We start from the raw sequence: 54,909 nt of genomic DNA, 5'->3' as shown, positions 1-54,909 counted from the left end.
CGCCGGGGCGATCGCCACCGCCGTCATCGGCGCCGGCATCGCCGCGGCAGGATCCGTCACGGCCGGGGCCGCCACCGCCAACCTGGTGGCCAACTCCGGATTCGAGAACGGACTCTCCGCCTGGACCTGCTCCGGCGGCTCTGGCGCGGCCGTCAGCAGCCCGGTCCGCTCCGGCGCCTCCGCGCTCAAGGCCACGCCGGCCGGCCAGGACAATGCCCAGTGCACCCAGACCATCAGCGTGCAGCCCAACTCCCCGTACACGCTGAGCGCGTACGTCCAGGGCAGCTACGTCTACCTGGGCGCCACCGGCACCGGCATCACCGGTACGCCGTCCACCTGGACGCCGAACAGCCCGTCGTACAGCCAGCTCAGCGTCAACTTCACCACCGGCCCGAACACCACCTCGGTGACCGTCTACCTGCACGGCTGGTACGGGCAGCCCGCGTACCACGCGGACGACGTGTCGCTCGCCGGCCCCGGCGGCACCCCCACGCCGACCGTCACCCCGCCCACGACCGCGCCGCCGACCACGCCTCCGCCGGGCGAGACCTGCCCCACGAAGCCCAAGCCGTCGGGCAAGGTCCTGCAGGGCTACTGGGAGAACTGGGACGGCGCCTCCAACGGCGTCCACCCCGGCATGGGCTGGGTCCCCATCACGGACAGCCGCATCGCCGCGCACGGCTACAACGTCATCAACGCGGCCTTCCCGGTGATCCTCTCGGACGGCACCGTCCTGTGGCAGGACGGCATGGACGCCACCGTCAAGGTCTCGACCCCCGCCGAGATGTGCCAGGCCAAGGCGGCCGGGGCGACGATCCTGATGTCGATCGGCGGCGCCACCGCGGGCATCGACCTGAACTCGAGCACCGTCGCCGACAAGTTCGTGGCGACCGTCGTCCCGATCCTCAAGAAGTACAACTTCGACGGGATCGACATCGACATCGAGACCGGCCTGACCGGAAGCGGCAACATCAACACGCTGTCCGCCTCCCAGGCCAACCTGGTGCGCATCATCGACGGCGTGCTGGCCCAGATGCCCGCGGGCTTCGGCCTGACGATGGCGCCCGAGACCGCGTACGTCACCGGCGGCAGCGTCACCTACGGGTCCATCTGGGGCTCCTACCTGCCGATCATCAAGAAGTACGCCGACAACGGCCGACTGTGGTGGCTGAACATGCAGTACTACAACGGCAGCATGTACGGCTGCTCCGGTGACTCCTACCAGGCGGGCACCGTGCAGGGCTTCACCGCCCAGACCACGTGCCTGAACAACGGCCTGACCATCCAGGGCACCACCATCAAGGTGCCGTACGACAAGCAGGTGCCCGGCCTGCCGGCCCAGCCCGGTGCCGGTGGCGGTTACATGGCTCCGAGCCTGGTCAGCCAGTCGTGGAACGCCTTCGGCGGTGCGCTGAAGGGGCTGATGACGTGGTCGATCAACTGGGACGGCTCGAAGGGCTGGACCTTCGGCGACAACGTCAAGTCCCTACAGGGCCGTTGACGACCCGCTGATCCCCGTCTGACTTCCCGCGCCCCGGTGCAGCGCGCCGGACGGAGTCCGGTCACCGACCGGCACGCCACCCGGATCCGAGCCCGGGGTGCGGGTAGCCCATGGGCGTGGACCTGGAGAGTGAGGGCGACTCCCGCAAGCGCGGCGGCCACGGGGATCACCTGCCCTGCCATGTCAGCGGCCGAGTGTGGCAGCAGCCGGCACGCCGCGCGGAGCCCGAGCCGATACCGGGGAGTCACCCCGCGGTATCGGCGGGGATCCGCTGTTTCCCGTCGACGGGGAGCCGGACCGTGACGAGGAGACCGCCCGCGGGGCGGGGAGCGAGGGCGAGGGTCCCGCCGTGGGCCCGGACGATGCTGTGGACGATGGCCAGTCCGAGGCCGACACCGGCGTGCTCGTCGGTGCGTACGCGTTCCGTTCCGCGCTGGAAGGGCTCCGTGAGGGTCGCCACCAGCTCCGGTGGGAGCCGACGGCCCGTGTTCTCGACGCTCAGCACGCTCGTGTCGCCGTCCGCCCCGGTGCGGACCGTCACGGTGCCGCCGGCGGGGAGGTTGTGGACGACGGCGTTCTGGACGAGGTTCGTCACCATCCGCAGCAGGAGCTCGGCCGAGCCGCCGGCCGGGGCCGCCCCACCGGTGACGTCGAGCGTGATCAGGCGCTGTTCGGCGAGCGGCAGCAGCGTTTCGGCGGCTTCCTCGGCGAGGAGGGAGAGGTCGACGCTCTCGCGGCGGAAGCTTCCGCCGTCGCCGCGGCTGAGCAGCAGGAGGGCCTCGGTGAGGTCGATCGCCCGCGTGTTGACGGTGTGCAGGCGTTCGATGAGTTCGCCCCGGTCCCGCGCGGGGTCCTTGCGGGCGACGTCGAGGAGCGCCCGCGAGATGGCCAGCGGGGTGCGCAGCTCGTGGGAGGCGTTCGCGGCGAACCTCCGCTGTTCGGCGACGTGGGACTCGAGTTGGTCGAGCATCGAGTCGAACGCGTCGGCGAGTTCACGGAATTCGTCCTGGCGACCCTGCATGCGGATCCTGTGCGACAGGGACCCGCTTCCGGCCCTTCGCGCCGCATCCGTGATCTGCGTGAGTGGTGCGAGCATCCGGCCGGCGAGGACCCATCCCCCCAGGAGGCCGAACACGAGCAGGCAGGCCAGCGCCGCGGCCGCGGCCGGGGCGAAGGTGTGCAGGAGCAGGTAGCGGTTGGGCGAGATCCCGAGAAGGCCCTGGGAGTTGTCGGGCACGTACCGCAGCAGGAACACCCACACCACGGCCAGCAGGAGGGTGCTGGCGAGGAGCAGGAATCCGACGTAGCTGAGGGTGAGTTTCAGTCGGGCGCTGAGCCCCGCGCGTCTACGCACCCGTGGCCCCGCCCGTGTCGATCCGGTAGCCGACGCCGGGCACCGTGGCGATGACCCAGGGTGCGCCGAGCCGTTTGCGCAGGGCGGAGACGGTGATGCGCACGGCGTTGGTGAGGGGGTCGACGTTCTCGTCCCAGGCCCGTTCCAGCAGCTCCTCGGCGCTGACGACCCCGCCCTCGGCGGCGACGAGGACTTCCAGCACGGCGAACTGCTTGCGGGTGAGCGCGACGTACCGTCCGTCGCGGAAGACCTCCCGGCGGAAGGGGTCGAGCCGCAGACCCGCGATCTCGCGGACCGGGGGCCGGGCGTACACGCGTCGGCGGTCGAGCGCCCGCAGCCGCAGGACGAGCTCCCGCAGCTCGAACGGTTTGGTGAGGTAGTCGTCGGCGCCCAGCCCGAACCCGGAGGCCTTGTCGTCGATCCGGTCGGCGGCGGTGAGCATGAGGATCGGGATCCCGCTGCCGGAGGCGACGATGCGCCGGGCCACCTCGTCACCCGAGGGGCCGGGGATGTCGCGGTCGAGGACCGCGAGGTCGTAGGAGTTGACGCCGAGCAGCTCCAGGGCGGAGTCGCCGTCGCCGGCGATGTCGGCGGCGATCGCCTCCAGCCGCAGTCCGTCACGGACCGCCTCGGCCAGGTAGGGCTCGTCCTCCACGATCAGTACGCGCATGCCCGAAGCCTAAACAGCGCACCGTATCGCCGACGTATCGAAAGCCGCGGGCACACCCGGCACCCGGCCCGGCTCAGCCCGTCGGGGCCAGCGCGGGGCGGGGCCGGTCCGACGGCGCCCGCGCCGCGGTGCGCCACCAGCGGCGCGACGCCAGTGCGGCCAGCGCGGCGCCGGCCGCGTTGACCAGTACGTCGTCCACGGAGGACACCCGGTCCAGCCACAAGACGTACTGCGCGACCTCGACCAGGACCGAGCAGCCCGCCCCGAGCAGCAGGATCCGCGGCACGGACGCCAGCGCCGCGAACCGGATCGGGGCGAAGAACCCCAGCGCCGCGAAGACCAGCAGGTTGCCGATGATCCCGATCGGCCCCATCGTGACCAGGTCCCGCAGCGGTACCAGGCTCACCCGGCCGGGGACGATGCCGGCCCCGGCGCCCGGCATCATGGTCATCCATATCCACGGCACGGTCCCGTGGACCATGCCGACCTCGGCCAGCGACATCCGCCACGCCGATGCGCGGCCCCCGGCGGCACGCCGCACGCGAGCCAGAGCCCACACCACGAGGGCGGCCAACGGCAGCGCGACCAACGTCATGAGCACCACGCCGTTGAACGTGTCGAAGCAGCCGTGCCACCGCCCTGACACGCACACCGGAGCGGACATCATGAGCGGCCGCCGCACGAGGAACGCGGCGCCCGCCATGCCGCCGAGGACCGCCAGGCTGAGGAGCACGATCCCGCGCGGGCGGCGGGGCGGTGCCGACAGGGATGCGTCGTGGTTCATGCCCCCATTGAAGACGAAGGGCCGTTGTGGCGGCGTATCCGATTTTCGGTACGCCCGCGATACACGGACCCCGGCTTCGAGCGACACGACGGGTCACGGGTGGACCGGGAACGCCGCCTGAAAGGCCAGGCGACCGGCGGCGTCCGCGCCGAGGCGCGCGAGCAGGTCGTCGAGCGCGAGGTACTCCTCCCACGGCTCCCGCCCCGCCGCCCCGGCCAGCACCCGAACGAGCCTGTCCTCAAGGTCGGGTACGCGCTTGTCCTTCCACACCTTGTCGGCCGTGCTGACGAGCAGGTCTTCGATGGTTACGGCCGGTCCGTCCCAGCTCGCGTGGCTGGCGGCGAACCGGGCGAGGGCCGGCGCGAAGCCATGGGCCAGGAGCAGGCCGCGGCCGGCGGCCTCGTGTGCCGAGCCGGGCCCGGCGAGCTCCTCGGGGTGCAAGGTCTTGCCCACGTCGTGGGTCGCCGCGCCGAAGAGGACAGCGTCGCGGTCGACGGGCAGAGCCGGGTAGCGGGCCCGTACCCAGTCGACCAGTTCGGCTGCGACGTCGTGGACCGCGCGCAGGTGCGCCGCCAACCTGGGTGGGGCCGCCAGGGAACGAAGGAGTTCCGCCACCACGGGCGGCAGCGGGCGCAGGGGCGGCTCGCCCGGGGCGTCGAGGGCACGGGCCAGGAGGTCCGAGGGCGTCGTGGTCATCCCGGTGACGCTACCGGTACCCGGTGGCGCCACCGGCGCCGTCGATGTGACGCGTATCGCTCTCCGGGTGTTTCGGATCGGGCATGCGCGATCATGATCGGCATGGACGCTCGTTTCCTCGGCATCTCCGATCTGGTCGAAGTCCCGCCCGTGGCGGTCGTGGTCGACGTCATGCGCGCTTTCACCGTGGCTGCCTGGGCCTTCGCCCGGGGTGCGGAGAAGATCGTTCTCGCTGAGTCGCTGGACGAGGCCTTGGCGCTCAAGGATCGCCACCCGGACTGGGTGGCGATCAAGGACGGTCCGGCCGCGCCCGGGTTCGACGCCGTCAACTCCCCCGGCCTGCTGCGCTCCATGGACCTCGGCGGACGGACCGTCGTGCAGAAGACCACGGCAGGGACGGTCGGCGCCCTCGCGGTCAAGGACGCGCCGCTCGTGCTGTGCGCGGGCTTCGTGGTGGCGGAGGCAACGGCCCGGCTCTTGCGGACGCGCGGGAGTGACCGTGCGACGTTCGTGGTCACCGGCGAGGACGGGCAGGCGGACGAGGACCTGGCGTGCGCCCAGTACATCGCCCGCAGGGTCATCGAGGCGGAGACGGACGCTGCCGAGTTCCTCCGCCGAGCTGCCGAGTCGCGCGCCGCGGCCGAACTGGCGCAAGGGGTGCGCGAAGGAGTCCACCCCGACGACGTCGCGCTCTGCCTGGAGGTCGACCGGTTCCCCTTCGCCATGGTGGCGACCCTGGAAGGCTCGCTCATGGTCCTGCGCCCACACCTGATGCCCGAACTGACTGCGCGGCCCGTCGCCTGATCGCCGGTGAGACCCCGGCCCCCGGCCTCGGCACCGGAGGCCCGCATGTCAGAAGAGTCGGGTCGAACGAGCGAGTGACTGCATGACGTGGCCGGCCGGTTTCCTGCCCTCGCCGATCCGCGGAACCCGTGCCGCTCACCCGGGCCCGGCGACTTCGCCTGCTCCGCCGAACACCAGGCGAAGCCGATGCAGCGCCCGAGCCGCCGTGCGGACCGAGTCGCGGACTTCGGGGCCGGCTCGCGGCTGACGCCGGGGGTCAGCGCGCGCGTACGCCCTCGATGGCGATCGCGATCAGGGTGTCGGCCTCGGCCAGGCCGTCGGTGCCAGGCCGTCGGTGTCCTGCTCGGTGGCCGGCGCGATGGCGCCGACCAGCTTCAGCACCTGGGTGATGGTGATCTCGGGGCGCACGGCGCCTGCCGCTCGGGCGAGGGCGACGGCCCAAGCCCCGGTCCACCGTGCCGTGAAACCGCGAGCCGTGCGCACGCCATGGCGTCCCGCGGGATCAAGGATGTCAAGCGGTGCGCTTGTGGATCGCGCCGAGGTAGTGGCGTTCGCGATCGGACACGTGGTCGTCGCGGCGGGGTGTGAAGAACACCGCGCAGACGTCCGCGGGTCGGGTCAGGATGCTCGACTGCTCTCCGAACGTGAGGCGGTCGTTGACGTAGTGGCGGCAGCCGACGGCATCGAGGCCCGCGATCAGGTCTTCTCGGAGCACCGTGGACGGGTAGGACTCCGAATCCCGCAGGACCAGGGGCGGCACCTTGGTCGTCGAGCCCGGCCGGAGGCTGATCGAGATGCCGCTGACGGCGCGCTGGGTGACGGCCAGCTCCAGGCCGTCCCAGGCGTACGGGTAGCCGTCGATGTCCGGCATCATTTGAATGGCGGGGTGGGGGCGTCCGGGGCCCAGGAGTTCCTCGGCCTCGGTCAGCGGCATGCCGCAGTGAAGCGGGCCGATACGGCCGGTCCGGGCGAAGTCGACGAGCACGTTCATCAAGGTCACGACCGTGACTCTGGCATCTCCTCGTGGTGGCCCGCATCCGGATATCGACCGTCGCACCGTACATCTCGGTGACCGAGCCCCGCTTCGCCGCGGGGATCGATCTGACGAGGACGCCCCGCGGGCCTGCCGCCGCTCCGGTGGCGTGGCCAACCGCCCTACGCGCGGGGCGCCCCCTCGGGCGTCTCCTCGTACGCCCCCGAGGGTGTCGGCCAGATGCCGCCGAGCAGGAGCCGTAGTTGTCCGGCGAGCCGGGTGGCGTCGATCGCCCCGGGTGAGCTGAGCGCGAGGCGCGCGAAGTGTTCCGCGGAGGCGACCAGGGCATGGGCGAGGACCTCGGGATCTGGCGCGGGTGCGGGCGCGGGAGCCGACGCCGGCGCGGGCCCGTCCGCGGCAGCCGCGGCGGACTCCATCCACGAGACGACCCTGCGCCGGAACCGCTCCCGGTCCGCCTCGATGCGTGCGTGGACGGCCGGGGGAGTGGTCGCCGGGGTCAGCAGGATCAGGCGCCAGGTGTCCGGGTCCTCCCGCAGCATGGCGGCCATCCGGTGCACCGCCTCGCAGGCGAAGCCGACCGGGTCGCCGGTGCGGAGGGGGTCGGGGACGGTCGCCAGCAGGCGGGTGAAGGCGCGCTCCTGCTGCCGGTCGAGCAGGGCGAGCAGCAGCGCGTCGAGGTCGTCGAAGGCGCCGTAGACCACGGACCGCGCGACCTGCGCCCGCTTGGCGATCGCATCGATCGAGACCCTGCCGTAACCGTCGCTCACGATCAAAGCGAGGGCCGCGTCGAGCAGTTGCTCCCGCCGCTCGGTGATCGGGACGCGCGGAGCGTACGGGCGCCGCCTGCGCGGCCTGTCGGTGGGAGACGTCGGTGTCGACACCTTGGCATCTTACGACAACCGTGTCTTAATTTACGACAGTACTGTCTTATTGGGGGAGCGGCATGCGCCCGCCGCCACGGACACGAGGGAGGGGCCTCATGGCCCGGCTGAACGGCAAAGAGGTCGAACCGCACGAGGACTACGGGTTCTTCGGTCCCGGATCGGTGGTCTGGAAGGTGTGGAGCTACCCGACGGCGCCCACGGTGGGCTTCCAGCGATCCGTGGTGGTCGAGGAACTCGATCCGCCGCTGGTGGCCGCGGTCCACGGCACCCAGGGCATCTACGACCGCACCCGCACCCGCTACGACCGCACCCTGCGCTACTTCGCCATGGTGGCCTTCGCCGGCTCGGAGCAGGTGTGCAGGGCCGCCGATGTCCTGGTCAAGATCCACTCGAAGGCCATCGGCGAACTCCCGTACGGCGAAGGCACTTACGACGCCAACGACCCCGCCTCGCAGCTGTGGATACAGCTCACCGGCTGGCACTCGATCCTCTACGCGTACGAGAAGTACGGGCCCGGCAAACTCACCGCGGAGGAGGAGAAGGAGTACTGGGAGGCCTGCGCGCTCGCCGCGGAGCTCCAGACGTGCTCGCCCGACGACGTCCCGCGCGACCGCGCCGGAATCCGGGCGTACTTCGAGACCATGCGCCCGCGGCTGTCGGCCAGCCCCATCGCCCGGCAGGCCATGAACCACCTCCTGAACACCGATCTCGTTCTCCCGCCGACCCCGTGGTGGATGAAGCCCGCGCGGATGGTCGTGGCCAGGACGCACCGCATCGCCACCATCGCCACCATGCCGCGCTGGATGCGGGAGATGGCGCAGATCCGGCAGTCGCGCGTCCTGGACGTGCTCGTCGTACCGGTCATGCGGATGTCCTTCGCGCTGGCCCACCTCAACCCCCGGGTCGAACTCTTCCTCCTGGGGATGCTCTCGCCCTCCACGGTCAAGGTGGTCGCGCCCATCAAGCTCGGCGTACCTCCCCGCACCAAGGAGGTCCTCACTCCCGAGCAGGCCCGCACCCGCCACGGCTACGCGAAGCCCGCCGAGGCCCACGCCGAGTTCCGGGCACGCCAAGCCGAACGCGTCTTCGGCGACGGAAAGGCCCCGAGCGACCAAGGCCTCATCGAATCCCAGGACGTACTCGGCCCCCTGGCTTGACGCAGGTCCGGAACCCACGCCGCGCCCCGCCGGAGGCGGTGGCGGGTGCGGTGGACGCGTGCGCTGCGTCGCTCGACGAGGCCGAGCCACCGATCCACGCCGCCTCGCCCTCCGGTCAAGGTGTGGTCGGACGGAGGTGTATGCGTGCGGTGAGCAGCTGCACGTTGTAGACGGAAAGCGGACGAATTGGTTCTGCGGGTCGGTGTTGCTCGCCTCCGCGTTGGGGTCCGCCGGGTCGAAGACCACCACGGACTGGGACCAGGGGCCTTGTGGGCGGCGTGCCGTGCGCACGTGGATCGCCTCGAACGGATCCCCGGGGTTGCTGGGGCCCATGTTGGCCTGCAGTCAACGATGGATCCTCGGGTGCCAGGTCACGGACACTTCGCCCTGCCCCCCGAGTCCGGGGATGACCTCGGTCGGTTCTTGTCCGGAGTCCAGCAAAGCCGTTGCGGTTCGCCAGTTCGCCGGTCCTGCACCGTCCGCTGGTGCTCCGTCGAGGAAGTACCACCAGGTGGCGGGGTCGGGGACCGGTTGAACGCCGAGTGGGTCGAGCGTGCAGAAGGCCAGGTGCACGGAGCTCGCGTGGTACTGGCTCGTGGAGAACATCACCAGACCGTCTCCCGTCGCTACGGGCAAGCCGGGCAAGGCGGCGCAGGAGACGACGGTCGGCGAGACGTGCGTCAGCCATCGCCCCGCCGGCCAGAGCCTGACGCGGCTGCCGCTGCCCTGGTGGACCGCCTGGCGCGCGCTGGACAAGGCCGGCGCGACCCGGCCCCGCCGCCCCGTGGTGTTCGAGTGCGTCGGAACGCCGGGCATGCTCGACGGGATTCTGGCCGCCGCGCCCATGCACGCCCGCGTCGTGGTCGTCGGCGTCTGCATGGGGTCCGACAGGATCCGCCCCTCGCTCGCGGTGAACAAGGAACTCGACCTTCGATTCGCCGTCGGGTACACGCCGTTGGAATTCCGGGACACCCTCCACGCCCTCGCCGACGGCACCCTCGACACAGCAGCCCACCTCGTCACCGGCCGCGTGGGACTGGCGGGCGTCCCGGCCGCTTTCACCGCCCTGGACCATCCCGAAGCCCATGCCAAAATCCTCATCGACCCCGCCCTCGCCACAGAACGGATCCAAACGCCGCACGACGAGCCCGCCCTGCCGTAGGACGGCGGGGATTGGCGGTGGCATTGGAGGTGGCATTGGCGGTGGGATGGCGAAGGATATTGCGATCGTCACTCTATTACCGCATCCGGATTACTCGTGATCATCGTCGAGTTCTTTCGTGCTTATGATTCCCGCTCTATGAAAGAAAGCCGAAATCACCGTTCGTTATGTGATTCAGCCGATGTGGTCGTCCTCGGCGCGGGCCCCGCCGGCCTGCTGCTCGGGAATCTCCTGCTCGCCGCCGGCATCGACTGTGTCGTCCTCGAACGCGCCGCTCGCTTACACGTCCAGACCCGGGCCCGGGCCGGGTTCCTCGCGCCGAACACCGTACGGATCCTGGACCGCCACGGCCTCGCCGACGGGCTGCACCGCGACGGACGTACGCACGGCACCTGCGAGTTCCGCACCGCTGACGGCCGCTTCCGCCTCGACTACGGAACCCTCGGCCGGCGCGAGCAGCACACCGTCTACCCGCAGCAGAACCTGGTGACCGACCTCCTGACGCGCTACCTCGACGCCGGCGGGCGCATCCGCTTCCACACCGAGGCGCTCGCCGTCCACGACGCCGACGGCGCCCGGCCCCACGTCACCACCCGCGAGCCGGACGGGCGCCCCACCCGGTGGGACGCCCGGTACGTCGCCGGCTGCGACGGCCGGCACGGAGCCGCCCGCCGCTCGCTGCCGCCCGGCGCGCTGCGCCATCACCACGACCTCGGCGTGAGCTGGCTCGGCCTGCTGGCCGAAGCCCCGCCCAGCCTGGACGCCGTCGGCTACGCCGTCCACGACCGCGGCTTCGCCGGCCACATGGCCCGCAGCCCCCAGGTCACGCGCTACTACCTCGAGTGCCCGCGCGGCGCCTCCGCCGACGCCTGGTCCGAGGAGCGGATCTGGGACGAACTCGACCTGCGGATGCGCGCCGCGGAGCACGGCCCGCTGCGCAGGGGGCCGATCATCGAGCGCGGCGTCGTCGACCTGGCGTGCGACGTGGTCGAACCGCTGCGCCACGGCTCGCTCCTGCTGGCAGGCGACGCGGCGAGCCTGACCGCCCCGGCCGCCGCGAAAGGCGCGAACCTCGCCGTCCTGGAGGCGGAGATCCTGGCCGGAGCCCTGGCCGAGGCCCTCACCGGCGGGGACGACGCCGCTCTCGACCGCTACTCGGCGCAGTGCCTGGCGTACATCTGGCGCGCACAGGAGTTCACCCAGTGGATGACGGGGCTGCTGCACGCGACCCCCGGCCAGGACCGCTCAGGCGGATCGTTCTTTCACGCCTCCCTGCGGCGCGCCCGCCTCGACTCCCTGCGCACGTCCCGCGCGCACCAGGACTGGTTCGCGGAGAACTACTCGTCGGCGTCAGATGGTTATAGGGGACAGGCCCCGCGGACTCCCCGCGGACGCCCCGCGGACGCCCCGGGGTCAGCGGTCGGAGCTGAGGACCTTGCTGATGGTGTCGGAGGCCGTCTTCGCGGCTTCCTTGGGGTCCTGTCCGGTGAGGACGGCCGTCATGAACGGCTTGATCGGGTTCTTGGCCTCGACCTCGGCCCAGCGGGCGGACTTCGGGGTGGCGCGGCCCTGGGCGGCGCCGGGGGCCATCGCGGTGGCGCCCTCGTTGCCCTCGACCACGTGCGCGAGCGTGGTCTTGTTGGGGACGTAGCTCATCGTGCGGGCGAGCTCGGTCTGCCACTTCTCGCTGACCAGGGCGGTGACGACGTCGACCGCGTCCTTACGCCGCTTCGTCGACTCGGGGATGATCAGGTCGGAGCCGCCGGTGAAGACGGAGCCGACCTTGTCCGCCGTCTTCCCGGGGATCGGGAAGAAGCCGAGCTTGCCCTTCAGCGCGGGGTTGGCGGCCTCGATGGCGGCGACCTGGCCGGGCGGGGCGATGATCTGCGCGATCCCGCCCCGCGCGAAGACCTCGGACTGCGGGGGCGTCTCCTCGTCGGCGTCCTTGGGCCCGTTGCCGAGGTCCTGGAGCTGCTTGTAGAACTCCATGCCCGCCAGGGCCTTCTCGTCGTCGAGGGTGCCGAGCCACTGGCCGCCGCCCTCGACGGCGAGCTCGCCGCCCTCGTCCCAGATGAAGCCGGCGAGGACGTACCAGTTCTGGCCGGCGAGGTAGATGCCCTGCTGGCTGCCCTTGTCGAGCTTCTGGGTGGCCTGGATCCACTCCGCGCGGGTCTTGACCGGGGTCTTGATCCCGGCGTTCGCGAAGAGGTCCTTGTTGTAGATCACCACGCGGTTGGCGGCGTACCACGGGACACCGAACTGGGCGCCGTTGACGCTGCCGGGGTCGGAGAGGCCCTTCAGCCAGTCCTTGCCGTCCCACAGGCGCAGGGCTTCGAGGGTGAGCTCGGATACGCCTCCGGTCTCCACGTACTGGGCGACCTGGGTGTTGCCGACCTCGATGACGTCGGCGCCCTCCGTGCTCTTGCCGGACAGCACGGCGTTGACCTTGTCGCCGATGCCCGTCCACTCCTGGATCTTGACGTCGAGGTCGATGTCGGGGTGGTCCGCCTCGTAGCTGCTGGTGAACTGGGCTATGAACTCGTCCGAGGCGCTGCCCTTCATCAACCAGAGCGTCACCTTCTGCGGGCCGCCCGCCGATCCGGCCAGACTGCAGCCGGCGAGGGCGGTCGCCGCCACGAGAGCGGTGGACACGGCAAGGAAGCGGATCTTCACGAAGGTCACCTTCTGGGGATGGATCTCAGATGGCTTGAAATTGGCATGGACCAATGAGCGGGTCAAGGGGTTCAGGACGGTTTCGCGCTGGATTGTTCACGCAAAGTTCGCGGACCCGGACTTACTGGGGCACCGTAGAACAAGGCAACAGCCACCCAGTGTCGGGAGACCCCATGTCCAATCACACGTACCGGGTGACCGAGATCGTGGGCACGTCCCACGAGGGCATCGACCAGGCCATCCGCAACGGAATCGCCCGCGCGGGCGAGACGCTGCACAACCTGGACTGGCTCGAGGTGACGCAGATCAGGGGCCACATCGAGAACGGGCAGGTCGCGCACTTCCAGGTGGGCCTCAAGGTCGGATTCCGGCTCGACGGCGAGGAGTGAGGCGGCGGGCGCCCGCGGGTCCGGCGCTCAGGTCCGGGTCCGGCCCGGGCTCGGGTCCGGCGCTCAGGTCCGGCCCTCAGGTCCGGCCCTCGCCCTCCTGCGCGTCCTTGAGCTCCGGCGCCTGCGCCGCCCAGTCCGCCAGGACCACGCGGAACCCCGCCGCGCGCGCATCCCGGCACACCAGCTCGTCGTCGTCGACGAGCATCCGGACCTCCCGGCCCCGCGCGATCCGCCGCAGCACCTCCAGCTTGGTCGTCCGGGCGGGCCGCCGGTCCTGGTTCCCGCGCATCCACAGCCGCCCCTCGGGCAGACCGTGCCGGGTGAGCCACACGGCCGTGTCCGCGCGGCACCGCTCCGGGCGTCCGGTCAGGTACGCGACCTCGCAGTCGGCCGCGCTCTCCACCGCGAGCGCGATCCCCCGGGCGAGCGGCGGATCGGCCGGGGCCGCGCCGAAGAAGCCGCTCCAGTCGCGGGGCCGGCTCTCCAGGAAGTGCTGGCGGTGGCCGGTGTCGGCCAGGGTGTTGTCGATGTCGAAGACGGCCAGGGGCCTGCGGTTCTGAGTCTCGGTCACCCCGCCAGCGTAGACACTCGCCGAAGCGCTCCCCCACGCCGCGGGAGGCTCCCGGGAATCCCGGCGGCCCCACGGCGTTGACCACTGTGTGATCCGGAAACTCTCCGTACTCGACCGGTCCCGCACCCGCGAGGGGCATCCCGCCGCGCAGGCGCTGCGGGACACCGTCGACCTCGCGCGCACCGCCGAGCGGCTCGGCTACCACCGGTTCTGGGTCTCCGAGCACCACAGCGTGCCCGGAGTGGCCGGATCCGCGCCCACCGTGCTGGCCGCCGCGGTGGCCAGCGCCACCGGCCGGATCCGCGTCGGCACGGGCGGCGTGATGCTGCCCAACCACCAGCCGCTGATCGTCGCGGAGCAGTTCGGGGTCCTGGAATCGCTCTTCCCCGGCCGCATCGACATGGGGCTCGGCCGGTCCGTCGGCTTCACGGGCGGGATCCGGCGCGCGCTCGGCCGCGGCACCGGGGACGCCGACCGGTTCGAGGAGCAGCTCGCCGAGCTCCTGGGCTGGTTCGACGGCTCCCAGAGCGCCCATCCCGAGGTGCACGCCCGCCCGGCGGAGGGCATGCGGATCCCGCCCTACGTGCTGGCCACGGGCGAGGGGGCCGGCATCGCGGCCCGCGCCGGGCTCCCCCTGGTGGTCGGGGACCTGCGGACGCGCGCACGGGTCGTGGAGGTCATCGAGGGGTACCGCGAGCGGTTCCGGCCCTCCGCCTGGGGCGAGAAGCCCTACGTCGTGGTCTCCGGGACGGTCGCGGTCGCCGCGACCCCCGAAGCCGCCCGCCGGATCCTGGTCCCGGAGGCGTGGGCGCTCGCGCACTCCCGCACCCGGGGCAGCTTCCCGCCGCTGCGCCCGGCTGAGGAGGTCGAGGCCCTCGCCATGAGCCCCAAGGAGCGCGAGCTGTACGAGGGCGCGCTGGCCGGGCACGTCCACGGCACGCGGGAGCAGGTGGCGGCGGAGCTGGCCGAGGTCTCCCGGCTGACCGGGGCGGACGAGCTGCTGGTGACCACGTCCACCCACGACCGGACGGCGCTGCTGGACTCCTTCGCCGGCCTCGCCGAGCTGGCCGGCCTGAGCGGGCGGCCGGCCTGAGCGGGCGGCCGGCCTGAGCGGGCCGCCGGGGGTGCCCGGACCGCCCGCCGGACCGCCCGCCGGACCGGCCGAGGTCGCCGGGCACTAAACTAGGGCGAATGCACCAGCCCGCCGCCCCCCGCGCCCACGATCCCCACGTCCGTGTCCGCGGGGCCCGGGAGCACAACCTGCGCGGGGTGGACGTGGACGTCCCGCGCGACGCGCTGACCGTCTTCACCGGCGTCTCCGGCTCCGGGAAAAGCTCACTGGCCTTCGGCACGATCTTCGCCGAGGCCCAGCGCCGCTACTTCGAGTCGGTGGCCCCGTACGCCCGCCGCCTGATCCACCAGATCGGTGCGCCCAAGGTCGACTCGATCACCGGGCTGCCGCCGGCCGTGTCGCTGGAGCAGCGGCGCTCCTCCCCGGGCTCCCGGTCCTCGGTGGGGACGGTGACCACCCTGTCGAACTCCCTGCGGATGCTCTACTCGCGGGCCGGCTGCTACCCGGCGGGCGCCGAGCGGCTCGACTCCGACTCCTTCTCCCCCAACACCGCGGCCGGCGCCTGCCCTTCCTGTCACGGCTTGGGCCGGGTGTTCCGCACGACCGAGGAACTCCTCGTCCCCGAGGCCGAGCTGTCGATCCGTCAGGGCGCCATCGCCGCCTGGCCCGGCGCCTGGCAGGGCAAGAACCTGCGCGACATCCTGGAGGCGCTGGGCCACGACGTGGACGCGCCGTGGCGCGACCTCACGGCGAAGGACCGCGAGTGGATCCTGTTCACCGAGGAGCAGCCGGTGGTCACGGTGCATCCCGTGCGGGAGGCCGACCGGATCCAACGGCCCTACCAGGGCACGTACATGAGCGCCCACCGCTACGTGATGCGGACGTTCGCCGACAGCAAGAGCGCCACCCTGCGGGCCCGCGCCGAGAAGTTCCTGGCGGACTCGCCGTGCCCGGTGTGCGAGGGCCGGCGACTGCGTCCGGAGGCGCTGGCCGTGACCTTCGCGGGCCGCACCATCGCGGAGCTGGCGGCGCTGGCGCTGACCGAGCTGGACGGCGTACTGGCCCGCGCGCACGGGGGCGGTGAGGCGGCGCGGGTGCTGACGGAGGACCTGCGCTCCAGGATCGGGCCGGTCACCGAGCTCGGGCTGGGCTACCTGAGCCTGGACCGCGCGGCCCCCACCCTGTCGGCGGGAGAGCTGCAACGGCTGCGGCTGGCCACGCAGTTGCGGTCGGGCCTGTTCGGGGTGGTGTACGTACTGGACGAGCCGTCGGCCGGTCTCCACCCGGCCGACACCGAGGCGCTGCTGGGCGTGCTGGACCGGCTCAAGGAGGCGGGGAACACCGTGTTCGTGGTGGAGCACGATCTGGACGTGGTGCGGCACGCGGACTGGCTGGTCGACGTCGGGCCGCTGGCCGGCGAGCACGGCGGGCGGGTGCTGTACAGCGGTCCGCCGCAGGGGCTGGCCGGGGTGGCGGAATCCGCGACGGCCCGGCACCTGTTCCCGGACCCGCGACAGGACGGGCCGGCCCCGCGGCCCCCGCGCGAGGCGGCCGGGTCCGTCCGGCTCAGCGGGGTGAGCCGGCACAACCTGCGTGACGTGGCGGTCAGGTTCCCGCTCGGCGTGTTCACGGCCGTGACCGGGGTGTCGGGCTCCGGCAAGTCCACGCTGGGCCGGGCGCTGGCCCGGGAGGTCGGTGAGCGGCTGGCGGATCCGGGGTTCCCGGTACGGCGGCTGGTGGAGGTGGACCAGAAGCCGATCGGGCGGACCCCGCGCTCCAACCTGGCCACGTACACGGGGCTGTTCGACGTGGTCCGCCGGCTCTTCTCCGCGACGGAGCAGGCGAAGGCGCGCGGCTGGAAGGCGGGCCGCTTCTCCTTCAACGTGCCGGGCGGCCGGTGCGAGTCCTGCCAGGGCGAGGGCTTCGTCTCGGTGGAGCTGCTGTTCCTGCCCAGTACGTACGCGCCCTGCCCCGACTGCGCCGGGGCCCGCTACAACTCCGAGACCCTGGAGGTCCGTTACTCGGGGTTGAACATCGCGGAGGTGCTGGCCCTGACGGTGGAGTCGGCGGCCGCCTTCTTCTCCGGGGTCCCGGCGGCCGCGCGGAGCCTGTCGGCGCTGTCGGACATCGGCCTGGGATACCTGCGCCTCGGGCAGCCGGCCACGGAGCTGTCGGGCGGCGAGGCGCAGCGCATCAAGCTGGCGACCGAGCTCAGCGGGGCCTCCCCGGCCCGAGAGGCCCGGGGAGGGCTGCGCCGCGACCACACCCTGTACCTGCTGGACGAGCCCACGACCGGGCTCCACCCGGCCGACACCCTGGTGCTGCTGCGGCAGTTGCACGGTCTGGTGGACGCCGGGCATTCCGTGGTGGTCGTGGAGCACGACATGTCGGTCGTGGCGGGCGCGGACTGGGTCGTCGACCTGGGTCCGGGCGGCGGCGCGGACGGCGGCCGGGTGGTGGCCGCGGGCACGCCCGCCGACGTGGCCCGCGCCGCGGGCAGCCGCACGGCGCCCCACCTGGCGCGGGCGCTCACAGACTAGGCCGTCTCCTTCGGATCAGGCCTGCGGATCAGGCCTGCGGGTCAGGCCTGCGGGTCAGGAGCCGGCGGGCTTGGCGAAGTTTCCGTAGCCCTGCCAGTCGAGGACGACGCACGGCTCTTCGCCGATCACCCAGGCGTCGTGGCCGGGGTCGATCTGGATGAAGTCACCGGGCTGCGCTTCGATGCTGTCGCCGTCGTCCATGACGATCTTCATCCGGCCGCTGATGACGTATCCCACGTGGGCGGCCTCGCAACTGGCGGTTCCCGCGATGGGCTTGATGTGCTCCGACCACTGCCATCCGGGCTCGAACACGGCGCGGCCGACCGGGCCGTGGTCGGTGTCGAGCAGGTCGAGCCGGCCCTTGCCGTCCTCGAACCGACGGGTTTCATCGGCGGAATCGAAACCTCTTCGCACGATTCCAGACATGATCGTCGACCTCCAGGCGCACGACGGCCCCGAGTCCACTTCTCAGCGTACGCCCGTACCGCGGTATCAGCCGCGGTATCAGGCGTCCCCGGCGAGCAGGTGCTGCGGCAGCTCGCGGAAGCTCCATGCGCCCTGCCTGCGGGTGAAGGTCCACACCAGGTCGTAGCGGTCGGGCCAGGCGGCGGGCAGTCCGAGGACCCCGTCCGCCCCGAGGGCCCGGAGCAGGCGGGGCATGCCGGTGTGCTCCCAGCAGACGAGCACCGGCATCCGGGCGGCCAGTACCGCGCGGGCGAGCGCGGGCTCGGCTCCGAGGCCGAATTCGGCGCGGACGGGCGTACGGAGCGCCGTGGCCAGCGGCTCCACGGTCTGGCGGCAGCGCGCGGGCGAGCCCTCCTTGCCGCCGGCCGCGAAGACGGCCTCGGGGCGGGGCAGGCCGGCGCCCTTGGCCGGCGGGAAGAGGGCGGGCAGTTCCTGGGCCCGGCGTCGGCCCCGTACCGCGAGGAAACCGGGGTCCTCGTTGCCCTCGTCGTCCTCGCCGGTGTCTCCGGCGTACGGCTTCTCGGCGTGCCGGATCAGCATGACCAGGGCGTCCTTGGCGGCCTGGGGGCCGGGGCGCGGGGTGCGGGGGCGCTCCTCCTCGGCACATCCGGCCGCCACCAGCGGGGTGAGCACGGCGGCCAGCACGGTGCGGCGGCGCGGGCCGGATCCGGCGGGGGCTTGGGGCATGGGGCTCACTGTCGCCCATGTTCGGGAGGGCGGCCGGTCACGGCACGGCGGGCACCGCGCGGGTCATCCGATCGGCGGACTGCGCGCGGCCGCCGGCGGCGGCCCGACCGCCCGGGGCGGCCCGGTACGCGCCGGCCCGACCCGGCCCGCGCCGGCCCGTCCGCGGCCCGGTACGGGGAAGCGGCCCCGCCGGAACTCTCAGCTCAGCGCGGCCCGTGGCGCACCGCTTTGAGCCACTCCTTGTTCATGGCCGCGATCGACGGCAACGGGATGCCCTTGGGGCAGGCGGTCGCGCATTCGCCGGCCAGTGTGCAGCCGCCGAAGCCTTCCGCGTCCATGGTGGCCACCATGTCCAGGACGCGGGTCTCGCGCTCCGGCGAGCCCTGCGGCAGCACGTTCAGGTGGTTGACCTTGGCGGAGGTGAAGAGCATCGCGGAGCCGTTGGGGCAGGCCGCCACACACGCCCCGCAGCCGATGCACTCGGCGTGTTCGAAGGCGAGGTCGGCGACCGGCTTGGGCACGGCGGTGGCGTGCGCCTCGGGGGCCGCGCCGGTCGGCGCGGTGATGTAGCCGCCGGCCTGGATGATCCGGTCGAAGGCGCCCCGGTCGACCACGAGGTCCTTGACGACGGGGAAGGCGGAGGCCCGCCACGGTTCGACGTCGATGGTGTCCCCGTCGGCGAAGGAGCGCATGTGGAGCTGGCAGGTGGTGGTGCGCTCCGGCCCGTGGGCGTCGCCGTTGATGACGAGGCTGCACGCGCCGCAGATGCCCTCGCGGCAGTCGTGGTCGAAGGCGACCGGGTCCTCGCCGCGCAGGATCAGGTCCTCGTTGAGGGTGTCGAGCATCTCGAGGAACGACATGTCCGTGGAGATGCCGTCGACCTCGTAGGAGGCCATGGCGCCGGGGGCGCCGGCGTGCCGCTGGCGCCAGACGCGCAGGGTGAGCTTCATGCGTAGCTCCGCTGGGTGGGGTGGACGTACTCGAAGACGAGGTCTTCCTTGTGCAGGACGGGGGCGATGCCGGTTCCGGTGTACTGCCAGGCGGCCGCGTACCCGAACTCCTCGTCGCGGCGGGCGGCTTCGCCGTCCGGGGTCTGGGACTCCTCGCGGAAGTGGCCGCCGCAGGACTCGGCGCGGTGGAGGGCGTCGAGGCACATCAGCTCGGCGAGCTCCAGGTAGTCGACGACGCGGTTGGCCTTCTCCAGCGACTGGTTGAACTCCTCGCCGCTGCCGGGCACCTTGATCCGGCGCCAGAACTCCTCGCGGATCTCCGGGATCCGGGCGAGGGCCTTGCGCAGCCCCTCCTCGGTGCGGGCCATTCCGCAGTACTCCCACATCAGTTCGCCGATCTCGCGGTGGAAGGAGTCGGGGGTGCGGTCCCCGTCGACGGCGAGCAGTCCGGCCAGGCAGTCGCGGGTCTCGCGGACGGCGGCCGCGGCCTCGGGGTGGGTGTCGTCGACCGCTTCCCGGTGCGGGTGGCGGGCCAGGTAGTCGTTGATGGTGGAGGGGAGCACGAAGTAGCCGTCGCCGAGGCCCTGCATCAGGGCGGAGGCGCCGAGGCGGTTGGCGCCGTGGTCGGAGAAGTTGGCCTCGCCGATCGCGAACAGGCCCGGGACGGTGGTCTGGAGGTCGTAGTCGACCCACAGTCCGCCCATCGTGTAGTGCACGGCGGGGTAGATCCGCATGGGGACCTCGTACGGGTTCTCCGCGGTGATCCGCTCGTACATGTCGAAGAGGTTGCCGTACTTCTCGGCGACCTTCTCCTTGCCCATGCGGCGGACGGCGTCGGCGAAGTCGAGGTAGACGCCCTCGCCGCCGGGGCCGACGCCGCGGCCCTCGTCGCAGACGTTCTTCGCGGCGCGGGAGGCGATGTCCCGGGGCACGAGGTTGCCGAAGGAGGGGTAGATCCGCTCCAGGTAGTAGTCGCGCTCCGCCTCGGGGATGTCGGCGGCGGGGCGGGTGTCGCCCTTGGCCTTGGGGACCCAGATGCGGCCGTCGTTGCGCAGCGACTCGCTCATCAGCGTGAGTTTGGACTGGTGGTCGCCGGTGCGCGGGATGCAGGTGGGGTGGATCTGGGTGAAGCAGGGGTTGGCGAAGTACGCGCCGCGCCGGTGCGCCCGCCAGACGGCGGTCGCGTTGGAGTTCATGGCGTTGGTGGAGAGGTAGAAGACGTTGCCGTAGCCGCCGCTCGCGAGGACGACCGCGTCCGCGTAGTACGTGTCGATCTTGCCGGTGACCAGGTCGCGGGCGACGATTCCGCGGGCCACGCCGTCGACGGTGATCAGGTCGAGCATCTCGGTGCGGGCGTGCATCTCGACGTTGCCGGCGGCGATCTGGCGCGAGAGGGCCTGGTAGGCCCCGAGCAGCAACTGCTGTCCGGTCTGGCCGCGGGCGTAGAAGGTGCGGGAGACCTGGACGCCGCCGAAGGAGCGGGTGTCGAGGAGGCCGCCGTACTCGCGGGCGAAGGGGACGCCCTGGGCCACGCACTGGTCGATGATCTCGACGGAGATCTGGGCGAGGCGGTGGACGTTGGACTCGCGGGCGCGGAAGTCGCCGCCCTTGACGGTGTCGTAGAAGAGGCGGTGTACGGAGTCGCCGTCGTTGCGGTAGTTCTTGGCGGCGTTGATGCCGCCCTGGGCGGCGATGGAGTGGGCGCGCCTCGGTGAGTCGGAGAAGCAGAACTGGACGACGTGGTAGCCCTGTTCGGCGAGGGTGGCACCGGCCGCGCCGCCGGCCAGTCCGGTGCCGACGACGATGACGGTGTGTCCGCGCCGGTTGGCCGGGTTGACGAGCTTGGCCTCGAATCGGCGGCGGTCCCAGCGCTCGGCGATGGGGCCTTCGGGGGCCTTGGTGTCGGTGAGCGGTTCGCCGGTGGTGTAGTCGGCGTACTCGGTGTGGGACTGATGGGGGCTGTGGGAACTTTGGGAAGTGCTCGTGCTTGCGCTCATGGTCAGCTCACCACTCCGGTCATGACGGCGACGGGTACGGACACGAAGCCCGCGAAGAGGACGAGGGCGAGGGCGTTGGCGAGGAACTTCAGGGTCCGCTCGCGCCGGGCGTTGCCCGCGCCCAGGGTCTGGGCGGCGCTCCAGAAGCCGTGGCGCACGTGCAGGCCGAGGGCCGCCATCGCCACGAGGTAGATGGTGTTGCCGTACCAGGTGGAGAAGGTGGCCAGGACGTTCTCGTACGGATGCCCCGCCCAGGCGCGCTCGTTGACGGTGAGCGTGGTGAGGTCGAGCAGGTGCCAGACGATGAAGAGGGCGAGGATGACACCGCCCCACCGCATGGTGCGGGTGGCGTAGCTCGCCCGGCGGCGCTTGTGGGCGTACTTCACCGGGCGCGCCTTGATGTCGCGGCGGCTGAGCTGGCAGGCGCAGACCGCGTGCGCGACGACGGCGGCGACCAGGGCCGCGCGGACGATCCACAGGGCCCACTCGTGGTGCAGGACGGGGGCGCCGAGGGTGCGCAGCCAGTGCGCGTAGCCGTTGAACTCCTCCGCCCCGAAGAAGATCTTGAGGTTGCCGAGCATGTGCGCGACGAGGTAGCCGAGCATGATCAGGCCGGAGACGGCCATGACGGACTTCTTGCCGACGGAGGAGTCCCAGAGCGTGCGCGTGGTGGACGGCCGTCGACCCGTCCGCGTTGCCAGAGCCATGGGACAGACCGTAGGGACGAAGGTCCCGAAAGGTCCAAGACATGGTGGAGCTGAAGTCGATAGGCAAAGCCTATGTACCCCGCTAGCCTGGGACGATGCAGTTCCAGCAGCTCGTGTACTTCGTCGCCGTCGCCGAGACCCGCCACTTCACCCGCGCGGCCGAGCGCGAGCACGTGGCCCAGCCCTCCTTGTCCCAGCAGATCAAAGCCCTGGAGCGGGAGCTGGGCGCCGAGCTGTTCAGCCGGGCGCGCGGGAACATCGCGCTCACCGACGCGGGCGAGACCCTGCTGCCGCTGGCCCGCCGGATCCTCGCGGACGCCGACACCGCGCGGCTCGAGGTGCAGGAGCTGGCGCAGCTGCGGCGCGGCCGGATCCGGCTGGGGGCCACTCCGAGCGTGTGCACGGGCCTGCTGCCGGACGTGCTGCGGGCCTTCCACTCCGCGCATCCCGGGATCGAGCTGCTGATCGAGGAGAGCGGCTCGCTCGACCTCGTGCGGGAGCTCGCGCGCGGGGCCCTGGACCTCGCGCTGATCGCCCTGCCGCTGCCGCCCTCGGCTCCGGCGCTGACCACGGTGGAGCTGCTGACGGAGGACCTGGTGGTGGTCTCCTCCGCGGCCCTCCCGGCACCGGCGGGCGGCGGCGCGCTCACCGTACGGGCGCTGCGCGACGAGCCGATGGTGATGTTCCGGCACGGCTACGACCTGCGGGACCTGACGGTGGCGGCGTGCCGGGCGGAGGGCTTCGAGCCGGTGTTCACGGTGGAGGGCGGCGAGATGGACGCCGTGCTGGGGTTCGTCCGCGCGGGGCTCGGCATCGCGGTGGTCCCGGCGATGGTGGTCGACCACGCGGGCCCGGGCCTGCGCGCCACCGCCCTGGCCGGCTCCCCGCTGCGCCGCACGATCGCCCTGGCCCACCGCACGGACGTGGCGCCCCCGCGCGCGGCCCGCGAACTCAAGCGCATGCTGCTGAGCTGAGCGCGGGCCCCTCCGGGAACGGTCCGCCACGGGCCGGTTCGAGCCCCCGCCGGGACCGGGCCGGGAGCGGGACCCCGGGCGGACCGGCCGCCCGGGGGGTGTCAGGAGGCCGTCGGCACCGCGTCGGAGAGGGACAGGGTGTGGATGCGGTCGGGGGCTCCGGGGCGGGCGTAGTACCAGCCCTGGGCCGTGTCGCAGCCCAGCGCCCGGAGCTGGGCGGCCTGGGCGCCGGTTTCCACTCCCTCGACCGTGACGGCGAGTTCGAGGCTGTGGGCCAGGGCGACGATGCCCTCCACGATCTTGACGTCGACCGGATTGGCCGGCTCCTGCTGCATCCCCTTGGTGAAGGAACGGTCCAGCTTCAGGACGCTGACGGGCAGCCGGCGCAGATTGGCAAGGTTCGAGTACCCCGTGCCGAAGTCGTCCAGGGCGATGTCCACGCCCAGGGCGGCGAGCCGGCGCAGCGGTTCGAGGAGCTCGTCGTCGGCGCCGATCAGGGCCGATTCGGTGACTTCGAGGCACAGCGTGCCCGGGGCCAGGCCCGAGGACTCCAGGACCCGGATCGTGTCGGCGACCAGGCCCGGGTGGTGCAGCTGGGTCGGCGACAGGTTGACGTTGATCCGCAGGGTGGCGCCGCCGCGCTGGTGCTGCCAGGTGCGGGCCTGGCGCACGGACTCCTCCAGCACCCAGCGCCCGAGCGGCACGATCAGCCCGGTGCGTTCGGCGAGGGGGATGAAGCGGTCCGGGCCGAGGACCCCGTGCTGCGGATGCGACCAGCGCACCAGCGCCTCCGCGCCGTGCACGCTGCCGTCGTGCATGTGCACCAGCGGCTGGTACTCGATGAAGAACTCGCCGCGTTCCAGCGCCGCGGGCAGGGCGTTGGTCAGCCCGTGCCGGGTGATGGCGCGCGCGTCGGCCTCGGCGTCCGCGAACTCGAAGCGGTTGCCGCCGGCCGCCTTGGCCCGGTACATGGTGATGTCGGCGCTGCGCAGCACCTCGGCGGGGGTGCGCTCGCGCGCCGCTCCCTCGACGATGCCGATGCTGCCCCGGACGGTCAGCTCCCGGCCCTCCAGCCGGATCGGGACCGAGAGGGCGGAGAGGATCCGGACCGCGAGCTCGGTGGCCTTCTCCTCGGTGTCGGGCCCGGTGGTCAGCGCCACGAACTCGTCTCCGCCGAGCCGGGCGACGACCTCGCCGGGGCCGGTCGCGCAGCTCTGCAGCCGGTCGGCGACCTCCACCAGCAGCCGGTCTCCCGCCGAGTGGCCGAGGCTGTCGTTGACCGCCTTGAAGCCGTCGAGGTCGAGGTAGCACAGGCCGAACCGGGTGCCGCCGGCCCCGCTGAGCGCCTTCTCCAGCCGCTCGAAGAACAGCGTCCGGTTGGGCAGGCCGGTCAGGGCGTCGTGGGTGGCCTCGTAGCGCAGGCGCAGGTTGAGCAGCCGGCGCTCGGTGGTGTCCTCCATCAGGGCCAGCTGGTACTGCGGGACGCCCTCGGCGTCGCGCAGCAGCGAGACCGTCAGGTTGGTCCACAGGACCGTCCCGTCGTGCCGGTAGTAGGGCTTCTCGACGCGGTAGCTCTCTCGTTCGCCGCGCACGAGTTCGCCGTACATCCGCCATACGTGCGGGGTGTCGTCGGGGTGGCCCCATTCGCTGACGTTGCGGCCGCGGACGTGCCCGTCCATGCCGCCGAACATCTGCAGCAGCGCGTCGTTGACCTCCAGGACGTTGCCCTCCAGGTCGGCGATGCCGATCCCGATGGCCGCGCCCTCGAAGACGGCCCGGAAGCGGGCCTCGCTGGCGTGCAGTGCCTGCTGGGCGTCGATGCGGGCGGTCAGCGCGGAGCGGGCGATGGCCTCCTGCTCCTTGAGGGTGCGCTCGCGCAGTGCGCGGGCGAACCCGGCCGCGATGCCGTGCTGGAGGCGGGCGCAGCGCGACCGGTACTCCTCGGCGCCCCCGCTTCCGTCGGCGTCGGGCCCGACCGGCCCGCAGTACAGCACCAGGTAGGACTCGACCACGCCGAGGGTGCCGGCGAGGGCCTCCGGATCCGTGCAGTGGACGGCGACGAGCTCCGTACCGACCCGCTGGCCGACGGCGGCGTCGAAGGGGCGCGCGCGCAGGGCCTCGACGAGGGTGCGGGTGAGCGGCACGAGGTGCCGTTCGAACTCGACACGGGTGAGCGAGGTCGCCGTGACGGGGAAGATCGCCCGTCCCCAGATGGTCGCGAACCGGCCGATGCGGTCCTCCAGGGCGCCCTGCGGCGCACTCGGGTCGCCCGCCGTCTGCTGTGCCGGCAGTCTCACGCCTTGCGTCCCACGCCGGCGAAGCCCGAGAAGGCGTAGGGGTCTTCGTCCGTGGTGTCGCCGTCGGGTCCGTCGGGCCCGTCGGGCCGCCAGTTCGGCATGGCCACCAGACCGGGTTCGAGCAGGTCGAAGCCCTCGAAGAAGCGCCCGATCTGCTCCGCGTCGCGCATGACGAGCGGGTTGCGGATGTCGCGGTAGACGCCGACGGTTCCGCTCGCGACCTCCTCCGAGAGCGGGATCCCCTGGTACGAGGCGTGCGTGACGATCAGGAGGCTGCCGGGGGCCAGCGCCTCGCGCAGCTCGGCGACGGCGGCGTAGGGATCGTCCGCCTCCTCCAGGAAGTGCAGGACGGCGACGAGCATCAGGGCCACGGGGCGGCTCAGGTCGAGCACCCGGCCGACCTCGGGGGCGGTCAGGATCTCCTGCGGCTTGCGCAGGTCGGCGGCGACGACGCCGGTCCGCTCGGTGTTGCCGAGGACGGCCTGGCTGTGGGCAACGGCCACCGGGTCGTGGTCGACGTAGACCACGCGCGCCTCGGGGCTGGCGGCCTGCGCGATCTCGTGGACGTTGCCGAAGGTCGGGATGCCGGAGCCGATGTCGAGGAACTGCGTGACGCCGGCGCCGACGGCGTAGCGGACGGCGCGGCGCATGAATGCCCGGTTGGCCTGCATGATCTTGGGCAGGCCCGGCATGAATTCCATGGCTCGACGGGCTGCCTGCCTGTCGACCTCGAAATTGTGGGAGCCGCCCAGGTAGTAATCGTAGATGCGGGACACACTCGGCACCGATATGTCGATGCCTGGCGGGGCCCAGGCGGGGCGCTCCATCGGGGTCTCCAAGCCGTAGTCCTGCAGCGGTCCGGACGGGGTCGGACTCCTGTCCGAGCCGAATCTACTGATCATTGCCCAACGGAGCGAGCGAAAGCGGAAATTGCCGATCCGTTCTTCGTCACACGCCAAAGGTGCGCGCGGACGGTGTTGCGGAATGACCGAAACCGACAAATACCTTTTGAGAAAAGGCAGATGCCCGATCGGACTCGATCAGGATCTGGCTCAAACCTCCGTAGCCAAGACCTCACCCGTTCAGGCGAACCAGGGGAAACCTTCCCGCGCGCGAGCGCGCGTGAACCCATGATCCCGGGGTGAAAAGAGCCTCTTCCAGGCGCCTCCTGGCGGTCCCGGTCCTGCTGTGGGCCGCCCTGTCCGCGACACCGGCCATGGCCGATAGCCGCGCCTCCGCGACGACCGACGCCGAGGACGGTGCGAGCGCCGTCAGGCTGGTCGCTTCCGCCGTCGCCACCGCGGCCGGGGGCGGTCGGGGTGGCGGACATCACGGCGTTCCAGGCGGCCCGGGCGCCCGAAGCGCCGACGACGACCGCCGGAACGGCCGCGGAAACGGCCAGGGCGGCAAAGCGAACGGCAACAGCCACGGCAACGGCAACGGCAACCAAGGGGCCCCCGGCAACAGTCACGGTCACGGCCACCACCACGGTCACGGCCACCACCACGGCCACCCCTGCCCGCCGCCCCCGCCCAAGAGGAGGCAGTCGCCAGCATCAGATGTGCATACGAGCCAGCCCCCGAGTCCCCGGCCCCGGCGACCGCGACCTCCCGGCCGGCCACGGGCACCGGCGGCTCGCGGGGGCCGACACCGCGGCGCAGCCCGGCCGAACGGCAGAACCCGCACAGCGGCCCCAACCCGCCGCCGGCGCCTCCCAAGCCCCCGATCCCGGAGTGGACGCCCCCGACGGGCCTCCCGACCCCGATCATGACCGTGACCCTCCCGCCGCTCCGCTGAGCGGTCGGCTCCGGAAATCCTTCGGGGGCCCCGGCAACTGCGCGGCCAGGTCGAGGAGAACCTGCGCCAACTCTGCGGGAATCCTCTTGCCCAATGGTCAAGAAACGTTGACCATTGGGCCCATGCCCACCGATGATCTTCCCGAGACCTTCCACGTCACCACTGACGAGCAGCTTCGCGCCGTCTCCAGCCTCACGCGCCACCGGATCATGGCCGTGCTCCGCTTCGAGCCCGCGACGATCACGCAGATCGCCGAGCGAGTGGGCCTCGCGAAGGGGAGTTCCAGCTACCACGTACGGCTGCTGGAGCGGGCCGGCCTGGTGAAGGTGGTGCGGACGCGGAAGGTGCGGGGGGTCACCGAGCGGTACTACGCGATGGCCGCCCGGTCGATCGTGCTGCCGGATCCGGGCGAGGGCGGTCCGGACCTGCTGATGCGGCATGCGGTGGCGGACCTGGAGGCGGCGCCGGCGGCCGGCGAGCGGCACGTGCGGATGGCGCATCTGCGCCTCACCGACGAGCAGTTCACGGAGCTGGGGGCGCGACTTGAGGCGCTGGCGGACGAGTTCCGCGAGCTGTCCGATCCCTCGCTGCCGGACGCGTCACTCGTCTTCGCACTGTTCCACCCGACACCGCGCGCGCAGAGCACCGAAGGAGACGCCAAGTGACCTCGGACGTCCGGAAGATGCCGACCGGATTCGGACGGCTGTGGACCGCCCAGACGGTGTCCTCGCTCGGCGACGGGGTGACGCATGCCGCGCTGCCGCTGCTCGCGCTGACGCTGACGCGGGATCCGATGGCGCTCGCCGTCGTCACGGCCGCCGGAACACTGCCGTGGCTGCTCTTCGGGGTGCTCGGCGGTGCGCTGGTGGACCGCTGGGACCGCCGGCGCACGATGTGGGTCGCGGACGCGGGCCGCGCGGTACTGCTCGCGATACCGGCGGCCGCGGCCGCGCTCGACGTGCTGGGCATTCCGCTGCTCGCGGCCGTCGCCTTCCTGCTCGGCCTCGGCGGACTCTTCTTCGACACGGCCGCCACCGCCTATCTGCCGGATCTGCTCGGCCGCGACCCCGCCCTCCTGGAGCGCGCCAACTCCCGCCTGCGCGGCGCGCAGACCGCCGCGTCCGGCTTCGCGGGGCCGCCCACGGGCAGTGCCCTGCTCGCGCTCGGGCGGGCGGTTCCGCTGCTCGCCGACGCGGTGTCGTTCGCGCTCTCCGCCCTGCTCGTACGGTCGCTGCCCCGCATGCCCCGTCCCGTACCGGAGATCCGCGAGTCGCTGCTGCGCCAGGCGCGGGCCGGCGCCTCGTACGTGTTCCGGGACCGACTGCTGCTCGGCCTCGCACTGCGCCCGGCGGTCGGGAACATCGCCTTCATCGCCGTGGAGACCGTCCTCGCCCTCTTCGCCCACGACCGTCTCGGCATCGACACCTTCGGCTTCGGCCTGCTCCTCACGGCGGAGGCCACCGGCGGCCTGCTCGGCGCGGGCATCGCCTCGTTCCTCGGCCGGCGACTCGGCACCGGAACCGCGCTGACCTGCACGGCCGCGGTCGAGGGGCTGGCCATCCTGGGCCTTGCCACCGCCCCGAACCCGTACGCCGCCGGCCTCGCGCTCGCCGTCTGCGGGGCGGGCATGGGCGCCACGATGGTGCTCGCACCCTCCCTCCGGCAGGCGATCGTCCCCGCCCACCTGATGGGCCGGGTCGCCTCCACCTCCCGCATGCTCGCCATGTGCGCCGCCCCGTTCGGCGCCTTCCTCGGCGGCTGGCTGGCCACCGTGTACGACGTGCGCACCCCGCTCTACGCCGCCTCCGGCCTCCTCCTCGCCATGACCGCCGTCACGGCGACCATGACCAGCAACCGCCGGGTCGAGGCAGCACTGCGCGGCGCTGCCTCGACCGGCGGTCCAGGACACCCGGAACACGAGGGTCCCGTGAAGGAGGGAGCACCCGAATCGTTGTGACGCCTTCACGAGAAGTCAGGGCCGGCGCCGGCGCTCCAGGCCACCAAGCCCCGCGGGACGCGGAAGGCCCGGGGCGGCGAACCGCTCCGGGCCTCCTCTCAGCGCGCGGCGCCGCTCAGCCGTACCGGCGCGGCGTCCACGTCACCCGCGACCCGTCGGGCCGCTCCGTGACCTGCGTCTGCGAGGACCCGATCAGCAGGATCGTGCGCATGTCCACCTCGGACGGCTCCAGTTCGGCCAGCGTGACGATGCGGACCGACTGCTGCGGACCGCCCACGTCGCGCGCGACGACCACCGGGGTCTGCGGTGCGCGCAGCTCCAGCAGCAGCTCCCGGGCCTGCGCCACCTGCCACGTCCGGCTCCGCGAGCCCGGGTTGTACAGGGCGAGCACGAGGTCGGCGGCGGCGGCCGCGCGCAGCCGCTCCGCGATGACCTCCCACGGCTTGAGCCGGTCGGAGAGCGAGATGGTGGCGTAGTCGTGGCCGAGCGGCGCGCCGGCCGCGGCCGCCGCGGCGTTGGCGGCCGTCACCCCGGGCAGCACCCGTACGGGCACGTCCTTGTACTCCGCCTGCCCGGCGACCTCCAGGACGGCGGTGGCCATGGCGAAGACCCCCGGGTCGCCGCCGGAGACCACGGCCACCCGCTTGCCGCGCCGGGCGAGGTCGAGCGCGAACTCGGCGCGCTCGGACTCGACCTTGTTGTCCGAGCCGTGCCGGATCTGGCCCGGCTTCACGGGCACCCGGTCCAGGTACGTGGTGTACCCGACCAGCACCTCGGCGTCGGCCAGCACCCGCCGGGTCTCGGCGGTCAGCCACAGCGGCCCGGCCGGGCCGGTGCCGACGACGGCGACCTCGCCCGGTCCGGACGGCACGCTGCCGGGGTTGCCGATCCGGCTGGGCACCACGGCGACGGCGAAGTACGGCACGGAGTCGGGGTCGGTGTCGGCGAGGAGCCCGGTCCGCTCGCCCGCCATCGTCGCGCGCTCCACGTACCGCGCCTCGGCGAGCCGGCCGCTGTTCTCCATGGCCCGCCGCACGGCGGGGAAGGTGCGGCCGAGCTTCATGACGACCGCCGAGTCGGTGGCGGCGAGGCGGGCCGTGAGCTCCTCCTCGGACAGGGTGCCGGGCAGGATCGTCAGCACCTCCTCGCCCTCCACGAGCGGGGTGCCGAGCCGGGCGGCGGCGGCGCTCACCGAGGTCACTCCCGGGATCACCTCGGCCTCGTACCGGTCCGCGAGCCGCTTGTGCATGTGCATGTACGAGCCGTAGAAGAGCGGGTCGCCCTCCGCGAGCACGGCCACGGTCCGGCCGGCGTCCAGGTGGGCGGCGAGCCGGGCGGCGGAGGCCTCGTAGAACTCCTCCATCGCGCCCTGGTAGCCGCCGGGGTGGTCGGTGGTCTCGGTGGTGACCGGGTAGACCAGCGGCTCCTCGACGTGGTCGGCGCGCAGGTGCTTCGCGGCGATCGAGCGGGCGATCGAGCGGCCGTGGCGGGCGGAGTGGTAGGCGACGACGTCCGCCTCGCCGATCACCTCGACGGCGCGCAGCGTCATCAGGGACGGGTCGCCGGGACCGAGCCCGACCCCGTACAGCTTTCCGGTGGCCGCCGTGCGCGCGGTGCCGCTCATTCGGCCACGCTCGCGATGGCGTTGACGGCGGCCGCGGCCATGGCGCTGCCGCCGCGCCGGCCCCGGACGATCAAGTGGTCGAGTCCGGAGGGGTGTTCGGCCAGCGCGTCCTTGGACTCGGCGGCGCCGATGAAGCCGACGGGGACCCCGATGACGGCGGCGGGGCGCGGCGCGCCCTCCTCGATCATCTCCAGCAGTCGGAAGAGCGCGGTGGGCGCGTTCCCGACGGCGATCACCGAACCCTCCAACAGGCCCCGGTCCCGCCAGACTTCGAGGGCCGCCGCGCTGCGCGTGGTGCCCATCTTCGCGGCGAGCTCCGGCACGGCCGGGTCGGAGAGGGTGCAGATCACCTCGTTGTCGGCGGGCAGCCGCTTGCGGGTGACCCCGCTGGCGACCATCTGCACGTCGCACAGGATCGGCGCGCCGGCTTCCAGGGCGGCGCGCGCCCGCAGCACGACGTCGGGCGTGTAGCCCAGGTCCCGCGTCAGGTCGGTCATGCCGCAGGCGTGAATCATGCGCACCGCGACCTGGGCGACCGAGGCGGGCAGCCCGGACAGGTCCGCCTCGGCGCGGATCGTGGCAAAGGACTGGCGGTAGATCTCGGCGCCGTCCTTCTCGTACTCGAACACGGTGTACTCGCTCATTTCTTCACTGCGACTTCGGACACTCGGGCTTGGCTGCGCGCGTCGGCTACAGCCCCTGCAAGTTCGTCTCCCGGCACCGCGCGCCCGTCGAGCCGGTACCCCTCGGGGGTGGCCACGATGTCGACCCACGCGGTGCCGCGCGGATGCCCGCACCGGCGCTCGCACCCGGACCAGTGCACGGGCAGCCGCCCCCGGGCCTCGTGTACGAGGGCACGCGCGTCGGCGCGTACGTCGGACAGGGCCTTGGCGCAGCCGGGCCGCCCGGTGCAGGCGGTGACGGATTCCCAGGGCCCGTCGGGTGCGACGACCAGGCCGGCGGCCTCGAGCCGGGCGTAGCCGTCGATCGGCCGCCGGGTGCTCGCGCCGGGCAGGACGACGCTCCGCCAAGGGGTGATCCGCAGTTCGCCGTCCCCCCGGTCGGCGACCTCCACGAGCACCCGCCACTGGCCGGAGGTCAGCCGTCCGAGCGGGAGCAGCACGCACAGGGGCGTCCTGTCGCCGGTGCCGGGCCCCCAGGGCCGGAGCGGCGGCGCGTACGGCCACGCCACGTCGGGGACCCGGGTCGCCGCGATCCCGTCGGCGTTGAGCCGTACGGCGAACTCCTCGGCCCCGAGGGCGTGTTCGGCGGGCAGCTCGGACACCCGCCAGGCGCGGGTGCCCGCCTCGTCGGCGGCGTCGAGGAAGTATTCGGCGGCCAGCAGCGCCGCGCGGGGCGCGTCCGGGCCGGCCACGTCCACGGCGTCGGCGGCCCCGCCGAGACGGACCAGCGCCCGGCCCCGCGGCCTGCCGAGCACGGTGACGTCGGGGTCGAGCGCGGCGACGTCTCCGAGCCCGTCGTCGACGGCGAAGAGGAATCGTCCGGACAGGGCCGTCGCCTGCGTGCTCGCGCAGAGCAGGCTGTCCAATTCCCTTACCCAGGGCACCACGTGGGGCCGGTCGGCGTCCAGGATCCCGGACGTCGGCGTCGCCACGATGTTCCGCACGCGCTCGTGGCCGGGCGCGGGCAGCAGGCCGGCCTCGGCCAGCAGCTCCGCCAGCTCGGCGCCGCAGCCGTCGGCGAGTCCTCGCAGCTGGACGTTGCCGCGCGAGGTGAGTTCCAGGTGCCCGTCCCCGAAGCGGTCGGCGGCGAGCCCGAGCACGGAGGCCTGCCGGGCGGTGAGCAGGCCGGCCGGTATCCGGACCCGCGCCAGGAAGCCGTCGTCCGCCGTGTGCAGCCGCAGCGCGCCGGGGCAGGCGTCGCCGCGATCCCGTATGACGGACTCGTCCCGTATGACGGGCTCGTCCCGCGCTGTGGCGGAGGGGGGCTGGGGCATGGCGGCGAGCATACCGTTCCTAGCGATGTCGGCCGCTGCTGGCCGGATCGCCCTAAACCGGGATTGCCGGTTGTCTCCCCGAACGGTCTTGGGAGACGGGGAACAGCGCAAGCTGGTCGCTTCGGTCCCGGCAGGTCTTGCCACCCGGGTGGGGTGCGCCTGTGGTCCTTGGCGGGCTCGCGGTCCCAAGCGCCCTCGGGCGGAGCACGGCCTGGCCGGTAGCTCTCCGCACCACGATCCTCTGGTCGCGTGCGGTCACACCTGGCCGACGCCGGATCCCGTGTCCGAGGGCACGTCTGCCGATCGCCACCGAGGCCGCATGATGCCCGGTGACGATGGTGGTCTTCGATTGCTGTTGAAGCGGCTGCTTCCAGTGCTGGGCGCCCCAGCGGCTGGTGTAGGCGGGATCGACCGCGACCACGATGAGGCCGGCGTGATGGGCCATGCCGGACAGCCGGTCGCGGAACTTCGCGGTGGGGAGTCCGGAAACGGTGCGGCGGAACGTCTTACCGCGTTTGCCCCGCCCCATCGTCTCGCGGCCGGTGGCGCGGGCGTCGGCGAAACCCAGATTCTCGATCGCCAGACCAGCACAGCCGTACTGGTGCGCGAGACGGATGAGTTCGCTGATTGCCCGCCGGAGGCGTCCGTCGCGCTGGGATGCGGGGCCGGTCAGGTCGGTGGGAACAGTAAGGGGTTCACCGACCGCGTTGCCGTGGGCGTCGATGACGCAGGCGGCGAGGTGATCGGCATTGAGGTCTACGGCCAGGAGGCGGGTGCCGGTTGCGGCCAGCTCGGCGGGAGTGGGCAGGAGCTCCTTCGGGGTGGACCAGGAGGCATCGAGGTACCAGCGGCCGCGTTCGGGCTCGGACACGATGTCGTAGCGCACCGAACTGTTGGCGTCGGCACGGTCGAGCCATTCCTCGCGACGGTGGTTGAAGGTGACGCCCCCGGCGAGCCGGTAGCGGCCACGCGGAGCGTTGGCCAGGTGACGCAAGGGTTCAGGCAGGACGACCGTGACTGTGCCGTCGGCCGGGTCCACGCTGATCGTGTAGTTCCCGTACGGCGCGCCAGACTCCCCGTCGGCCGTCAGGAACATCCGCTGCGCCTTCCACCGCTCCCGCCACTCGGTCTCGGTGAGACCGGCATCGGCGAGGTGGTGCCGCGCCTTCGCCAGCCGGCGGCCACCCAGCACGACTGCCGGGTGACCGGCATCGATCCGCCGCTCCACTTCAGCCAGGCGTGCGGTGAGCACCTGCAACCGGCACTGCTTCTGTGCACGCTCAGACCGGCTCGGATACCCCCGAACGCCACCCACCCGCCGGCCACACGGCACCGCCAAACGCTTCCCGATCTTCGCGATGGCCCGGCGGAGAGAGGTCAGCTCATCGAACAGGCACCGCAGGGACAGCTGGTACTGATCCTCCGACGCACGGGTGATAGCCCCCGCCCACCGCGATGAGGACACCCCCGTCAGCTCTCGTTTGCGCTTCGCCCGCCGATTGTCCTTCACCGGCACCCTGCCGACACGGACACGCTCAGCCAGATCAGCACGGGCATACCCGCCGAGATGCTCGCCGACGATCCGCAGGACTTCGGCATCGCGGATGGACAGGCGCAGACGATCCCGGATACGCGCGCCCCAGGGCGCCGACACGGTGAACGGATCAGCCAGCGTCCGCAGTGCACGATTCCGTCGCCCATTACCACGCGCCACCAGCTGCCCCCTCTCAGCGGCCCTGCTCAGCCTCCACCGAGATTGGCGCCTCCGCCAACACTGCACCCAGGCCATGGCCCCCGTTCACCCGTACGAGGGACCAGACGACCAACCACGCCAACCAGCCCACACAACAGTCGGGAACTCGATTTTGCGCCCGCCCCCTGTGTCGATCACCACCCCGAACCGGCCACAACCTGCCTGGCCGGACCATTCCAGATCCCCGGGCGGTGGCGCCGCACCCGCCCTCGGCGCCCGTCCCGCGGCCCCCTAAGATGGCGGCGGCGAGCCGTTCGGCCCGCCATCGCCGAGGACGGCGACATGGGAGGAAGCCCGGTGCGAATCCGGCGCGGTCCCGCCACTGTGAATCCGCGAGCCACGGCCGCCGGATGAGTCAGGAACTCCCGCTGTCCTCACTGCCCGGGGCGCGGAAACCCCGAGGAAGGCCTGCCGCCGCATGATCCTGCTGCTGTCGACGTCCGACACCGATCTGCTCAGCGCCCGCGCCGCGAACACGGCTGACGGCCCTGTCCCGTACCGGTTCGCGAACCCGTCCCGCCTTCCCCTGGACGACCTACCCGGCCTCCTCGACGGCGCCGACCTGGTCGTCGTACGCCTCCTCGGCGGCCTGCGCGCCTGGCAGGAGGGCCTGGACCTGCTGCTGGCCCCTTCCCAGACCCGCCCGGTCGTCGTCCTGACCGGCGAACAGGCCCCCGACGCGCAGCTGATGGAGGCCTCGACGGTCCCGATCGGCATCGCCGCCGAGGCGCACGGCTACCTCGCCCACGGCGGCCCGGCCAACCTGGACCAGCTGGCGCGCTTCCTCTCCGACACGGTCCTGCTGACCGGCCACGGGTTCGAGCCCCCGGCGGCCTCCCCCACGTGGGGCCCGCTGGAGCGCACCCCGCAGCAGGCCTCCGGTGAAGGAGTCCCCCGGATCGCGGTGCTCTACTACCGCGCCCACCAGATGAGCGGCAACACCGCCTTCGTGCACTCCCTGTGCGAGGCGATCGAGGCCCACGGCGCGCAGCCGCTCCCCCTCTACGTCTCCTCCCTGCGCAGCCCCGAGCCGGGGCTGATCGCGGCGCTGGAAACCTCGGACGCGGTGATCACCACCGTCCTGGCGGCCGGCGGCACCAAGCCCGCCACCGCCTCGGCGGGCGGCGACGACGAGTCCTGGGACGCGGGCGCGCTGGCCGGTCTCGGCGTGCCGATCCTGCAGGCCCTGTGCCTGACCGGTTCGCGCAGCGCCTGGGAGGAGAGCGACGAGGGCCTGTCCCCGCTCGACGCCGCCACCCAGGTCGCCGTCCCGGAGTTCGACGGCCGCCTGATCACCGTCCCGTTCTCCTTCAAGGAGCTGGACGAGGACGGGCTGCCCGCCTACGTCGCCGACCCCGAGCGGGCGGCCCGCGTGGCCGGCATCGCCGTGCGCCACGCCCGGCTGCGCCACATCGAGCGCCGCGACAAGAAGATCGCGCTCGTCCTGTCGGCGTACCCGACCAAGCACTCCCGCATCGGCAACGCGGTCGGCCTCGACACCCCGGCCAGCGCCGTGGAGCTGCTGCGCACGCTCATCGCGGGCGGCTACGACTTCGGCCCCGTCGAGGACGTCCCGGGCCTGGTGTCCGGTGACGGCGACGAGCTGATCCGCGCCCTGATCGCGGCCGGCGGCCACGACCAGGACTGGCTCACCGAGGAGCAGCTGGCCCGCAACCCGGTCCGGATCCCGGCGGCCGACTACAAGCGCTGGTTCGCCGAGCTCCCGGCCGAGCTGCGGGGCAGCGTGGAGCAGCACTGGGGCGAGGCCCCGGGCAACATGTTCGTGGACCGCTCGGCCAACCCGGAGGGCGACATCGTCCTCGCGGCCCTGCGGCGCGGCAATCTGCTCGTCCTCATCCAGCCGCCGCGCGGTTTCGGCGAGAACCCGATCGCGATCTACCACGACCCGGACCTGCCGCCCTCGCACCACTACCTGGCCGCGTACCGCTGGATCCAGGCCCGCGCCGAGGACGGCGGTTTCGGCGCCGACGCGATGATCCACCTGGGCAAGCACGGCAACCTGGAGTGGCTGCCGGGCAAGAACGCCGGCCTGTCGGCGGCCTGCGCGCCGGACGCCGCGCTCGGCGACCTGCCCCTGATCTACCCGTTCCTGGTCAACGACCCGGGCGAGGGCACGCAGGCCAAGCGCCGCGTGCACGCCACCCTGGTCGACCACCTGGTGCCGCCGATGGCGCGCGCGGAGTCGTACGGCGACATCGCGCGCCTGGAGCAGCACCTGGACGAGTACGCCCAGATCTCGGCGATGGACCCGGCGAAGCTGCCGGCCATCCGCGCCCAGATCTGGACGCTGATCCAGGCGGCGAAGCTGGACCACGACCTGGGTCTGGAGCAGCGCCCCGACGACGACGGCTTCGACGACTTCCTGCTGCACGTCGACGGCTGGCTGTGCGAGATCAAGGACGCCCAGATCCGCGACGGCCTGCACGTCCTGGGCGGCGCCCCGACCGGCGACGCCCGCGTCAACCTGGTCCTGGCGATCCTGCGCGCCCGCCAGATCTGGGGCGGTACGACGGCCCTGCCCGGTCTGCGCGAGGCGCTCGGCCTGGACGAGTCCGCGGCCACCCGCACCACCGCGGACGAGGCGGAGGAGACGGCGCGCGCGCTGGTCCAGGCGATGGAGGACGCCGGCTGGACCCCGGAGGCGGTGGCTTCCGTGGCCGCCGGACACTCCGCGGACGTGGCGGCCGTACTGGACTTCGCGGCCCGCGAGGTCGTGCCGCGCCTGGCCGGCACCACCGACGAGATCACCCACGTGGTCAGCGCCCTGGACGGCGGCTTCGTCCCGGCGGGCCCGTCCGGCTCCCCGCTGCGCGGCCTGGTCAACGTGCTGCCGACCGGCCGCAACTTCTACTCGGTCGACCCCAAGGCCGTCCCCTCCCGCCTCGCTTGGGAGACCGGCCAGGCCCTGGCCGACTCCCTCCTGAACCGCTACCGCACGGACAACGGCGAATGGCCCGCATCCGTGGGCCTGTCCCTGTGGGGCACCAGCGCGATGCGCACCTCGGGCGACGACGTGGCCGAGGCCATGGCGCTGCTGGGCGTGCGCCCGGTCTGGGACGAGGCCTCGCGCCGCGTCACCGGCCTGGAGCCGATCCCGCTCGCCGAGCTCGGCCGCCCGCGCATCGATGTGACCCTGCGCATCTCGGGCTTCTTCCGCGACGCGTTCCCGCACGTCATCGGCCTGCTGGACGACGCGGTGCGGCTGGCGGCCTCGCTGGAGGAACCGGCCGAGGACAACTTCGTACGGGCCCACGCGCAGGCGGACCTGGCCGTGCACGGTGACGAGCGGCGCGCGACGACCCGTATCTTCGGCTCGCGCCCGGGCACGTACGGCGCGGGCATCCTGCAGCTGATCGACTCCCGCGACTGGCGCACCGACGCCGACCTCGCGGAGGTCTACACGGTGTGGGGCGGGTACGCGTACGGCCGCGGCCTCGAAGGGCGCCCGGCGCGCGACGAGATGGAGACCGCCTACAAGCGGATCACGGTCGCGGCGAAGAACACGGACACCCGCGAGCACGACATCGCCGACTCCGACGACTACTTCCAGTACCACGGCGGCATGGTGGCCACCGTCCGCGCGCTGCGCGGCAAGGCCCCCGAGGCGTACATCGGCGACTCGACCCGGCCGGAGAGCGTCAAGACGCGCACGCTGGTGGAGGAGACCTCCCGCGTCTTCCGCGCCCGCGTCGTGAACCCGAAGTGGATCGAGGCGATGCGCCGCCACGGCTACAAGGGTGCCTTCGAGCTGGCCGCCACCGTCGACTACCTCTTCGGCTACGACGCCACGACGGGCGTGGTCGCGGACTGGATGTACGACAAGCTGACCGAGACGTACGTCCTGGACCCCGAGAACCGCGCCTTCCTGGAGGAGGCCAACCCCTGGGCCCTGCACGGGATCGCGGAGCGGCTGCTGGAGGCCGAGTCCCGCGGCATGTGGGAGAAGCCGGACCCGCAGGTGCTGGAGGCGCTGCGCCAGGTGTACCTCGACACGGAGGGCAACCTCGAAGGGGAAAGCGAGTGACCCGTCCGGAGCGGGCTCACACTGGGCCGCATGTGCCACTACTGCGGCTGCCGTGAGATCCCTCTGATCAAGGAGTTCATCGCCGAGCACGAGGCGGTGACGGACGCGGCGGGCGACGCCCTGCGCGCCCTGGACCACGGGGACCTCGCGAAGGCGCGCGCCCTCGTCTCGGACATGACGGCCGTCCTCCTCGCCCACTGGAAGGGCGAGGAGGACGGCCTGTTCGAGGTCATGGGGCAGGACCCGGAGTACGCGGGGTACATCGCGGCCCTGGTCGGGGAGCACCGCGAACTGGCGGCCTTCCTCGCCCGGGCGGACCTGTCGGACGGAGCCGACGCGGCGGCCCTGCGGCGCGCGGTGAACGAGCTCCACCACCACATCGCGAAGGAGGAGGACGGCCTCTTCCCCGCGTCCCTCACCGCCCTGACGGGCGACGACTGGGACCTTTCCATCGCGGCCTGGCGCGCGGCGCATCCCGGCGGGGAGCTGAGGCCCGCCGGATAGCCGGCCGGCTACTGCTTGGAGGTCTGCTCCAGAGCGACGAGGGCCTGCGCCCAGCGCGCGTACTTCAGGCGGCCGAAGTCGGCGACCGTCTTCACGCCGAAGGCCTCCTGCAGCAGTTCGCCGTCCTTGTCGGTGACGCCCTTGAGCGCGGCCACCGGCGCCGCGAGCACCTCGGCGAGCGGCTTGTCGGCCCACGTCTTGTCCAGCACCTTGTCGAGGTCGATCGCCATGAGTGTCCCTCCCGGAACGTCGAAATGTGTACCGATGGCGCAAACCTAGAACAATCAGACAAACATCCCGCGCTGCGACACCCTCCCGCGGTGCGCGGCGGCTGGATAGGCTTGCGGCCTGCAAGGAACACCGGGGACTTCCGAACGGGGCGGGCATGCGGGGGCAGCGGGACGAGGGGAACGAATCGGCAATAGAGTGGCTGAAGCTCTTGCTCGCGGTCGTCACGCTGGCCGCCCTCACCGTCATCTGGTTCCTGCTCCCGCCGCCGGAACGGGCCGGTTCGGGGGTCGAGTTCATCAGGGCCTGCCTGCCCAACATCATCACGGCGCTCGTCGTCTTCCCGGCGCTCTACCTCGTCCTCGGCCCCATCGGCCAGCGCAATCTGGAGTACCGCTACTACGGGCGCAACTCCCGGACCGAGCACCTCTTCGAGCTCTTCGAGAACTGGAGCAGGCAGCCCGGCCAGGTCCCCGTCCACCCGGCGCCCGCGGCCGCGCCCGCGCCGGCCCCGGCAGCCGTTCCGGCACCCCGGACGTGAGGAAGCCCCGCCCGGAGGGGGACGGCGGCACCGTCGTGGCCGTCGACGCCGGAAAGACGAAATTCCTCGTGGGCGCCTTCACCCGGTCGAAACCCGCGGTGGAACTCGAACGCCACCGCATTTCCGTCACCACGCCCGCCGAAACCCTGGAGCTGCTGGAGTTCCACGTCGCCGGCCTCTTCGCACGGCACGCCGTGGATTCCGTCGGACTCTCGGTCTTCGGACCGCTGGAAACGGATCCGCTCCGGCCGGACTTCGGCGCGATCGCCGGAAGTTCCGAACCGCAGTGGTCCGGGGTGAACATTCCGGCCCTGCTGTCCCGGCGCTTCCGGGTCCCCGTCCATTTCGATTTCGACGTCAATTCGGCCGTGACCGCCGAGGAACGCGGACAACCGCCCGGCGCACCCGGATTCGTCTACCTCTCGCTCGGAACCGGAATCGGCGGGGCCTTTTCCCGCCCTCCGGGCACGGAGCCCCACCGGCCCGAACCGCCGCAGCTCGGGCACATTCCGCTGCCCCGGGAAACCGGAGACCCCTATCCGGGGAGCTGCCGATTTCACGGGAGCTGTTTCCAGGGCCTCGCCTCAGGGCGGGCGATTTTCGGCCGTTGGCAGGTACCCGCCTGCGAACTTCCGGCCTCTCACGAGGCCTGGGACCTCCAGGCGAGATACATTGCACGGGCCTGCGCGACCCTTGTATACTCCTCCCCGTTCACCACGGTTCGCGTCGGATCGGGTATCTCGCAAGTACCCGGACTGACCGCCCGCGCAAATGACCACCTGCACAGATTCATGAACGGTTTCCCGGAAACCCTGTGTCGGGAGAAATCCGGGACCGATGTCATCCAGCACGCGGCGACCGCCCCCGATTCGTCACTCATCGGCGCGGCGATCCAGGCCGCCGAGGGACGCGGATGGGAATTCGCGCCCCGTCGGCGAAAGTGCGGGCAGCAGACCAGTACGGGACATGTCCAGGAATCGCAAAGGCTGTGACTAGTAAATGAACTCCATTCGGGCGCTCCTCGACGGCGGGATCCCGCTCGTGGCCGTCAGCTTCGACGACGACGAAGCCGCGCTGCGGGCCGAGGAGGCGAAGGCCGCCGGCGTCGACGTGGCCGAGCTGCGCGTCGACAGGTTCTCCCGCACCCAGGCGGACCACGTCCTGGCCCAGGTCGAGGCCTTCAAGGCCCTGCCGATCCTGGCCACCCTGCGCTCCACCCGCGAAGGCGGCGAATGGGCGGGAACGGACGAGGAGCGCCTCGAACTCTTCCGCGCCCTCGCCCCCCGCGTGGACGCCGTGGACATCGAGCTCTCCTCCCGGGACATCCTCGCGGAAGTCGTCGAGGCCGCCCGCGCGCACGACACCGTGGTGATCGTCTCGTACCACAATTTCGAATTCACCCCGGGCACGGAAGAACTCCAGGCCGTCATCGACGACGCGAAGAACGCCGGCGCCGACGTCGTCAAGGTGTCCGCCATGGTGACGTCCGAAAGCGACGTACGGCGCCTGGCCTCCCTGCTGCTGCGCGCGGGCGAGGACGGCACCCGGCTGATCGTGATCGCCATGGGCGAGACCGGCGCCGTCTCCCGCGTCTTCTTCCCCGCCCTCGGGTCCCTGATCACCTACTCGTTCTTCGGCACCAGCTCCGCACCGGGCCAGCTCGACTTCCCCGAGACCTTCGCCCTGCTGCGCAAGTTCTACCCGGATTTCAACCAGCGGAAAATCGTTGAAATGTAGGCGCTGACCATGGGAACCGCCGTTACCTGCCCTCTGACGATCAGTTCACTGACCCTGGGGACGGTCCCTTTCCGGGAACGGATCCGGGCGGCGGCAGCCGCGGGCTTCCACACCGTGGGCCTCAGCGTCGAGGCCTACGGGGAAGCCCGCCGGTCCGGACTCGACGACGACGCCATGCGCGCCGTCCTCGACGAGCACGGCATCACCCTCGGCGAGGTGGAGTTCCTCAGCGACTGGGCTCCCCGGGCCGGCGAGGGCGACAGCCCCGCGCCGTCCGCCAAGGAACGCACCGCGTTCCACATCGCCCGCGCCTTCGGGGCGGACCACGTCAACGCCGGCCTCTTCGAGGCGACTCCGCTGGACGTCATCGCCGAGCGGTTCACCGCCCTGTGCGAGCGGGCCGGCGAACTGCGCATCGCCCTCGAGTACATGCCGTTCGGCGCGGTGCCCGACCTGCCCACCGCCTGGGAGCTGGTGCACCGCACCGGGCGCCCCAACGCCGGTCTGGTCCTCGACGTCTGGCACTGGGTGCGCGGCGCGACCGCCCCCGAGGACCTCTCCCCCGTCCCCGCCGCGCGGATCTTCACCGTCCAGCTGTGCGACGTGGGCCCGGACCCCCTCGCGGACATGCGGCAGGAGTCCCTCCACCTGCGCCTGGTCCCGGGCGCCCGGACCGACGCCGCCGAGCGGCTGCTGAGCCTCCTGGAGGAGCACGGCGTCAGGACCCGGGTCTCGGCCGAGGTGATGTCCGACGCCCTCCTCGCCCGGGGCCCCGAGGCCACCGCCAAGGCCGTGTACGAGGCCACCCGCCGGGTCCTGTCCGCACCCCCGGCCGTGTGCGGCCACTGACCCGTCCCTTTATCCCCATCTGACGCTTCCGACGACCTCCCATGTGTCGCTCCCGGTGAGGTCTTCCAGCGCTTCGTAGAGCCGTTCGGGGTGGAACGGGCGGCGGCGGTGCCAGACGAAGGTGGTGACTCCGGCTTCCTCCGCCTCCTGGGGCAGCAGGGCGCAGGCCGGGTGCTGGGCGGCGGGCCATGAGGATTCCTTGGGGGGTATCGACGGGGACTTGTTCTGGTCCCCGATGGTCAGGAGACGGGGTCGAGGAGGGAGTCGAAGGCGGCGGGAAGCGTCTTCCACGCCTCCCGCCCCGCCGCGTACTCGGCATCGGTGAGCAGGCACGACTCCAGGAGCAGTTCCAGGCCCTGCCGGTCGAGGCCGGGGGAAGTGAAGACGAGGTGCTGGCAGCAGTCGCCGTGTTCCGGATGCCAGTCGAGGGAGGCGGCCGCTCTGCGCATCGGCGGCTCCATCTCCCAGGCGGCGTCCGGGAGGGAGGCGAGCCAGGGTCCGGCGTTCTCCACGCAGAGGGCGCCGCCCGCGGCGTCCCAGGCGAGCAGGGTGTCGGGGCGGTCGGCGAGCCAGAACCGGCCGCGGCTGCGGGCGGCGGCGCAGCAGAGGTCTTCCAGCGCTTCGTAGAGCCGTTCGGGGTGGAACGGGCGGCGGCGGTGCCAGACGAAGGTGGTGACTCCGGCTTCCTCCGCCTCCTGGGGCAGCAGGGCGCAGGCCGGGTGCTGGGCGGCGGCCGCCGTTTCCACGTCGAAGCCCGCGAAGGCCGCCTGGGCGAGTTCGCCGGATCCGGCGGGTACCCGGCGGGCGGTCGGGTGGAGCTGGGCGAGGAGGGCACGGTCCTCGTCGTCGGCTTCTTCGCTGTCGACGAGGGCGAGGACGGGGGCGTACTCCAGCTGCCGTGCCCAGGTGTCCCCGACGGTGCGCTGGTCGGTGGCGGCCGCGGCGAGACCCACCTCTGCCAGGTCGTCTCCGTTGACGAGGTAGGGCAGTACGAGCGCAGGGTCGACCGCGGTGATCACGCCGGTGAGATCGAGTACGTCGCCGCCGTGTGCGACGACGACCTCGGCCATCGCCTTGGGCTCGACGGAGTCCCACAGCTCGACCACCGCCAGCCGGGTCATGCCGCCGTCGGCTAGCCGTTCGAGCTCTGGGACCAGGTCCTCGCGCAGGGCGCAGCAGGCGCAGTCGTTGAAGAGCGGGGCCTCGCCGCGGGACAGCTCGCCCGAGGCGTCGCGCACCAGGCGCAGCACCGTGCCCGCCGGCGCGGTGGCCAGGTCGTGGTGGAGGGCGACGCTGCCGGGCACGGTGCGCAGCAGCCGGTCCACGACCTCCTTGCGGGCGTCGGAGTGGAGCCCGCCGACGATGACGACGGGCAGTCTCACTTGTGGCCCCCGTAGCGGCGCTCGAAGCGTTCGACGCGTCCGGCGGTGTCCAGGACTCGGGCCGTGCCCGTGTAGAAGGGGTGGCTCTGCGAGGAGATCTCGACGTCGATGACGGGGTAGGTGTTGCCGTCCTCCCAGTCGACGGTCTTCACGCTGGTCGCCGTGGACCGGGTGAGGAAGGCGAAGTCGGCGGCCTTGTCGCGGAAGACGACGGGGCCGTAGGCGGGGTGGATTCCAGGCTTCATGACGGCGTCCTTCAGGCAGGGGAGCGGGAGGGGTCAGCGTTCTTCGCGGAAGTCGACGTGGCGGCGGACCACCGGGTCGAACTTGCGCAGCACCATGCGGTCCGGGTCGTTGCGGCGGTTCTTGCGGGTGACGTAGGTGAAGCCGGTCCCAGCGGTGGAGCGCAGCTTGATGACCGGGCGTACTTCGTTGCGTGCCATGCCGCTACTATACGGGAATGGAAATCGTTTTCAATAGCGGTTCCGACTCAAAGAGAGGCAGGTAACACCGTGTCCGCCCACTGCCAACTGACCGGCGCCCACCCGGGCTTCGGCAACACCATCTCGCACTCGCACCGGCGCACCTCCCGCCGCTTCGACCCCAACATCCAGCGCAAGAGGTACTGGCTGGCGAGCGAGGGTCGCCATGTCCGCCTGACGCTGAGCGCGAGGGCCATCAAGGCCATCGACATCATCGGCATCGAGGCCGCCGTGGCGCGGATCCGCGCTCGGGGGGTGAAGGTCTGATGGCCAAGAAGAGCAAGATCGCGCAGAACGAGAAGCGCAAGGCGATCGTCGAGCGGTACGCCGCCCGGCGGGCCGAGCTGAAGGAGGCCGTGCGGCGGCCGTCCTCGACGGAGGCCGAGCGGAGTGCCGCCGTTGCGGAGCTGCGGAAGCAACCCCGCGACGCCAGTGCGACCCGTGTGCGGAACCGGGACAGCGTGGACGGCCGCCCCCGCGGTCACCTCCGCAAGTTCGGACTCTCCCGGGTCCGCATGCGCGAACAGGCGCACGCCGGCTTCCTCCCCGGGATCACCAAGTCGTCCTGGTAGCGCCTGCGTATCGGGTGGGAGCGCGCGGGCCCATGTCTCCGGCGGGGTGTGGGCCCGCGCGCCACTGCCCGGCGTGTCACGTGCCTCAACTGAGGGGAAACCGAATGCCCAAGGGTCTGCTGAGCGTGGTGACCGGCAACTCGCCGGACGTCCGAGGCCTGGTGGTGGACCAGCTGCTGCGAGCGAGTCCGCGCGCGGTGGTGCTGGCCGTGTCGATCCAGGCCCGGGACAAGGGGTATCCGGTGGTGCAGCGGTTCACCGCCGGGGCCGATACCGAGCTGCACGGGACCCTGGCGCGGGGCGCGACCGGTGATCCGGTGGTGATCCTCCGCCAGGACCTGCTGGCCATCCGGCGGGCCATGGGGGCGCCCCATCTCATCCTCGCGCTGCCGCAGGAACTGGATGTCCTGCCGTTCCTGGTGGAGTTGTGGCAGCCGCGGATCGGCGTGAGCGCGGTGTCCGACCACTATGACCCCGCGCCGGTACTGGTCGGCGTCGACCCGGCCTCCTTCATGGCCGACATCGGGTGTGTCCACCGCGCCGTGGGTCTTGGGGACGGTACGGGCGACGCCACTCCCACGACGCCGGCTGAGGTCGCCGCCCGCCAGGTGGAGGCTGCGGACGTGCTGATCGTTCCCGCTCCGGCGGACGGCGGTGGCCGCCGGGTGTCCGGGGCTGCTGCCGCGCTCGTCGGCCACCTCAACGCGCACGCCCTGCTCCTGTCGGTCTCCGACCGTGCGGAGGCGGCGCCCCAGCTCCCCCCGTTCCTCACGCGGCCCGCCCCGGCCGGAGCGAGCGACGAGTGGCGGACGCGGCTCGAGCCGGTGAACGTGCCGCGCTCGCATTCCGGTAGCCGCCACGGTGTGGAATCAGTGCTGTGGCGGGCGCGGCGCCCGCTGCATCCCCAGCGGCTCGCGGACGCCTTGGCCGCGGTGATGATCGGTGTGGCGCGCAGCCGCGGGCACCTGTGGCTGGCCGGCCGCCCTGATGCCGTTGTCGCCTGGCGCTCGGCCGGGGCGCACCTGGAGCTGAGGGAAGCCGATCGCTGGCTGGAAGCGGGGGACCCGAAGGCCTGGGAGGCCGCCTCTCCGCAGCGGCGGACGCTGGCGTCGTGCTTCTGGCACGACTACTACGGGGAGCGTCGCAACGAGATCGTCTTCACCGGCATCCACCTGGACGAACGGCGGGTGTGCTCCGCCCTGGACGAAGCCCTGCTCACGGACACCGAGCTGTCGCTGGGCCGGGACGCCTGGGCAGCTATGCCCGACCCGCTCCTCGGTGCTCCGTGATCTCGGCGGCCGCCGTGTCGTGAAGGCCCAAGCGCAGGTGCTCGACGTGGAAGAGGGCCTGGTCGAGCAGCTCGGCGACGTGGTGGTCGTAGAGGGAGTAGACGATCGAGCGGCCCTGACGTTCGCCGGCGACCAGGCCTAGGTTCCGGAGCAGGCGCAGCTGATGGGAGCAGGCAGACGGTTCCATGCCGACGGCTTCGGCGAGATCGCCGACCGCGCACGGGCCCTCCTGGAGGCGGGCGAGGATGTATAGCCGCGAGGGGGTCGCCAGGGCTTGGAGGGTTGCGGCGACGTCTGCGGTGCCCACGGCGTCCAGGCGTTCGCGCGTGGTGGCGGAGTTCTTGTCGTCCATTCCATGGCCCATGGCGGCCATCTTACCGGCGATACCTGAAGACCTGTTCAGATGTTCCTGTATCTTGGAGGCGTAGTCGTCCTCTCGCCCGTGAAGGGTTGATTTGCATGCCTTCTGTCCTGCTCCAGCGTCCTCAACGGGCGGCGGAGGTTGCTTCGGCGCCGCGGCGGCGCCGTACGCGGGTGTTCGCACTCGCCGAGGCACGCTGGGCCGCGGCCGCATTGGCGCTCTTCCTGCTCGCGCTGCCGCTGCAGCTTGCCGACGCCCCGGCATGGTCGTGGGGTCCGCTGTACGCCGCCGCCTACGTCACCGGAGGCTGGGAGCCGGCCTGGTCCGGGTTGCGGGCCTTGCGGGACAAGACCCTGGATGTGGACCTGCTGATGATCGTCGCCGCGATCGGGGCGGCGTCGATCGGGCAGGTGATGGACGGCGCGCTGCTGATCGTCATCTTCGCCACTTCCGGCGCGCTGGAGGCAGTGGCCACCACCCGCACCCAGGACGCGGTGCGCGGCCTGCTCGACCTCGCGCCGCCCGCCGCAACACGCCTGACCGCAGGCGGCCGGGAGGAGATGGTCGCCACCGTGGACCTCAAGGTCGGGGACGTCATCCTGATCCGCCCCGGCGAACGTGTCGGCGCCGACGGCCGGGTGTTGGAGGGTGCCAGTGAGGTCGACCAGGCCACCATCACCGGAGAGCCCCTGCCGGTGGTGAAGGAGATGGGTGACGAGGTGTTCGCGGGGACTCTCAACGGCACCGGCGCCCTGCGGGTCGCGGTGGAGCGGGACGCCACAGGCTCGGTGATCGCCCGGATCGTGGCCATGGTCGAGGAAGCCTCCGAGACCAAGGCGCCTACCCAGCTCTTCATCGAGAAGGTCGAACAGCGCTACTCCCTCGGCATGGTGGCCGCCACCCTCGCCGTATTCGCCGTCCCGATGGGCTTCGGCGCGGACCTCACCGGCTCTCTCCTGCGCGCCATGACGTTCATGATCGTGGCATCGCCGTGCGCCGTCGTGCTGGCCACCATGCCGCCGCTGCTGTCCGCCATCGCCAACGCGGGGCGCCACGGCGTACTGGTGAAATCCGCCGTCGTCATGGAACGCCTGGGACAGGTCGACGCGGTCGCACTCGACAAGACCGGCACGCTGACCGAGGGCACCCCGCGCGTCACCGCGATTCGCCTGCTGGCTGGCAGCAGCCTCGACGAAGACGGGCTGCTCGCCTTGGCGGCCGCCGCGGAACACCCCAGCGAACACCCCCTGGCCCGCGCCGTGGTGGCCGCCGCCCGCGATCGCCGCCTGCACCTGGCCGACGTACGGGACTTCGCGTCCGCCCCCGGAATCGGAGTGACGGCCACCGTGCACGGTCACACCATCCAGGCAGGAGCCCCGGCGCGGCTGCTGGACGCCGCTTCGGACGCGGCCTCGGCACACGCTGCGCTGGTGGCGGGAGAACTGGAGGCCGGCGGCCGTACCGCCGTCCTCGTTCAGCGCGACGGGATTCCGGTCGGCGTGCTGGGCATCACCGACCGGCTGCGCCCCGATGCCGCCGACACCGTCACGGCCCTGCGGGCGCTGACCGGAGCCTCGCCGATGCTGCTGACCGGCGACAACCCGCGTGCCGCAGCGAGCCTTGCCGGGGAACTCGGTATCACCGAGGTACGGGCCGGGCTGCTGCCCCAGGACAAGGTCGCCGCCGTCCGTGAGCAGCAGGCGGCCGGGCGCAAGGTGCTGGTCATCGGCGACGGCGTCAACGACGCCCCAGCGATGGCCGCCGCTCACATCGGCATCGCCATGGGCCGCGCCGGCTCCGACCTCGCGCTGGAAACGGCGGACGCGGTCATCGTCCGAGACGAACTGGCCACCGTACCGGCCGTGATCGCGCTTTCCCGCGCCGCGCGCCGCCTGGTGGTGCAGAACCTGGTCATCGCCGGGGCGTTCATCTCGGCCCTGGTGGTCTGGGATCTGGCCGGACACCTTCCGCTGCCGTTGGGCGTGCTGGGCCACGAGGGATCGACCGTCATCGTCGGCCTCAACGGGCTGCGCCTGCTGGGTACCGCTGCCTGGGAGCGAGCCGCTCGTCCCTCCGAGAATGCCCGATGAGCCGCTGTGGGGAGAAGGCCCAGGACCACCAAGGCCGGGTCCTCTAATCGCCGGTTCCTCTCCCGCACCTGGCAGCGCAGGAGTTCATGGATCCGCTGGTCCGTGCCGTCGTCCCGCCAGGCGGCGAAGTAGTAGTACGTCGCACTCTTCGGCGGCAGGTCGTTCGGCAACAGGGCCCACTGACAGCCGGTCCGGGACTGGTAGAGGATCGAGTTCACGATCTCCCGCATCGGATAGCGGCCTTGGTGGCCACTCACGGAACGGTGCCGGTTCTTCCAGGCCGTGAGCACCGGCTCGATCAACGCCCACTGCTCGTCGGACAAGTCGCTCTGGCACGGCTTTCGCTCACTCATCCCACCGATCCCAGCGGGCCACCGGCACCGGATCGGAACGTTCCGGCTTCGCCCACACCATCAGGCGACACCAGAGCCACTCATGAGCTCATGAACCGCCCACTGGGGGCCGCCCCGCTGGAGGACCGCCGAGTGCGTTGACGCCCACCGGCCTTCCGCATGTTTTGGCTGACCTGCTTCCGATGCCCTCGAGTGCGTCGCGATCCTTGAATCGACCGCAAAGGGCCCCTGACCTGTATCTTTGATCGATGTGTGTGATGTGCGCTACATGAGTTACGGGCGGTAGCTTGATGCTGGTCTGACGCACGTGACGCACGTTCGACACGTGCCCGATGTATTTGCTTACGGAGTGTCAGTAACAGAAAGCCGCCTCCGGACCCAGGCTGTACCCCTGGTTCGGGAGGCGGCTTGTTGCTGCGGGCGGTCTGGCTGGGCCGCTGCCTGAGCCGCGGTCCGGGCTTCCCCTCCCGAGCACGTTCTGTGACGGGGAGGGAAGGCGGTCACACCCCCGCCAAATCGCGCGTTCCGTGCGGCTCGCCGCCGTAGCTCCCCCTCAAGATCCCGACTGGGCGCCCGGGACCAGAAGTGGGTTCAGGTCTTGCTCTTAGTGAGCGTGGCCGTCGTTGTGGGCTGGGGTCTTGGGGGTGGGCTTTGTTGTCGGGGAGGCGCTGGGAGTGGAGGCAGCCGGGGCTGACGGGGTCGTGGGTGCGTGGTCGTCTGCGGCGGGTTCTTCCGCGGTGCCGTGACTGTGCCCGCCGCCGGGTGTGTTTTCCATGGAGGCGGCGACCTCGCGTAGGCCGAAGAAGGCGAGGGCGGCGGTGGCGAGGACGGCCAGGCCGACGAGGCTGAAGATGCGGCGGGTGGGGGTGTCCGCGCCCTTGATGACGTAGGCGATGAAGGAGACGAGGAGTCCGGCGGGGACGAGGACGGCTCCGCGGGCGGGGAAGTCGTCGAAGTGCTGGAGGCCGCCGCTGAGCATGCCGATGCCGAAGGACAGCGTCAGGGAGGCGCCGATCACCACCAGCATGCGCGGCAGGCCCGGCCGCTCCCTGGTGAGGATGAACTCGTTGAGGATGGTGGCCGCGAGGAAGACGAAGGCGCCGTACGCGGCGATGCGGGTGTAGCGGTCGGGGTCGAGCGGGTGGTGGACGACGGCGCCGCTGATGAGGCCGGCGCCGACGAAGTAGCCGACGTAGCCGAGGTAGCGGGCGGCCAGCGACCGCTTGCGGGCCAGGCGCGTGCGCCGGGCGGCCCGTCCCTCGGCGGGAGAGATCGACGTCGGTTCCGGGGTCCGGGCGTCGAGGAGCTGGGTCGAGGTCACGTGCGAGTTCCTTCGGTGGTGCGTGCGTGGCTCATCACCCGGCGCACCACTGCGTGGGGCTGGCCGGGATCGGCGATGAGAGTCAGGACGGATCGGGGCAAACTGCCCGGATCTATACCTGCTGCACCACGGAACCGAGGGAGCTTCGCAACGGAGGAAGGCCGGATGGGATGGTCCCCACCCAGGGCTGCGGCTTCATCGCGCCGACGGCGGGGGTCAGCCGCGCGAGGGCCGTCAGCTGTGGGTTGGGCAGGTCCAGGCCCTGCTGAGGGTGGCCGGAGGCGCAGGCTTCGGCGGGGTGGGAGTGCCCACTGCCGCCGTCGGGTTCGTCGGGTGCCTCGGTGTCGTGATCATGGGCGTTGCCATGGCCGGTGGGCGTCGGGTAGGACACGTCGACTGCGCCGCCGGTGACGTGCGCGGAGGCGCTGTCGGCTCCGGCGGCGTGGGTGTAGAGGAAAGCGAACAGCAGGGCGGCCAGCCACAGCAGGCGCAGCGGGCCCGCCGTGTAGCGGGTCCGCGACGTGCCGAATGCAGTCCGGGCCGTGACCATGCCGCGAGCCTATCCGGCAGGTGGAGCGCCCTGTACAGCCACCCCGTAAATGATCACGCGAAGTGGTGATCTTGGGGTGTTCGGGGAACCGGGCGCAGGCCGTCGAGGGTGACGGCGACCAGGCGGCGGAGCGCGGCCCGGGAGGTCAGGCCGGAGGCCGCGGTCAGGGCGTGGAGGCAATACTGGGCGAGTTCGGCGGGCGGGACGTCATCGCGCAGGTCGCCTGCCCGGGCGCCTTCGGCGAGAAGGTTCTGGAGCATGCCTTCGAGGTGCTGTTGGGCGTGGGTGATGTGGTCGCCCTGGTGGAGAAGGGCAGCGAGTTCGCCGCCGTGCCGCTGCTGGGCGATGCCCGCGTACGCCTCAAGCACCGCCGCCAGTCGCCGTGTGGGGGTGCCGGGCCGGCCGCTGATCTCCGCGAGGTGGTGGAGGTGCCCGGTGACCTGACGTTCGTGCCAGGCGAGCAGGACCGCCTCGACGTCGGAAAATGGTGGTGCGGGCTCGTGGGGCCGCATCCGAAAACTCCGGAGGGCGTCATGGCCGGCTCACCGACTCGTCGCGAGGATGACGGCGCGGGCGCGCCGCCTTGGGTGAAGGTGTCCGCGGCGATCGCGGTCGTTCTGGTCGCGGTGTTCCTGATCGTCCACCTGGCCGGTGGAGGCATGGTCGGGCACACGCCATGACGCCGTTCGGCCCGCGGCTGCGCAAGCTGACGCTGACCGCGCATGTCACCGCTTCGGTCGGCTGGCTCGGTGCGGTCGCCGCCTTCCTGGCCCTCGCCGTCGCCGGCCTGGCAGGCAGCGCGCCCGAGACGGTACGCGCCTCATATCTGGCGATGGAGCTGGTGGGCTGGTTCGTCATCGTGCCGTTCAGTGTCGCCTCGCTGCTGACCGGGGTGGTGCAGTCCCCGGGCACGGTGTGGGGGCTGCTGCGCCACTACTGGCTGATCGCGAAACTGCTGATCACGGTGCTCGCCACCCTGCTTCTCCTGGTCCACATGCAGCCGGTCGGGCACCTGGCCGAAGCTGCGGCGCAGGCCTCCCTCGCGGGCGGCGAACTGGAGGGCATGCGCATCCAGCTGATCGCGGACGCGGCCGCCGCGCTCGTGGTGCTGCTGACGGCCGCCGCGCTGTCGGTGTTCAAACCGCGCGGGGTGACCCGCTATGGGCGCCGTCGGCAGCGAGAGCCACGTCTGCTGCCGCAGCAGGCCGCGCAGTGACTTCAGCGCCAGCCAGGGGTCGGAGCGGCGCCGACTGACCCTGCCGTCCGGTGAGCCCGGCCCGGGCTCATCGCGGATTGCCTCCTCACGCCGCGGACCCGGCGGATCCGGGGCGGTCGACGGAAAGTCCCAGGACGCATCCGGTCAACCCCTCTTCGCAGAGCGGCGCGCCCGGGTGCACCTTCGTGGTGCGTCCGGGGCGCGCTGCTGCCCTGAGGGGTGGGTGTCAGTGGTAGGTGTGGACGACGGCGTGGCCCTTGCCGCGGCCGATCATCCACTTGTTGACCGGGGTCGTGATCAGGAAGGCGACCGCGAATCCGCCGAGCAGCGCGGCCCAGAACAGTCCGTCGGACAGGTGCGCTTCCATCGCCCCCGGCGTGAGCGCGATGATGCCGTTGTCGACCAGTTCCATCACCGCGATGGAGACGGTGTCGGCGGCCAGGGCGACCTTGACGGCGCTCTTGAAGTCCAGGCCGGCCTTGCGGACGGCGAAGAGGGTGAACGAGTAGCCGAAGATGAACGCCAGCGTGATCGCGAGGATCATCGTCTGGACGTTGCCCCACAGCAGGGCGGTGCCGATGACCATGCCGAGGATCTCGCCGATGGCGCACCCGGTCAGGCAGTGCAGGGTCGCCTTCGCCGCCATGCTCCAGGAGGCGCCCCCGTGGGCGGGCTCGCCGTGTCCGTGGTGGTCCTCGTGGGTGGCGTGGTCGTGCGTGGTTCCGGCGTGGTGAGTGCTGTGGTCCATGACCCTCATCCCCATTCCCGTCCAGTGTGGGCCCCTGCGCGGCACCCACACCAGAACCCTATACCCCTAGGGGGTATTCCTCTAGGGGTATTCCGCTCCGGCGGAAGGCTGGTGGAGCACCATCCAGGTGCGGCCGGCGTCGGTGGATTCGTAGACGGTGTCCGTGGTGTCGGCGGCGAGCAGCCGCTGACCGGTCACGGCGGTGAGCACGGTGGGCTTTGCGCCTGCGGGCAGGCGGCCCTGCTCGGTCCACGCCTGGCCCCCGCGGCTGCTCATCACCCGGCCGTCGGCGGCCAGGCCGACCAGTAGTCCGGGCTCGGGCGCATCGACGGCGACCAGAGCGGGGGCTCCGGCGACGGGGCGGAAGCTGCGTCCGCCGTCGCTGCTGGTCTCCAGGCCCTTGCCGGTGGCGGCCCACACCTGCTGCGGGTTCTCGGCATGTGCGGCGAGGTCGAGCAGCGGCTGCTGGGCGCGCTTGTCCCAGGTGCGTCCGCCGTCGACGCTGGCCCAGATCTTCCCGCTCTGGCTGTCGAAGCCGTACAAGCTCTCGCCGGCCTGCTCAAGGGCGTGGAAGTCGGCTTCACCTTCGGCGGAGAGGGTCTGCCAGGTCCGGCCCGCGTCGGTGCTGCGGATCAGGCCCAGGTGGGGTGAGCGGGCGTTCGGGTCTGACGGGGAGGGGTGGCCGCTGCCGAGGAAGGTGGAGGGGCCGGTGACGGTGAAGCCCATCGTGTCCTGGTAGCGGTCGGCGACCCGGAGCGCTGTGCCGTCGGCCAGGCGGAAGACGCCGAGGTGGCCTGCGGCGTAGACGGTGTTGTCGGCCGGATCGACGCCGAGGCCGTGTAGATGCCCGGTCCCCGGGTCAGGTGTGGTCGAACTCCGCTTGTCGGCGTCGGGTGCGGAGCAGGCGGCCAGCAACAGGCCGGCCGCAGTTGCCACGGCGGCCGCGGTGAGCCCGCGGCGGCGCGGTGAAAGGGCGTGGGTGATCACGTGAGGAGGACCAAGCTGTCGGCGAAGTGACGCGGATGCGGGTGGGCGTGCGGGCGCGGGGGCGGGCGCTGTGTGGCGCCCGCCCCCGCCGGCGACCGGGTCAGTTCTTGCCGAGGAGGGTGTTCATCTTGTCGATCTCGGCGGACTGGGAGGTGATGATCGCGTCGGCCATGGTCTTGGCGTCAGGGAAGGAGCCGTCGGCCTTCTCCGTCTTCGCCATCTCGACCGCGCCCTCGTGGTGCTTGATCATCAGCTCCATGAAGGCGGTGTCGAACGCCTTGCCCGAGGCTGCCTTCAGGTTGTCGATCTCCTCGGCGGTCATCATGCCGCCCGTGCCGTGCGCGCCGTGGTCTGCGGCGCCCTCGGCCGGCACCTGCTCGCCCCAGGAGGTCAGCCATCCGGACAGGGTCTTGATCTCCGGGTCCTGGGCCTTCTTGATCTGCTCGGCGAGCGTCTTCACCTCCGCCGACTCCGCCCGGCTGGGCGCGAGGTCGGCCATCTCGATGGCCTGGCGGTGGTGGGGGATCATGCCCTTGGCGAAGGCGACATCGGCGGCGTTGTGCTGCCCCTGCGCGGCCGGGGCCGATGCGCTGGCGGACGGGGAAGCGGAGCTGTCGTCGCTGGAGCCGCAGGCGGCCAGGACGAGTGCGGCCGCGCCGGCAGCGATCACGGCGGCGGTACGGCGGACGAGGGAACGGTTCGCGGTCATAGTGGTGCAACTCCTTCACGCGCAACCGCCATGGGTGCGCGTCAATCTGCGGAAATGAGGGTGTGCCGGAGCGCGGCACCCGCCACCAGGCAGAAGCAGGCGGCGAGGGGGTGCCGTGCGGGCGGTCCTATATCCGCAGGAGTTGCAGTTCGGACAGGTCGGGCGGAGCCCGGCCACTCGCCGTGCCGACCTGGACCCCACCGAGAAGTGCTGCGGCGGGAAGGGCGGTGTCCACGGCGCTGATCAGCGGGGGCGGCGAGTACGGGACACCGACACCGGTCGCCGCGCAGATCGCGTCCGCGTGATCGAGGTGTTCCGATCCGCCGGCCGAGTGAGAGCAGTTCCCGTCGGCCTGATGCGCGGCCTGCTCATGGGGCACGGGCGCTGCATGCCGCACCTGGGCCGGGTAGGACGCCGCCGCGAACATCGGCTTCGGGCCGAGGCCGTGCATCGCCAGTACGCCTGCCAGCACTGCCAGCACGAGCAGGACAAAGCCGCGCCCGGCAGGGCGGCGGCTCGTCAGGCGCTC

53 protein-coding genes, 5 pseudogenes and 1 riboswitch (2 of these 59 running past the window's edge) are annotated in these 54,909 nt (G+C 71.9%); of the genes and pseudogenes, 24 read left to right on the top strand and 34 right to left on the bottom strand.

Translation table 11 applies throughout. From position 1 onward, the window contains the following. Positions 1-418 (top strand): annotated as a pseudogene (locus tag DRB89_RS46400) (carbohydrate binding domain-containing protein) (its annotated part extends 206 nt beyond the left edge of the window); the annotation flags it as partial. Positions 419-544: 126 nt separating this feature from the next. Continuing rightward, positions 545-1,501: pseudogene (locus DRB89_RS46395) on the top strand (chitinase); the annotation flags it as partial. Between the two features lie 244 nt (positions 1,502-1,745). On the opposite strand, the gene DRB89_RS28160 reads toward DRB89_RS46395, so the two are convergent. The 4 genes from DRB89_RS28160 to DRB89_RS28145 form a co-directional block, all read right to left on the bottom strand. Beyond that, entirely contained in the window at positions 1,746-2,855 is a 1,110-nt protein-coding gene (locus tag DRB89_RS28160; protein WP_112448976.1) for a HAMP domain-containing sensor histidine kinase, read from the bottom strand. After that, the gene (locus DRB89_RS28155) at positions 2,848-3,525 is read right to left on the bottom strand and encodes a response regulator transcription factor (protein WP_112448975.1); all 678 of its coding nucleotides are present in this window, start codon (positions 3,523-3,525) and stop codon (positions 2,848-2,850) included. Before DRB89_RS28155 ends, DRB89_RS28160 begins: the two co-directional genes overlap by 8 nt. Positions 3,526-3,598: 73 nt before the next feature. Beyond that, complete coding sequence (locus tag DRB89_RS28150; protein WP_112448974.1) at positions 3,599-4,309, bottom strand: VanZ family protein; 711 nt, start codon at positions 4,307-4,309, stop codon at positions 3,599-3,601. 93 nt (positions 4,310-4,402) lie between these two features. Further along, entirely contained in the window at positions 4,403-5,005 is a 603-nt protein-coding gene (locus DRB89_RS28145; RefSeq protein WP_112448973.1) for an HD domain-containing protein, read from the bottom strand. A 102-nt stretch (positions 5,006-5,107) separates the two neighbouring features. On the opposite strand from DRB89_RS28145, the gene DRB89_RS28140 reads away from it, so the two are divergent. Then, positions 5,108-5,809 (top strand): 2-phosphosulfolactate phosphatase, encoded by a 702-nt coding sequence (locus tag DRB89_RS28140; RefSeq protein WP_343234519.1) that lies wholly within the window; start codon positions 5,108-5,110, stop codon positions 5,807-5,809. 291 nt (positions 5,810-6,100) lie between these two features. On the opposite strand, the gene DRB89_RS43195 is transcribed toward DRB89_RS28140, so the two are convergent. From DRB89_RS43195 to DRB89_RS28130, 3 genes are all read right to left on the bottom strand, one after another. Continuing rightward, entirely contained in the window at positions 6,101-6,292 is a 192-nt protein-coding gene (locus tag DRB89_RS43195) for a hypothetical protein (RefSeq protein WP_162688753.1), read from the bottom strand. A gap of 28 nt (positions 6,293-6,320) precedes the next feature. Further along, on the bottom strand, positions 6,321-6,800 hold the full coding sequence (locus tag DRB89_RS28135; protein WP_239516874.1) for a hypothetical protein: 480 nt from the start codon (positions 6,798-6,800) through the stop codon (positions 6,321-6,323). A 164-nt stretch (positions 6,801-6,964) separates the two neighbouring features. Further along, the gene (locus tag DRB89_RS28130) at positions 6,965-7,684 is read right to left on the bottom strand and encodes a helix-turn-helix domain-containing protein (RefSeq protein WP_112448970.1); all 720 of its coding nucleotides are present in this window, start codon (positions 7,682-7,684) and stop codon (positions 6,965-6,967) included. Between the two features lie 98 nt (positions 7,685-7,782). Here DRB89_RS28130 and DRB89_RS28125 point away from each other — a divergent pair, with 98 nt between their 5' ends. The 3 genes and pseudogenes from DRB89_RS28125 to DRB89_RS28115 all read left to right on the top strand — a co-directional run. After that, on the top strand, positions 7,783-8,844 hold the full coding sequence (locus DRB89_RS28125) for an oxygenase MpaB family protein (protein WP_112448969.1): 1,062 nt from the start codon (positions 7,783-7,785) through the stop codon (positions 8,842-8,844). 553 nt (positions 8,845-9,397) lie between these two features. Beyond that, on the top strand, positions 9,398-10,006 hold the full coding sequence (locus tag DRB89_RS28120) for a hypothetical protein (protein ID WP_112448968.1): 609 nt from the start codon (positions 9,398-9,400) through the stop codon (positions 10,004-10,006). Between the two features lie 183 nt (positions 10,007-10,189). Further along, positions 10,190-11,347 (top strand): annotated as a pseudogene (locus tag DRB89_RS28115) (4-hydroxybenzoate 3-monooxygenase); the annotation flags it as partial. 72 nt (positions 11,348-11,419) lie between these two features. Here DRB89_RS28115 and DRB89_RS28110 read toward each other — a convergent pair. Continuing rightward, a complete protein-coding gene (locus DRB89_RS28110) occupies positions 11,420-12,679 on the bottom strand; it encodes an extracellular solute-binding protein (RefSeq protein ID WP_112454220.1) in 1,260 nt (419 codons plus the stop codon). A 173-nt stretch (positions 12,680-12,852) separates the two neighbouring features. Here DRB89_RS28110 and DRB89_RS28105 point away from each other — a divergent pair, with 173 nt between their 5' ends. Continuing rightward, entirely contained in the window at positions 12,853-13,068 is a 216-nt protein-coding gene (locus DRB89_RS28105; protein ID WP_112452387.1) for a dodecin, read from the top strand. 76 nt (positions 13,069-13,144) lie between these two features. On the opposite strand, the gene DRB89_RS28100 is transcribed toward DRB89_RS28105, so the two are convergent. After that, positions 13,145-13,639 carry a hypothetical protein gene (locus DRB89_RS28100; protein WP_112452388.1) on the bottom strand — a complete coding sequence of 165 codons (495 nt, stop codon included), beginning with the start codon at positions 13,637-13,639 and terminating at the stop codon, positions 13,145-13,147. An 88-nt stretch (positions 13,640-13,727) separates the two neighbouring features. Here DRB89_RS28100 and DRB89_RS28095 point away from each other — a divergent pair, with 88 nt between their 5' ends. Beyond that, a complete protein-coding gene (locus tag DRB89_RS28095; protein WP_112452389.1) occupies positions 13,728-14,732 on the top strand; it encodes an LLM class flavin-dependent oxidoreductase in 1,005 nt (334 codons plus the stop codon). A gap of 98 nt (positions 14,733-14,830) precedes the next feature. Beyond that, entirely contained in the window at positions 14,831-17,251 is a 2,421-nt protein-coding gene (locus tag DRB89_RS28090; RefSeq protein ID WP_112452390.1) for an excinuclease ABC subunit UvrA, read from the top strand. A 54-nt stretch (positions 17,252-17,305) separates the two neighbouring features. Here DRB89_RS28090 and DRB89_RS28085 read toward each other — a convergent pair whose 3' ends face one another. From DRB89_RS28085 to DRB89_RS28065, 5 genes are all read right to left on the bottom strand, one after another. Next, positions 17,306-17,677 carry a cupin domain-containing protein gene (locus DRB89_RS28085; RefSeq protein WP_112452391.1) on the bottom strand — a complete coding sequence of 124 codons (372 nt, stop codon included), beginning with the start codon at positions 17,675-17,677 and terminating at the stop codon, positions 17,306-17,308. A 78-nt stretch (positions 17,678-17,755) separates the two neighbouring features. Then, positions 17,756-18,403: a phosphoglycerate mutase family protein gene (locus tag DRB89_RS28080; RefSeq protein ID WP_239516365.1), complete on the bottom strand. Its 648-nt coding sequence runs from the start codon at positions 18,401-18,403 to the stop codon at positions 17,756-17,758. Positions 18,404-18,606: 203 nt separating this feature from the next. Continuing rightward, positions 18,607-19,353 carry a succinate dehydrogenase/fumarate reductase iron-sulfur subunit gene (locus DRB89_RS28075; protein WP_112452159.1) on the bottom strand — a complete coding sequence of 249 codons (747 nt, stop codon included), beginning with the start codon at positions 19,351-19,353 and terminating at the stop codon, positions 18,607-18,609. Next, positions 19,350-21,350 carry a fumarate reductase/succinate dehydrogenase flavoprotein subunit gene (locus DRB89_RS28070; RefSeq protein WP_112452158.1) on the bottom strand — a complete coding sequence of 667 codons (2,001 nt, stop codon included), beginning with the start codon at positions 21,348-21,350 and terminating at the stop codon, positions 19,350-19,352. The genes DRB89_RS28075 and DRB89_RS28070 overlap by 4 nt, the downstream gene beginning before the upstream one ends. A gap of 2 nt (positions 21,351-21,352) precedes the next feature. Continuing rightward, on the bottom strand, positions 21,353-22,057 hold the full coding sequence (locus DRB89_RS28065) for a succinate dehydrogenase (protein WP_112452157.1): 705 nt from the start codon (positions 22,055-22,057) through the stop codon (positions 21,353-21,355). 95 nt (positions 22,058-22,152) lie between these two features. Between DRB89_RS28065 and DRB89_RS28060 the strand changes: the two genes are divergently transcribed. Next, entirely contained in the window at positions 22,153-23,031 is an 879-nt protein-coding gene (locus DRB89_RS28060; RefSeq protein WP_112452156.1) for a LysR substrate-binding domain-containing protein, read from the top strand. Between the two features lie 101 nt (positions 23,032-23,132). Here DRB89_RS28060 and DRB89_RS28055 read toward each other — a convergent pair whose 3' ends face one another. Together DRB89_RS28055 and DRB89_RS28050 are read right to left on the bottom strand one after the other, a co-directional pair. Beyond that, the gene (locus DRB89_RS28055; RefSeq protein ID WP_112452155.1) at positions 23,133-25,328 is read right to left on the bottom strand and encodes an EAL domain-containing protein; all 2,196 of its coding nucleotides are present in this window, start codon (positions 25,326-25,328) and stop codon (positions 23,133-23,135) included. Beyond that, on the bottom strand, positions 25,325-26,155 hold the full coding sequence (locus DRB89_RS28050) for an SAM-dependent methyltransferase (protein ID WP_112454153.1): 831 nt from the start codon (positions 26,153-26,155) through the stop codon (positions 25,325-25,327). Before DRB89_RS28050 ends, DRB89_RS28055 begins: the two co-directional genes overlap by 4 nt. 1,092 nt (positions 26,156-27,247) lie before the next feature. Here DRB89_RS28050 and DRB89_RS28045 point away from each other — a divergent pair. After that, entirely contained in the window at positions 27,248-27,790 is a 543-nt protein-coding gene (locus DRB89_RS28045) for a winged helix-turn-helix domain-containing protein (RefSeq protein ID WP_112450984.1), read from the top strand. Positions 27,791-27,807: 17 nt separating this feature from the next. Continuing rightward, a complete protein-coding gene (locus DRB89_RS28040; RefSeq protein ID WP_239516873.1) occupies positions 27,808-29,082 on the top strand; it encodes an MFS transporter in 1,275 nt (424 codons plus the stop codon). 115 nt (positions 29,083-29,197) lie between these two features. Here the strand turns inward: DRB89_RS28040 and DRB89_RS28035 are convergent, their stop codons facing one another. From DRB89_RS28035 to DRB89_RS28020, 4 genes are read right to left on the bottom strand one after another with little or no spacing between them, the layout of a single operon-like run. Beyond that, on the bottom strand, positions 29,198-30,706 hold the full coding sequence (locus tag DRB89_RS28035) for a precorrin-2 C(20)-methyltransferase (RefSeq protein ID WP_112450982.1): 1,509 nt from the start codon (positions 30,704-30,706) through the stop codon (positions 29,198-29,200). Further along, on the bottom strand, positions 30,703-31,350 hold the full coding sequence (locus DRB89_RS28030; protein ID WP_239516364.1) for a precorrin-8X methylmutase: 648 nt from the start codon (positions 31,348-31,350) through the stop codon (positions 30,703-30,705). Before DRB89_RS28030 ends, DRB89_RS28035 begins: the two co-directional genes overlap by 4 nt. After that, on the bottom strand, positions 31,347-32,663 hold the full coding sequence (cobG, locus tag DRB89_RS28025; RefSeq protein WP_239516363.1) for a precorrin-3B synthase: 1,317 nt from the start codon (positions 32,661-32,663) through the stop codon (positions 31,347-31,349). The genes DRB89_RS28030 and cobG overlap by 4 nt, the downstream gene beginning before the upstream one ends. Positions 32,664-32,715: 52 nt before the next feature. Next, positions 32,716-34,377, bottom strand: coding sequence for a hypothetical protein (locus DRB89_RS28020; RefSeq protein ID WP_239516362.1), 1,662 nt, complete (start codon positions 34,375-34,377; stop codon positions 32,716-32,718). 325 nt (positions 34,378-34,702) lie between these two features. Then, a riboswitch (cobalamin riboswitch) is annotated at positions 34,703-34,781 on the top strand. 53 nt (positions 34,782-34,834) lie between these two features. On the opposite strand from DRB89_RS28020, the gene cobN reads away from it, so the two are divergent. Then, positions 34,835-38,461 carry a cobaltochelatase subunit CobN gene (gene cobN / locus DRB89_RS28015; RefSeq protein WP_112450980.1) on the top strand — a complete coding sequence of 1,209 codons (3,627 nt, stop codon included), beginning with the start codon at positions 34,835-34,837 and terminating at the stop codon, positions 38,459-38,461. Between the two features lie 30 nt (positions 38,462-38,491). Next, positions 38,492-38,965, top strand: coding sequence for a hemerythrin domain-containing protein (locus DRB89_RS28010; protein WP_112450979.1), 474 nt, complete (start codon positions 38,492-38,494; stop codon positions 38,963-38,965). 8 nt (positions 38,966-38,973) lie between these two features. On the opposite strand, the gene DRB89_RS28005 is transcribed toward DRB89_RS28010, so the two are convergent. Then, complete coding sequence (locus tag DRB89_RS28005; RefSeq protein WP_112450978.1) at positions 38,974-39,195, bottom strand: hypothetical protein; 222 nt, start codon at positions 39,193-39,195, stop codon at positions 38,974-38,976. A gap of 155 nt (positions 39,196-39,350) precedes the next feature. Here DRB89_RS28005 and DRB89_RS43190 point away from each other — a divergent pair, with 155 nt between their 5' ends. Genes DRB89_RS43190 through DRB89_RS27990 form a run of 4 tightly spaced genes read left to right on the top strand, consistent with a single transcriptional unit; the run spans position 39,351 to position 42,320 of the window. Continuing rightward, a complete protein-coding gene (locus DRB89_RS43190) occupies positions 39,351-39,734 on the top strand; it encodes a hypothetical protein (protein WP_162688752.1) in 384 nt (127 codons plus the stop codon). Positions 39,735-39,769: 35 nt separating this feature from the next. Next, positions 39,770-40,726 carry an ROK family protein gene (locus DRB89_RS28000; RefSeq protein ID WP_162688751.1) on the top strand — a complete coding sequence of 319 codons (957 nt, stop codon included), beginning with the start codon at positions 39,770-39,772 and terminating at the stop codon, positions 40,724-40,726. A 7-nt stretch (positions 40,727-40,733) separates the two neighbouring features. Continuing rightward, positions 40,734-41,471, top strand: a complete 738-nt coding sequence (gene aroD / locus DRB89_RS27995) for a type I 3-dehydroquinate dehydratase (protein ID WP_112450976.1) — start codon at positions 40,734-40,736, stop codon at positions 41,469-41,471. Between the two features lie 9 nt (positions 41,472-41,480). Beyond that, a complete protein-coding gene (locus tag DRB89_RS27990) occupies positions 41,481-42,320 on the top strand; it encodes a sugar phosphate isomerase/epimerase (RefSeq protein WP_112463462.1) in 840 nt (279 codons plus the stop codon). 57 nt (positions 42,321-42,377) lie between these two features. Here the strand turns inward: DRB89_RS27990 and DRB89_RS44960 are convergent. The 4 genes and pseudogenes from DRB89_RS44960 to rpmG form a co-directional block, all read right to left on the bottom strand. Continuing rightward, positions 42,378-42,503: pseudogene (locus tag DRB89_RS44960) on the bottom strand (cobalamin biosynthesis protein CobW); the annotation flags it as partial. Positions 42,504-42,559: 56 nt separating this feature from the next. Then, entirely contained in the window at positions 42,560-43,702 is a 1,143-nt protein-coding gene (locus tag DRB89_RS27980; protein ID WP_112452379.1) for a GTP-binding protein, read from the bottom strand. Continuing rightward, a complete protein-coding gene (locus DRB89_RS27975; RefSeq protein WP_112452380.1) occupies positions 43,699-43,947 on the bottom strand; it encodes a type B 50S ribosomal protein L31 in 249 nt (82 codons plus the stop codon). Before DRB89_RS27975 ends, DRB89_RS27980 begins: the two co-directional genes overlap by 4 nt. 33 nt (positions 43,948-43,980) lie before the next feature. Beyond that, entirely contained in the window at positions 43,981-44,145 is a 165-nt protein-coding gene (gene rpmG, locus DRB89_RS27970) for a 50S ribosomal protein L33 (protein ID WP_079430716.1), read from the bottom strand. A 69-nt stretch (positions 44,146-44,214) separates the two neighbouring features. Between rpmG and rpmB the strand changes: the two genes are divergently transcribed. The 3 genes from rpmB to DRB89_RS27955 all read left to right on the top strand — a co-directional run bounded on the left by rpmB (position 44,215) and on the right by DRB89_RS27955 (position 46,045). Next, positions 44,215-44,451, top strand: coding sequence for a 50S ribosomal protein L28 (gene rpmB, locus DRB89_RS27965; RefSeq protein ID WP_112452381.1), 237 nt, complete (start codon positions 44,215-44,217; stop codon positions 44,449-44,451). Next, the gene (rpsN, locus tag DRB89_RS27960; protein ID WP_112452382.1) at positions 44,451-44,756 is read left to right on the top strand and encodes a 30S ribosomal protein S14; all 306 of its coding nucleotides are present in this window, start codon (positions 44,451-44,453) and stop codon (positions 44,754-44,756) included. Before rpmB ends, rpsN begins: the two co-directional genes overlap by 1 nt. 104 nt (positions 44,757-44,860) lie before the next feature. Then, complete coding sequence (locus DRB89_RS27955) at positions 44,861-46,045, top strand: GTP-binding protein (RefSeq protein ID WP_112452383.1); 1,185 nt, start codon at positions 44,861-44,863, stop codon at positions 46,043-46,045. On the opposite strand, the gene DRB89_RS27950 is transcribed toward DRB89_RS27955, so the two are convergent. Continuing rightward, positions 46,014-46,409 carry a metalloregulator ArsR/SmtB family transcription factor gene (locus DRB89_RS27950; RefSeq protein WP_112454216.1) on the bottom strand — a complete coding sequence of 132 codons (396 nt, stop codon included), beginning with the start codon at positions 46,407-46,409 and terminating at the stop codon, positions 46,014-46,016. The two genes, DRB89_RS27955 and DRB89_RS27950, sit on opposite strands and share 32 nt — an antisense overlap. A gap of 95 nt (positions 46,410-46,504) precedes the next feature. Between DRB89_RS27950 and DRB89_RS27945 the strand changes: the two genes are divergently transcribed. Then, complete coding sequence (locus DRB89_RS27945; protein WP_112452384.1) at positions 46,505-48,496, top strand: heavy metal translocating P-type ATPase; 1,992 nt, start codon at positions 46,505-46,507, stop codon at positions 48,494-48,496. 20 nt (positions 48,497-48,516) lie between these two features. Here the strand turns inward: DRB89_RS27945 and DRB89_RS27940 are convergent. The 4 genes and pseudogenes from DRB89_RS27940 to DRB89_RS43185 all read right to left on the bottom strand — a co-directional run. Continuing rightward, positions 48,517-48,849: pseudogene (locus tag DRB89_RS27940) on the bottom strand (transposase); the annotation flags it as partial. A gap of 604 nt (positions 48,850-49,453) precedes the next feature. After that, positions 49,454-50,170 carry a hypothetical protein gene (locus DRB89_RS27935; RefSeq protein WP_112463461.1) on the bottom strand — a complete coding sequence of 239 codons (717 nt, stop codon included), beginning with the start codon at positions 50,168-50,170 and terminating at the stop codon, positions 49,454-49,456. 112 nt (positions 50,171-50,282) lie between these two features. Continuing rightward, on the bottom strand, positions 50,283-50,720 hold the full coding sequence (locus DRB89_RS27930) for a hypothetical protein (protein ID WP_112452176.1): 438 nt from the start codon (positions 50,718-50,720) through the stop codon (positions 50,283-50,285). Positions 50,721-50,773: 53 nt separating this feature from the next. Next, entirely contained in the window at positions 50,774-51,088 is a 315-nt protein-coding gene (locus DRB89_RS43185; protein WP_343234828.1) for a hypothetical protein, read from the bottom strand. Between DRB89_RS43185 and DRB89_RS43180 the strand changes: the two genes are divergently transcribed. Then, the gene (locus tag DRB89_RS43180; protein ID WP_162688749.1) at positions 51,002-51,400 is read left to right on the top strand and encodes a hypothetical protein; all 399 of its coding nucleotides are present in this window, start codon (positions 51,002-51,004) and stop codon (positions 51,398-51,400) included. The two genes, DRB89_RS43185 and DRB89_RS43180, sit on opposite strands and share 87 nt — an antisense overlap. Next, positions 51,397-51,936 carry a hypothetical protein gene (locus DRB89_RS27920; RefSeq protein WP_112452174.1) on the top strand — a complete coding sequence of 180 codons (540 nt, stop codon included), beginning with the start codon at positions 51,397-51,399 and terminating at the stop codon, positions 51,934-51,936. The genes DRB89_RS43180 and DRB89_RS27920 overlap by 4 nt, the downstream gene beginning before the upstream one ends. Before the next feature lie 226 nt (positions 51,937-52,162). On the opposite strand, the gene DRB89_RS27915 is transcribed toward DRB89_RS27920, so the two are convergent. The 4 genes from DRB89_RS27915 to DRB89_RS27900 all read right to left on the bottom strand — a co-directional run. Continuing rightward, entirely contained in the window at positions 52,163-52,684 is a 522-nt protein-coding gene (locus DRB89_RS27915; RefSeq protein WP_112452173.1) for a DUF4396 domain-containing protein, read from the bottom strand. An 81-nt stretch (positions 52,685-52,765) separates the two neighbouring features. Beyond that, positions 52,766-53,620, bottom strand: a complete 855-nt coding sequence (locus DRB89_RS27910; protein ID WP_162688748.1) for a F510_1955 family glycosylhydrolase — start codon at positions 53,618-53,620, stop codon at positions 52,766-52,768. A 151-nt stretch (positions 53,621-53,771) separates the two neighbouring features. Next, a complete protein-coding gene (locus tag DRB89_RS27905; RefSeq protein ID WP_112452171.1) occupies positions 53,772-54,380 on the bottom strand; it encodes a DUF305 domain-containing protein in 609 nt (202 codons plus the stop codon). Positions 54,381-54,507: 127 nt separating this feature from the next. Continuing rightward, positions 54,508-54,909: the 3' portion of a DUF6153 family protein gene (locus DRB89_RS27900; RefSeq protein ID WP_112452170.1), read on the bottom strand. Its footprint extends 12 nt past the window's final position; the window shows 402 of its 414 coding nt (coding positions 13-414); the start codon falls outside the window, past its right edge; its stop codon occupies positions 54,508-54,510.

This window comes from Streptomyces sp. ICC4, assembly GCF_003287915.1.
In the GTDB taxonomy this organism is placed as follows: domain Bacteria; phylum Actinomycetota; class Actinomycetes; order Streptomycetales; family Streptomycetaceae; genus Streptomyces; species Streptomyces tritrimontium.
The sequence above is the reverse complement of the archived record's forward strand: the minus strand, read 5'-3'. Positions and strand labels throughout refer to the sequence as shown.

Coding starts and splice junctions, on each gene's coding strand:
- aroD (WP_112450976.1), top strand. CDS start 40,734: ATGAACTCCATTCGGGCGCTCCTCGACGGCGGGATCCCGCTCGTGGCC.
- DRB89_RS28065 (WP_112452157.1), bottom strand. CDS start 22,057: ATGGCTCTGGCAACGCGGACGGGTCGACGGCCGTCCACCACGCGCACG.
- DRB89_RS27915 (WP_112452173.1), bottom strand. CDS start 52,684: ATGGACCACAGCACTCACCACGCCGGAACCACGCACGACCACGCCACC.
- rpmG (WP_079430716.1), bottom strand. CDS start 44,145: ATGGCACGCAACGAAGTACGCCCGGTCATCAAGCTGCGCTCCACCGCT.
- DRB89_RS28135 (WP_239516874.1), bottom strand. CDS start 6,800: ATGAACGTGCTCGTCGACTTCGCCCGGACCGGCCGTATCGGCCCGCTT.
- DRB89_RS28040 (WP_239516873.1), top strand. CDS start 27,808: ATGCCGACCGGATTCGGACGGCTGTGGACCGCCCAGACGGTGTCCTCG.
- DRB89_RS28060 (WP_112452156.1), top strand. CDS start 22,153: ATGCAGTTCCAGCAGCTCGTGTACTTCGTCGCCGTCGCCGAGACCCGC.
- rpsN (WP_112452382.1), top strand. CDS start 44,451: ATGGCCAAGAAGAGCAAGATCGCGCAGAACGAGAAGCGCAAGGCGATC.
- DRB89_RS28155 (WP_112448975.1), bottom strand. CDS start 3,525: ATGCGCGTACTGATCGTGGAGGACGAGCCCTACCTGGCCGAGGCGGTC.
- DRB89_RS28005 (WP_112450978.1), bottom strand. CDS start 39,195: ATGGCGATCGACCTCGACAAGGTGCTGGACAAGACGTGGGCCGACAAG.
- DRB89_RS28045 (WP_112450984.1), top strand. CDS start 27,248: ATGCCCACCGATGATCTTCCCGAGACCTTCCACGTCACCACTGACGAG.
- DRB89_RS27955 (WP_112452383.1), top strand. CDS start 44,861: ATGCCCAAGGGTCTGCTGAGCGTGGTGACCGGCAACTCGCCGGACGTC.
- DRB89_RS27950 (WP_112454216.1), bottom strand. CDS start 46,409: ATGGGCCATGGAATGGACGACAAGAACTCCGCCACCACGCGCGAACGC.
- DRB89_RS28080 (WP_239516365.1), bottom strand. CDS start 18,403: ATGCCCCAAGCCCCCGCCGGATCCGGCCCGCGCCGCCGCACCGTGCTG.
- DRB89_RS27905 (WP_112452171.1), bottom strand. CDS start 54,380: ATGACCGCGAACCGTTCCCTCGTCCGCCGTACCGCCGCCGTGATCGCT.
- DRB89_RS28070 (WP_112452158.1), bottom strand. CDS start 21,350: ATGAGCGCAAGCACGAGCACTTCCCAAAGTTCCCACAGCCCCCATCAG.
- cobN (WP_112450980.1), top strand. CDS start 34,835: ATGATCCTGCTGCTGTCGACGTCCGACACCGATCTGCTCAGCGCCCGC.
- DRB89_RS27975 (WP_112452380.1), bottom strand. CDS start 43,947: ATGAAGCCTGGAATCCACCCCGCCTACGGCCCCGTCGTCTTCCGCGAC.
- cobG (WP_239516363.1), bottom strand. CDS start 32,663: ATGCCCCAGCCCCCCTCCGCCACAGCGCGGGACGAGCCCGTCATACGG.
- DRB89_RS43190 (WP_162688752.1), top strand. CDS start 39,351: ATGCGGGGGCAGCGGGACGAGGGGAACGAATCGGCAATAGAGTGGCTG.
- DRB89_RS27930 (WP_112452176.1), bottom strand. CDS start 50,720: ATGGTCACGGCCCGGACTGCATTCGGCACGTCGCGGACCCGCTACACG.
- DRB89_RS27945 (WP_112452384.1), top strand. CDS start 46,505: ATGCCTTCTGTCCTGCTCCAGCGTCCTCAACGGGCGGCGGAGGTTGCT.
- DRB89_RS28150 (WP_112448974.1), bottom strand. CDS start 4,309: ATGAACCACGACGCATCCCTGTCGGCACCGCCCCGCCGCCCGCGCGGG.
- DRB89_RS28085 (WP_112452391.1), bottom strand. CDS start 17,677: ATGTCTGGAATCGTGCGAAGAGGTTTCGATTCCGCCGATGAAACCCGT.
- DRB89_RS28030 (WP_239516364.1), bottom strand. CDS start 31,350: ATGAGCGAGTACACCGTGTTCGAGTACGAGAAGGACGGCGCCGAGATC.
- DRB89_RS27920 (WP_112452174.1), top strand. CDS start 51,397: ATGACGCCGTTCGGCCCGCGGCTGCGCAAGCTGACGCTGACCGCGCAT.
- DRB89_RS28075 (WP_112452159.1), bottom strand. CDS start 19,353: ATGAAGCTCACCCTGCGCGTCTGGCGCCAGCGGCACGCCGGCGCCCCC.
- DRB89_RS28140 (WP_343234519.1), top strand. CDS start 5,108: ATGGACGCTCGTTTCCTCGGCATCTCCGATCTGGTCGAAGTCCCGCCC.
- DRB89_RS27990 (WP_112463462.1), top strand. CDS start 41,481: ATGGGAACCGCCGTTACCTGCCCTCTGACGATCAGTTCACTGACCCTG.
- DRB89_RS28090 (WP_112452390.1), top strand. CDS start 14,831: ATGCACCAGCCCGCCGCCCCCCGCGCCCACGATCCCCACGTCCGTGTC.
- DRB89_RS28010 (WP_112450979.1), top strand. CDS start 38,492: ATGTGCCACTACTGCGGCTGCCGTGAGATCCCTCTGATCAAGGAGTTC.
- DRB89_RS28105 (WP_112452387.1), top strand. CDS start 12,853: ATGTCCAATCACACGTACCGGGTGACCGAGATCGTGGGCACGTCCCAC.
- DRB89_RS28050 (WP_112454153.1), bottom strand. CDS start 26,155: ATGGAGCGCCCCGCCTGGGCCCCGCCAGGCATCGACATATCGGTGCCG.
- DRB89_RS28125 (WP_112448969.1), top strand. CDS start 7,783: ATGGCCCGGCTGAACGGCAAAGAGGTCGAACCGCACGAGGACTACGGG.
- DRB89_RS28145 (WP_112448973.1), bottom strand. CDS start 5,005: ATGACCACGACGCCCTCGGACCTCCTGGCCCGTGCCCTCGACGCCCCG.
- DRB89_RS28035 (WP_112450982.1), bottom strand. CDS start 30,706: ATGAGCGGCACCGCGCGCACGGCGGCCACCGGAAAGCTGTACGGGGTC.